This is a genomic window from Rhizobium sp. SG741, from assembly GCF_012275435.1.
Classification (GTDB): Bacteria; Pseudomonadota; Alphaproteobacteria; order Rhizobiales; family Rhizobiaceae; genus Rhizobium; species Rhizobium lusitanum.
This window is the reverse complement of the sequence record NZ_JAAZQP010000005.1, coordinates 114,890-172,428: the sequence shown is the minus strand read 5'-3', so window position 1 is coordinate 172,428 and position 57,539 is coordinate 114,890. Positions and strand designations below refer to the sequence as shown.

Annotated in this window: 50 protein-coding genes and 2 pseudogenes (2 of these 52 running past the window's edge); 29 read left to right on the top strand and 23 right to left on the bottom strand. The window is 62.1% G+C overall.

From position 1 onward, the window contains the following. Together FHT29_RS14960 and FHT29_RS14955 are read right to left on the bottom strand one after the other, a co-directional pair. Positions 1-1,454, bottom strand: the 5' portion of a protein-coding gene (locus FHT29_RS14960; RefSeq protein ID WP_047554393.1) for an efflux RND transporter periplasmic adaptor subunit. The gene continues 16 nt to the left of window position 1, outside the view; 1,454 of the gene's 1,470 nt are visible here — the first part of the coding sequence; it begins with the start codon at positions 1,452-1,454; its stop codon lies off the left edge, out of view. A gap of 216 nt (positions 1,455-1,670) precedes the next feature. Continuing rightward, a complete protein-coding gene (locus FHT29_RS14955; protein WP_037196033.1) occupies positions 1,671-2,771 on the bottom strand; it encodes an RHE_PE00001 family protein in 1,101 nt (366 codons plus the stop codon). 172 nt (positions 2,772-2,943) lie between these two features. Here FHT29_RS14955 and FHT29_RS14950 point away from each other — a divergent pair, with 172 nt between their 5' ends. Then, a complete protein-coding gene (locus FHT29_RS14950) occupies positions 2,944-5,448 on the top strand; it encodes a heavy metal translocating P-type ATPase (RefSeq protein ID WP_037196190.1) in 2,505 nt (834 codons plus the stop codon). Between the two features lie 11 nt (positions 5,449-5,459). Beyond that, positions 5,460-5,846 (top strand): Cu(I)-responsive transcriptional regulator, encoded by a 387-nt coding sequence (cueR, locus tag FHT29_RS14945; protein ID WP_037196031.1) that lies wholly within the window; start codon positions 5,460-5,462, stop codon positions 5,844-5,846. A gap of 247 nt (positions 5,847-6,093) precedes the next feature. On the opposite strand, the gene FHT29_RS14940 is transcribed toward cueR, so the two are convergent. After that, on the bottom strand, positions 6,094-7,284 hold the full coding sequence (locus FHT29_RS14940) for an acetyl-CoA C-acyltransferase (protein WP_037196029.1): 1,191 nt from the start codon (positions 7,282-7,284) through the stop codon (positions 6,094-6,096). Between the two features lie 188 nt (positions 7,285-7,472). Here FHT29_RS14940 and FHT29_RS14935 point away from each other — a divergent pair, with 188 nt between their 5' ends. Then, positions 7,473-7,700 (top strand): type II toxin-antitoxin system VapB family antitoxin, encoded by a 228-nt coding sequence (locus FHT29_RS14935; protein ID WP_037196027.1) that lies wholly within the window; start codon positions 7,473-7,475, stop codon positions 7,698-7,700. Beyond that, positions 7,700-8,095: a type II toxin-antitoxin system VapC family toxin gene (locus FHT29_RS14930; protein ID WP_037196025.1), complete on the top strand. Its 396-nt coding sequence runs from the start codon at positions 7,700-7,702 to the stop codon at positions 8,093-8,095. The genes FHT29_RS14935 and FHT29_RS14930 overlap by 1 nt, the downstream gene beginning before the upstream one ends. 22 nt (positions 8,096-8,117) lie before the next feature. Here the strand turns inward: FHT29_RS14930 and FHT29_RS14925 are convergent, their stop codons facing one another. The 7 genes from FHT29_RS14925 to hutI all read right to left on the bottom strand — a co-directional run bounded on the left by FHT29_RS14925 (position 8,118) and on the right by hutI (position 15,960). Beyond that, positions 8,118-8,423, bottom strand: a complete 306-nt coding sequence (locus FHT29_RS14925) for a hypothetical protein (protein ID WP_168599802.1) — start codon at positions 8,421-8,423, stop codon at positions 8,118-8,120. 85 nt (positions 8,424-8,508) lie between these two features. Further along, positions 8,509-9,969, bottom strand: a complete 1,461-nt coding sequence (locus tag FHT29_RS14920; RefSeq protein WP_047554396.1) for an MFS transporter — start codon at positions 9,967-9,969, stop codon at positions 8,509-8,511. 208 nt (positions 9,970-10,177) lie between these two features. Continuing rightward, positions 10,178-10,840 carry a sulfite oxidase-like oxidoreductase gene (locus FHT29_RS14915; protein ID WP_037196017.1) on the bottom strand — a complete coding sequence of 221 codons (663 nt, stop codon included), beginning with the start codon at positions 10,838-10,840 and terminating at the stop codon, positions 10,178-10,180. A gap of 78 nt (positions 10,841-10,918) precedes the next feature. Further along, a complete protein-coding gene (locus tag FHT29_RS14910; RefSeq protein ID WP_047553842.1) occupies positions 10,919-11,482 on the bottom strand; it encodes a HutD family protein in 564 nt (187 codons plus the stop codon). 2 nt (positions 11,483-11,484) lie between these two features. Further along, the gene (hutU, locus tag FHT29_RS14905) at positions 11,485-13,170 is read right to left on the bottom strand and encodes a urocanate hydratase (RefSeq protein WP_047637723.1); all 1,686 of its coding nucleotides are present in this window, start codon (positions 13,168-13,170) and stop codon (positions 11,485-11,487) included. Between the two features lies 1 nt (position 13,171). Next, positions 13,172-14,707: a histidine ammonia-lyase gene (gene hutH, locus FHT29_RS14900; RefSeq protein WP_037196011.1), complete on the bottom strand. Its 1,536-nt coding sequence runs from the start codon at positions 14,705-14,707 to the stop codon at positions 13,172-13,174. Next, entirely contained in the window at positions 14,704-15,960 is a 1,257-nt protein-coding gene (gene hutI / locus FHT29_RS14895) for an imidazolonepropionase (RefSeq protein ID WP_037196187.1), read from the bottom strand. Before hutI ends, hutH begins: the two co-directional genes overlap by 4 nt. Before the next feature lie 101 nt (positions 15,961-16,061). On the opposite strand from hutI, the gene FHT29_RS14890 reads away from it, so the two are divergent. Together FHT29_RS14890 and hutC are read left to right on the top strand one after the other, a co-directional pair. Next, the gene (locus FHT29_RS14890) at positions 16,062-17,405 is read left to right on the top strand and encodes a formimidoylglutamate deiminase (RefSeq protein WP_168599801.1); all 1,344 of its coding nucleotides are present in this window, start codon (positions 16,062-16,064) and stop codon (positions 17,403-17,405) included. 80 nt (positions 17,406-17,485) lie between these two features. Then, complete coding sequence (gene hutC, locus FHT29_RS14885) at positions 17,486-18,205, top strand: histidine utilization repressor (protein ID WP_168596525.1); 720 nt, start codon at positions 17,486-17,488, stop codon at positions 18,203-18,205. Between the two features lie 13 nt (positions 18,206-18,218). Here the strand turns inward: hutC and FHT29_RS14880 are convergent, their stop codons facing one another. After that, complete coding sequence (locus FHT29_RS14880) at positions 18,219-18,374, bottom strand: hypothetical protein (protein WP_167669529.1); 156 nt, start codon at positions 18,372-18,374, stop codon at positions 18,219-18,221. Positions 18,375-18,688: 314 nt separating this feature from the next. On the opposite strand from FHT29_RS14880, the gene FHT29_RS14875 reads away from it, so the two are divergent. The 3 genes and pseudogenes from FHT29_RS14875 to FHT29_RS14865 all read left to right on the top strand — a co-directional run bounded on the left by FHT29_RS14875 (position 18,689) and on the right by FHT29_RS14865 (position 19,996). Further along, a complete protein-coding gene (locus tag FHT29_RS14875) occupies positions 18,689-19,303 on the top strand; it encodes a hypothetical protein (RefSeq protein ID WP_047553853.1) in 615 nt (204 codons plus the stop codon). 90 nt (positions 19,304-19,393) lie between these two features. After that, a pseudogene (locus tag FHT29_RS14870) lies at positions 19,394-19,590 on the top strand (AbrB/MazE/SpoVT family DNA-binding domain-containing protein). Between the two features lies 1 nt (position 19,591). Next, a pseudogene (locus tag FHT29_RS14865) lies at positions 19,592-19,996 on the top strand (type II toxin-antitoxin system VapC family toxin). A gap of 17 nt (positions 19,997-20,013) precedes the next feature. On the opposite strand, the gene FHT29_RS14860 reads toward FHT29_RS14865, so the two are convergent. Both FHT29_RS14860 and FHT29_RS14855 read right to left on the bottom strand, forming a co-directional pair. After that, a complete protein-coding gene (locus FHT29_RS14860; RefSeq protein WP_168599800.1) occupies positions 20,014-23,169 on the bottom strand; it encodes an efflux RND transporter permease subunit in 3,156 nt (1,051 codons plus the stop codon). Next, positions 23,169-24,338 (bottom strand): efflux RND transporter periplasmic adaptor subunit, encoded by a 1,170-nt coding sequence (locus FHT29_RS14855; RefSeq protein WP_168599799.1) that lies wholly within the window; start codon positions 24,336-24,338, stop codon positions 23,169-23,171. The genes FHT29_RS14860 and FHT29_RS14855 overlap by 1 nt, the downstream gene beginning before the upstream one ends. 201 nt (positions 24,339-24,539) lie before the next feature. Here FHT29_RS14855 and FHT29_RS14850 point away from each other — a divergent pair, with 201 nt between their 5' ends. Continuing rightward, a complete protein-coding gene (locus FHT29_RS14850; RefSeq protein ID WP_047637713.1) occupies positions 24,540-25,163 on the top strand; it encodes a TetR family transcriptional regulator in 624 nt (207 codons plus the stop codon). On the opposite strand, the gene FHT29_RS14845 is transcribed toward FHT29_RS14850, so the two are convergent. Further along, the gene (locus FHT29_RS14845) at positions 25,164-25,634 is read right to left on the bottom strand and encodes an Lrp/AsnC family transcriptional regulator (RefSeq protein WP_037196181.1); all 471 of its coding nucleotides are present in this window, start codon (positions 25,632-25,634) and stop codon (positions 25,164-25,166) included. A gap of 151 nt (positions 25,635-25,785) precedes the next feature. Between FHT29_RS14845 and FHT29_RS14840 the strand changes: the two genes are divergently transcribed. The 4 genes from FHT29_RS14840 to FHT29_RS14825 all read left to right on the top strand — a co-directional run bounded on the left by FHT29_RS14840 (position 25,786) and on the right by FHT29_RS14825 (position 30,825). Then, on the top strand, positions 25,786-26,535 hold the full coding sequence (locus FHT29_RS14840; protein WP_037196178.1) for a tryptophan 2,3-dioxygenase family protein: 750 nt from the start codon (positions 25,786-25,788) through the stop codon (positions 26,533-26,535). A gap of 349 nt (positions 26,536-26,884) precedes the next feature. Further along, complete coding sequence (locus FHT29_RS14835) at positions 26,885-28,243, top strand: Nramp family divalent metal transporter (protein ID WP_168599798.1); 1,359 nt, start codon at positions 26,885-26,887, stop codon at positions 28,241-28,243. Between the two features lie 132 nt (positions 28,244-28,375). Continuing rightward, on the top strand, positions 28,376-30,205 hold the full coding sequence (locus FHT29_RS14830) for a M23 family metallopeptidase (protein ID WP_168599797.1): 1,830 nt from the start codon (positions 28,376-28,378) through the stop codon (positions 30,203-30,205). A gap of 242 nt (positions 30,206-30,447) precedes the next feature. Beyond that, entirely contained in the window at positions 30,448-30,825 is a 378-nt protein-coding gene (locus tag FHT29_RS14825; protein ID WP_168599796.1) for a DUF427 domain-containing protein, read from the top strand. On the opposite strand, the gene ugpC is transcribed toward FHT29_RS14825, so the two are convergent. The 4 genes from ugpC to FHT29_RS14805 all read right to left on the bottom strand — a co-directional run bounded on the left by ugpC (position 30,822) and on the right by FHT29_RS14805 (position 35,299). Further along, on the bottom strand, positions 30,822-31,892 hold the full coding sequence (gene ugpC, locus FHT29_RS14820) for a sn-glycerol-3-phosphate ABC transporter ATP-binding protein UgpC (RefSeq protein ID WP_168599795.1): 1,071 nt from the start codon (positions 31,890-31,892) through the stop codon (positions 30,822-30,824). The genes FHT29_RS14825 and ugpC overlap by 4 nt on opposite strands. A 20-nt stretch (positions 31,893-31,912) precedes the next feature. After that, positions 31,913-32,761: a carbohydrate ABC transporter permease gene (locus tag FHT29_RS14815; RefSeq protein WP_047637711.1), complete on the bottom strand. Its 849-nt coding sequence runs from the start codon at positions 32,759-32,761 to the stop codon at positions 31,913-31,915. Continuing rightward, positions 32,754-33,692, bottom strand: coding sequence for a sugar ABC transporter permease (locus FHT29_RS14810; protein WP_047553871.1), 939 nt, complete (start codon positions 33,690-33,692; stop codon positions 32,754-32,756). Before FHT29_RS14810 ends, FHT29_RS14815 begins: the two co-directional genes overlap by 8 nt. Positions 33,693-33,997: 305 nt before the next feature. Then, a complete protein-coding gene (locus FHT29_RS14805) occupies positions 33,998-35,299 on the bottom strand; it encodes an extracellular solute-binding protein (protein ID WP_037195980.1) in 1,302 nt (433 codons plus the stop codon). A gap of 220 nt (positions 35,300-35,519) precedes the next feature. On the opposite strand from FHT29_RS14805, the gene FHT29_RS14800 reads away from it, so the two are divergent. From FHT29_RS14800 to FHT29_RS14750, 11 genes are all read left to right on the top strand, one after another. Further along, positions 35,520-36,722 (top strand): ROK family transcriptional regulator, encoded by a 1,203-nt coding sequence (locus FHT29_RS14800; RefSeq protein WP_047553874.1) that lies wholly within the window; start codon positions 35,520-35,522, stop codon positions 36,720-36,722. 40 nt (positions 36,723-36,762) lie between these two features. After that, positions 36,763-37,863 (top strand): Gfo/Idh/MocA family oxidoreductase, encoded by a 1,101-nt coding sequence (locus tag FHT29_RS14795; protein WP_047553875.1) that lies wholly within the window; start codon positions 36,763-36,765, stop codon positions 37,861-37,863. A gap of 24 nt (positions 37,864-37,887) precedes the next feature. Continuing rightward, positions 37,888-38,529, top strand: coding sequence for a ThuA domain-containing protein (locus FHT29_RS14790; RefSeq protein ID WP_047553878.1), 642 nt, complete (start codon positions 37,888-37,890; stop codon positions 38,527-38,529). Positions 38,530-38,894: 365 nt separating this feature from the next. After that, positions 38,895-39,923: a zinc transporter ZntB gene (locus tag FHT29_RS14785; RefSeq protein WP_047553880.1), complete on the top strand. Its 1,029-nt coding sequence runs from the start codon at positions 38,895-38,897 to the stop codon at positions 39,921-39,923. 600 nt (positions 39,924-40,523) lie between these two features. Continuing rightward, positions 40,524-41,606 (top strand): ABC transporter ATP-binding protein, encoded by a 1,083-nt coding sequence (locus FHT29_RS14780; protein ID WP_047554401.1) that lies wholly within the window; start codon positions 40,524-40,526, stop codon positions 41,604-41,606. Between the two features lie 15 nt (positions 41,607-41,621). Continuing rightward, a complete protein-coding gene (locus tag FHT29_RS14775) occupies positions 41,622-42,692 on the top strand; it encodes an ABC transporter ATP-binding protein (protein WP_037195970.1) in 1,071 nt (356 codons plus the stop codon). A gap of 2 nt (positions 42,693-42,694) precedes the next feature. Beyond that, positions 42,695-43,567, top strand: coding sequence for a sugar ABC transporter permease (locus FHT29_RS14770; protein ID WP_047553883.1), 873 nt, complete (start codon positions 42,695-42,697; stop codon positions 43,565-43,567). 47 nt (positions 43,568-43,614) lie between these two features. After that, positions 43,615-44,487, top strand: coding sequence for a carbohydrate ABC transporter permease (locus tag FHT29_RS14765; RefSeq protein ID WP_234903919.1), 873 nt, complete (start codon positions 43,615-43,617; stop codon positions 44,485-44,487). Between the two features lie 12 nt (positions 44,488-44,499). Further along, positions 44,500-44,787 carry a DUF2160 domain-containing protein gene (locus FHT29_RS14760; protein WP_047553886.1) on the top strand — a complete coding sequence of 96 codons (288 nt, stop codon included), beginning with the start codon at positions 44,500-44,502 and terminating at the stop codon, positions 44,785-44,787. A gap of 69 nt (positions 44,788-44,856) precedes the next feature. Then, positions 44,857-46,587 carry an ABC transporter substrate-binding protein gene (locus tag FHT29_RS14755; RefSeq protein WP_047553889.1) on the top strand — a complete coding sequence of 577 codons (1,731 nt, stop codon included), beginning with the start codon at positions 44,857-44,859 and terminating at the stop codon, positions 46,585-46,587. Between the two features lie 303 nt (positions 46,588-46,890). Beyond that, positions 46,891-47,745 (top strand): 5'-nucleotidase, lipoprotein e(P4) family, encoded by an 855-nt coding sequence (locus tag FHT29_RS14750; protein ID WP_047553892.1) that lies wholly within the window; start codon positions 46,891-46,893, stop codon positions 47,743-47,745. A gap of 260 nt (positions 47,746-48,005) precedes the next feature. Here the strand turns inward: FHT29_RS14750 and FHT29_RS14745 are convergent, their stop codons facing one another. Beyond that, a complete protein-coding gene (locus tag FHT29_RS14745; RefSeq protein ID WP_168599794.1) occupies positions 48,006-49,301 on the bottom strand; it encodes an extracellular solute-binding protein in 1,296 nt (431 codons plus the stop codon). A 149-nt stretch (positions 49,302-49,450) separates the two neighbouring features. Here FHT29_RS14745 and FHT29_RS14740 point away from each other — a divergent pair, with 149 nt between their 5' ends. The 4 genes from FHT29_RS14740 (at position 49,451) to FHT29_RS14725 (ending at position 54,093) form a co-directional block, all read left to right on the top strand. After that, positions 49,451-50,473 carry a LacI family DNA-binding transcriptional regulator gene (locus FHT29_RS14740; RefSeq protein WP_047553898.1) on the top strand — a complete coding sequence of 341 codons (1,023 nt, stop codon included), beginning with the start codon at positions 49,451-49,453 and terminating at the stop codon, positions 50,471-50,473. Positions 50,474-50,512: 39 nt separating this feature from the next. Next, a complete protein-coding gene (locus FHT29_RS14735; RefSeq protein ID WP_047553901.1) occupies positions 50,513-52,369 on the top strand; it encodes a DUF2264 domain-containing protein in 1,857 nt (618 codons plus the stop codon). Beyond that, positions 52,366-53,391: a hydroxyacid dehydrogenase gene (locus FHT29_RS14730; RefSeq protein ID WP_047553904.1), complete on the top strand. Its 1,026-nt coding sequence runs from the start codon at positions 52,366-52,368 to the stop codon at positions 53,389-53,391. The genes FHT29_RS14735 and FHT29_RS14730 overlap by 4 nt, the downstream gene beginning before the upstream one ends. Before the next feature lie 114 nt (positions 53,392-53,505). Then, entirely contained in the window at positions 53,506-54,093 is a 588-nt protein-coding gene (locus FHT29_RS14725) for a transglycosylase SLT domain-containing protein (protein WP_037195951.1), read from the top strand. Positions 54,094-54,142: 49 nt separating this feature from the next. Here FHT29_RS14725 and FHT29_RS14720 read toward each other — a convergent pair whose 3' ends face one another. From FHT29_RS14720 to FHT29_RS14705, 4 genes are all read right to left on the bottom strand, one after another. After that, positions 54,143-55,405, bottom strand: coding sequence for a Gfo/Idh/MocA family oxidoreductase (locus FHT29_RS14720; RefSeq protein WP_047553907.1), 1,263 nt, complete (start codon positions 55,403-55,405; stop codon positions 54,143-54,145). A gap of 111 nt (positions 55,406-55,516) precedes the next feature. Then, entirely contained in the window at positions 55,517-56,938 is a 1,422-nt protein-coding gene (locus FHT29_RS14715; protein ID WP_047553910.1) for a mandelate racemase, read from the bottom strand. Continuing rightward, positions 56,935-57,132 carry a hypothetical protein gene (locus FHT29_RS14710; RefSeq protein ID WP_131511885.1) on the bottom strand — a complete coding sequence of 66 codons (198 nt, stop codon included), beginning with the start codon at positions 57,130-57,132 and terminating at the stop codon, positions 56,935-56,937. Before FHT29_RS14710 ends, FHT29_RS14715 begins: the two co-directional genes overlap by 4 nt. Before the next feature lie 166 nt (positions 57,133-57,298). Continuing rightward, positions 57,299-57,539, bottom strand: partial view of a TetR/AcrR family transcriptional regulator gene (locus FHT29_RS14705; RefSeq protein WP_047553917.1) — the 3' portion only. It continues 455 nt past the right edge of the window; the window shows 241 of its 696 coding nt (coding positions 456-696); its start codon lies beyond the right edge, outside the window; its stop codon occupies positions 57,299-57,301.

Here is a 57,539-nt window from a genome sequence, read left to right as displayed (position 1 = left end):
GGCGTTGTGGGCGACGTGGCGGGGGCAGCGCTGCCACTGGCATCCGCACCCTGGCCGGCGCCGGCGGCATGCTGGCCGCGATGGCTGCCATTGCCGCCCTCACCGTTGTGCCGACGATGCGGCCGCTCACCATCATTGGCATTGTTGGTTTGGCCGCTTTGCGGATCGTTCTCCGCGACCGGCTGCCCCTGATCATTCGCTGCCGGCGCATTCGGCGTTGCCTGAACCGGACTGGCTGAAATCTGGACTTTCGACTTATCCTGAAGCCGCGCGAAGCCGGTCGTCACCACCTTGTCGCCGGGCGACACACCGTCGGTGATGACCGCCAGCGTGTCATCCTGCTGGCGCACCTTCACCGCCTTCATGGCAACGGTCTCATCCTGGTTGACGATATAGACGAAGGTGCCGTTCGGCCCGCGCTGCACGGCGGCGCTCGGAATGGTCGTCACGCCCTTCAGCGTCTCGACCAGAAGACGCGCATTGACGAAAGCACCCGGCCAAAGCGCCAGCTTGTCGTTCGGGAAATTGGCCTTCAGCCTTATCGTGCCTGTCGTGGGGTCGACCTGGTTGTCGACCACCGCAAGCGAGCCATTGTCGACCACCGTCTGGCCGTCGTTCCCCAGCGCCTCGACGGCGAGCGTTCCGGCCAGGCTGGCCGCGTTGACGCGTGCAAGCTGCTGCTGCGGAATGGAAAAGAGGACGGAGATCGGCTGGATCTGCGACAGCGTCACGATGCCGGTCGTGTCGGACGAGCTGACCAGATTGCCGATATCGACGTTGCGGATGCCGGTGCGCCCGTCGATGGGCGCCTTGATCGTCGTATAGTCGAGCGTCGCCTGGGCGCTTTCTATGGCTGCCACATCGACCTGGATTTGCGCCGTATATTGCGCCACCAGCGACAGCTGGGTGTCGACCTGCTGCTGGGTGCCCGAGGCGCTCTTCACCATCAGCTGATAGCGCGCAAGGTCACGCTGGGCGCCGGCGAGCAGGGCTTCGTCCTGCGCCTTCTTGGCGACCGCCTGGTCGCGCTGCGCCTTGTAGACGCCGTCATCGATACGGGCGATTACGTCGCCCTTCTTGATGTCCTGGCCTTCGTCGAAATCGATTTCCACGATCTTTCCGTTGACCTGGGCGCGCACCGTCACGGTGTTCAGGGCCTTCACCGAACCCACGCCATCGATATAGACAGGCACATCGGCCGCCTTCGCGTCGGCCACAAGCACCGGAACAGGACCGCTGAATTGCGAGAGGCCGCGCCGTCTTCCGCTGCCGCCACTCCCCTGGCCCTGGCCGTTGCGACGCTCACCTTGAGCTTGCTGGGCAGGTGCTGACGCATTCTGATAGCCGAGCAGCCGCTCGGCGCTGCCAAGCCAGAGATCGCGAGTGGCATAGGCGCCATAGGCCACTGCACCGATTACCGCCAGCGACATTACGACCCGAAAGGTCCGAGCCATCAACATACCTTCCTTCAAAGCCTTCGACGGTTCACGACCCGCCAGCATCACAGGGCGCGACTCTAGCTTGCATCGCGCCACTTAGGAATTTGGTATGGCCATTAAATTTTGTCCATTTTAGCGCGACTTAGCGTAACAAACTGTAACATTGGACAAAAACTAGGGTTGTAGTTGCAAAAGATCAGCGGCTGCGCAAGCGCACGCTGTCCCCTGTGATCACAGCACCCCCCAGCCGCGATAGCGCCCGCGACCGGTCATCTCGCGCAGGCCGAGATCAGCCACCAGATTGAGCGCGCCTCTTGGGGTAACACCGACATGGCGGGCGATCATCTTCGCCGAAACGATCGGTCGCGACAGCACGATATCGATAACCTCCGGCAGGCTGCTGTTCGATCGCCGGTCCTTCAGCCGCAATTCCATCTGCAGCTTGGCGAGCGAAAGCCGATCGAGTTCCTTGAGACCCGAATCGGCCGAAAGCGCCATGGCGTCCAGGAAGGCCAACAGCCGTGTGGTGCGATCCGACGCACGCCGCCGCTCGTGCCGCACGGATTTCAGGCCGACATTCAGGCAGAAGAGATGCGAGGTGACCTTGCCGCGGCTGCGCAGATAGGCGCTGACCAGCAGGCCGCCGAGCCAATGCTGCCGCCGCAGCGGCTCGATCCGCTCCCAGGCGTCGAAAAGCACGGCGGCGCCAAGAACCGGCGGCAACAGATCGGCCTCGCGGATCAGGGCGCGCCAGCTCTCCAGCCGCTCGCCTTCATCCCAATCCTCGTCGCGAACCAGGGCAAACGGATCGTCGATCGTCTCCGGCCTGGCATCTGGGACGCCGCCGTTCAGGATCTTGTCGGATCGGGCAAGAATGGCGTCGATCTCGGCGAAATCGACGCCGAAATCATCCCCCCCATCCTCTTGTCCGTCATTAGGCTCACCGAGCGGCGGCGGACGCAGCTGGATGACGTCCTTGGCCTCGCCGATATCGCCCCGCAATGCGGCAAGTCCGGCCGCCTCCAACCCCCAGGAGGGCTCCGCGCTCCACAGACGACGCCTGACCCGCAGCACGGCGTGGGCGATGGTCAGCTCATGTGTCGGCGTGCGCGCATCCATGCGCGCATCGTGCAAGACCAGATCCTCCACATGCACCAGCTCGCCACCGACCCAGAGCGCGCCCGCTGCGTCGAAAAAATGCCCGCGCTCGCGAAAACCGTCCGCCACCGCATGCCTGAGGACACGCTCGTCCAGCCGCGCCAGCATGTCTTCCGCCTTGATGATGGCAGCCAGGAGCGTCGTCAGCGGGAGGGTGGTCAGATCATATCGCATTGGAATCACATCATTGAATCATTCTTACGGAACTTATCATCGCCGCATCCGGCGGGATAGGAAGAGACCCCTGTGAACTGTGGATGACAATCCCCATTTTATGCCTTGACCTTCCAGTGACAGGAAGGTTCATAAGCTATCCGACGCTCCCATCGGAGCAATGGAGTTTGATATGGCATTGCACGACGAACACGATCACAGCCATCACGGCCACGGTCATCATCACCACCACGACGGACAGCCGCAGGAGACGATCACCCGCGATCCCGTTTGCGGCATGACTGTGGATCCCGCCGGCAAGCCGTCGCTCGATTATCAGGGCCGCACCTTCCATTTCTGCTGCGACGGCTGCCGCAAGAAGTTCGAAGCCGCACCGGAAAGCTATATCTCCGCCAAGGACCCGGTCTGCGGCATGACCGTCGACCGCGCCACCGCGCGTCATTTCCTGAAGCACGAAGGCGAGAAATTCTATTTCTGCTCCGCCGGCTGCAAGGGCAAATTCGAAGCCGATCCATCAGCCTATCTCGACGGCAACAAGCCCTCGCCGAAACCGGTACCGAGGGGCACGCTCTATACCTGCCCGATGCACCCCGAGGTCGTCAGCGACCATGCCGGCGATTGCCCGAAATGCGGCATGGCGCTGGAGCCCATGGGCGTCCCCTCCGCCGATGAAGGACCTAACCCGGAACTCGTCGATTTCACGCGCCGGCTCTGGATCAGCGCAGCCTTGTCGCTGCCGCTGCTGGTGATCAGCATGGGTCCGATGTTCGGCCTGCCCGTACGCGGCTGGATCGGCGAACCCACCGCCACATGGATCGAACTCGTGCTGGCAACGCCGGTCGTGCTCTGGGCAGCATTGCCCTTCTTCCGTCGCGCCTGGAATTCGCTCGTCAACCGCAGCCCGAATATGTGGACGCTGATCGGCCTCGGCGTCGGCACCGCCTATCTCTACAGCCTCGTCGCCACGCTCGCGCCCGGCCTGTTTCCCATGAGCTTTCATGGTCATGGCGAGGCCATACCCGTCTATTTCGAGGCCGCCTCGGTCATCATCGCGCTGGTCTTCGTCGGCCAGGTGCTGGAGCTGAAGGCGCGCGAACGCACGGGATCCGCCATCCGCGCCCTGCTCGATCTCGCGCCCAAGACGGCGCGACGCATCGGCACCGACGGCAGCGAAGTGGATGTGCCTGTCGACCAGATTGAGGCCGGCGACCGGCTGCGTGTTCGCCCCGGCGAGCGCGTGCCCGTGGACGGCTCGGTCGTCGAAGGACAATCCACCATCGATGAATCGATGATCACGGGCGAACCGCTGCCGGTCGAAAAGGCCAAGGGTGATGCATTGACCGGCGGCACGATCAACAGGAACGGTTCGCTGATCATGCTGGCCGAAAAGGTCGGTGCCGACACGACGCTGTCGCGCATCGTCGAGCTTGTCGCCAAGGCGCAGCGCTCGCGCGCCCCGATCCAGACGATGGTCGACCGTGTATCCGCGGTCTTCGTGCCCGCCGTGGTCGCGGCCGCCATCATCGCGTTTTCCGTCTGGGCCTTCGTCGGACCGGAGCCACGACTGGCGCATGCGCTGCTCGCCGCCGTCGCGGTGCTGATCATAGCCTGCCCCTGTGCGCTTGGACTGGCGACGCCGATGTCCATCATGATCGCCACCGGCCGCGGCGCACAGGAAGGCGTGCTGGTGCGCGACGCCGAGGCGCTGGAACGCTTTGCCAAGGTTGATACGCTGATCGTCGACAAGACCGGCACGCTGACGGAAGGCAAACCGAACCTCACCGACATCGTCACAGCTGACGGCATCGAGCAAGCTCATCTGTTGTCGCTCGCCGCCAGCCTCGAGCGCGGCTCCGAGCATCCGCTCGCCGAAGCGATCGTTGCGGGCGCCGAAGAGCGCGGAGCCAGCTTTGTCGAGGTCTCCGGCTTTTCGGCAACATCGGGCAAGGGCGTCGAAGGCCGTGCAGGCCATACCGCGATTGCGCTTGGCAACGCTGCCATGATGGCGGATCTCGCCATCTCGATCGACGAATTGAAAGCCGAGACCGAGCGCCTGCGCGGCGAGGGCAAGACTGTCATGTTCGTCGCCATCGACAACAGGCTGGCGGGCCTCGTCGCCGTTGCCGACCGCATCAAGCCGACGACCGCGGCCGCGATCAAGGCACTGCATGAAAGCGGCTTGAAGATCGTCATGGCAACCGGCGACAACGGCCGCACGGCAGACGCTGTCGCCAAGCAGCTCGGCATCGACGAGGTCCGCGCCGACATGCTGCCGGAAGGCAAGAAGGCGCTGATCGATGAGCTGCGAGCGAAGGGCCACATCGTCGCCATGGCCGGCGACGGCGTCAATGACGCGCCGGCGCTCGCCGCCGCCGATGTCGGTATCGCCATGGGCACAGGTGCGGATGTCGCCATGGAAAGCGCCGGCATCACGCTGGTGAAGGGCGATCTCAACGGCATCGTCCGGGCCCGGCGCTTGTCGGAAGCGACGATCCGCAACATCAGGCAAAACCTTGCCTTTGCCTTCGGCTATAATGCGCTCGGCGTGCCGCTGGCAGCCGGCGCGCTCTATCCGATCTTCGGTCTGCTTCTGTCCCCGATGATCGCCGCGGCCGCCATGAGCCTGTCGTCGGTCTCGGTCATCGCCAACGCGCTCAGGCTGCGGCTGGCAAGATAGGGAGAACTTATATGAACATCGGCGAAGCATCCGACCGCTCCGGCCTGCCGGCGAAGACGATCCGCTATTATGAGGATATCGGCCTCATCCGTCCCGACCGCAGCGACAACGGCTATCGCGACTATCGCGCCGGCGACGTGCATAAGCTCCGCTTCCTGCATCGCTCGCGCAGCCTCGGTTTCTCGGTCGAGGAATGCCGGCAGTTGCTGGCGCTCTACGAGGACAAGAGCCGCGCCAGCGCCGACGTCAAGGACATCGCCACCGCGAAACTCACAGAGATCGACCGCAAGATCCGCGAACTGACGGAACTGCGCCGCACGCTGGAACATCTGGTCCATGCCTGTCACGGCAACGAACGGCCGGATTGCCCGATTTTGGAGGAGCTGTCGGAGGGGTGAGATTATTGTGGCGGCAGGTCAGGCGAATGCGTCGATGCCGGAACGATGTGCCTGGCCCCTCACCCCAACCCTCTCCCTGCTTGCGGGGCGAGGGAGCTACTCGCGCCTCTCACGGCGTTCTCCTCAAACCCGCTGTTTTGCTCGATCGTCCCTTCTCCCCGCTAGCGGGGAGAAGGCTAGGATGAGGGCCATGCCGGCAAGCGCGGCGTTGGCAAGCGCGCCTGACCTGCCTCCCACATCATTCCACTCACCCAACCCGCTCAACCGCAATTGCCGTCGCCTCGCCGCCGCCGATGCAGAGTGCGGCGATGCCGCGCGTCGCGCCCCGGCGTTCGAGGGCGTGCAGCAGGGTCACGATCAGCCGCGCGCCGGTGGCGCCGATGGGGTGGCCGAGGGCGCAGGCGCCGCCGTTGACGTTGAGGCGGTCTCGCGCAATGCCGAGATCCTTAGCGGCAGCCATGGCGACCACGGCGAAGGCCTCGTTGATCTCGAAGAGATCGACATCGCCGACCTTCCAGCCGGTCTTATCGAGCACCTTGCGGATGGCGGGGATCGGCGCGGTAGTGTACCAGGCCGGCTCCTGGCTATGGGTGGCATGCGCCTTGATTTCCGCGAGGATCGGCAGCCCCTCGCGCTCGGCAACCGAGCTACGCGTCAGGATCAGCGCAGCCGCGCCATCGGCGTTGGCCGAGGCGCTGGCCGCCGTGATGGTCCCGTCCTTGCGGAAAGCGGGCTTCAGTGTCGGGATCTTTTCCGGCGAGACCTTCTGCGGATGTTCGTCCTTGGCGATCGTCACCGGCCCGCCCTTGGCCGCGACCGAAACCGGGGTGATCTCGGCCGTGAAGGCGCCGTTCTCGCTCGCGGCGCGGGCGCGCGACAGCGTTTCGACTGCATAAGCATCCTGATCGTCGCGGCTGAACTGATAGGCCTCCACCGCCATCTCGCCGAAGTCGCCCATGGAGCGGCCCTTCTCATAGGCATCCTCCAGCCCGTCGAGCATCATATGATCGAAGATGCGGTCATGACCCATGCGGTAACCGCCACGTGCTTTCGCCAGCAGATAGGGCGCATTCGACATCGATTCCATGCCGCCGGCGACCGCGATCGAGGCCGAACCGGCGAGGATCAGATCATGTGCCAGCATGGTCGCCTTCATGCCGGAGCCGCAGACCTTGTTGATCGTCGTGGCGCCTACCGCATCCGGCAAACCGGCGCCGCGTGCCGCCTGTCGGGCCGGAGCCTGCCCCTGCCCTGCCGGCAGCACGCAGCCGAACAGAACTTCATCCACCCTGTCAGCCGACAATCCAGCACGCTCCAGTGCCGCGCGGATGACGTGCGCACCGAGCTCGGTCGCCTGCAAGGACGACAACTCTCCCTGAAAACGACCAAGCGGCGTGCGCGTGGCCGAAACGATGACAACGGGATCAATAGCGGGCATGACATCTCCTCACGGTCAGCAAACGATATGCTTTAACCCATTGCTAGCACGTTAGATGATGTTCGTCATCTAAAAATCGCGAAAATATCACCCGCCAAAATCGCCTCGACGCTGATGGCATAAAGGCGCGATTGCCCTCGTTGGAGACATATCCTATGGATATCCCAGCATAGCGAAATGGATATCTCATGCCACTTTACATCAAGGACGACACAATCGACCGGCTGGCTCGGCGCTACCAAGCGCTGACGAAAGCGTCGACCAAGACCGAAGCCGTGAGGCTCGCACTGCAGAAGGCGCTGGATGAGGAGTTGACCAAACCCGTCCTTGCCGATGTCGCCGTCGCCTTCTGCCGCAACCTCAAGCGAAAGGCGACAGCCAAAGCCGAGGGCGATCATACGACGGGAGAAGCCTGATGTTTATCGACGCTTCGGTATTGTCGGCAATGATGACTGACGAGGAAGAGGCGCGGGCGCTTGCCATCCGCATGCAGCCGGCAACAGCGCGGATGACCTCACCGCTTGCGGCAGCGCGGGCGGCAATCGAGATCTCCACCATCCTGGGGCTCTCGCCAACCGAGTCTGCGGAAGCGGTGCGCGCGTTCCTGCAGCTCATGAACATCCAGATTCTCGCCGTTCCGCCCCGTGTCGCCTTTCTGGCGGCAGAGGCATATGAGCGCTACGGCGAGGGCGGCCGCGCGGGGCGCCTTAGCCTCGACGATTGCATGACCTATGCCTGCGCCCACTATTATCGCCAGCCGCTATTGTCGAAAAGCGGCCGGTTCAATCAAACCGATATCGAAATGGCCTGAGCCACCCGATGCGATGCTGCCGTCAAGGGCAAAGCGAGGCCGAGCCTGAGGAATAGGTGTTCGAGCGCGCGCCGACCGAGTTCGGTGCGACAGCGCATTGCAGTCGGGAAATCGAATCGCCGGCGCGGATCGGGCCGGTCACCGACGGGTCGGTGTTGATCGTGCCGTCTGGAAGGATAGCGTCCTTCGAGTGGTCGACATTGCCGACGTCGGTCTGAAGCGCCTCGACCTTGAGGTTCTTGGGGTGATGCTTATGCACCTGTTCCGCCATCGCGCCGCTGGACATGCCAATGACGAGGGCCGAGATAGCGAGAGTTTTGAGCAGCATGAGACTGCCTCCTGTGGGGGGGGTTAAAGCTCCATTTATATGGGAACTCGTTAACCGATTTACAGCGGCTTGTATCTCAATATCGTTAAGAGTTTGAAGGTTTTGACGACGTGTTGATTTTGTGCCGCGACACCTCCGCGCCGGCATCGTGCGGCAGGCTGATGAAACGCAGCGAAGAGACGGCGCCGATCAAGGCGACGACGAGGAAAGCCCAGCGAAAATCGACAGGAGAGAGCGTGGCGCCACCATGAATGGTGCGCGAGAGATTGAGAACAGCCGCGGCAACGGCAACGCCGAGCAGCAGCGAAACCTGCTGCAGCATGCTTGACAGGGTCGAGGCGGAACTGCGCTGGGAAGCATGGATATCGGCAAAGCCGAGCGTATTCAGCGCGGTGAAATTCATCGATCGTGACAGGCCGGCCGCCAGCAGCAGACAATAGATCAGCCAGTTCGACGTCGATGGCGACAGAAATGCGAAACCGCCGATGCATAGGGACGAGATCAGACCGTTGACCACGAGCACATTGCGGAAGCCGAAGGCTCGCAGCATCTGTGTCGTGATCGCCTTCATGCCGAGGTTGCCGGCAAAGTAGAACAGGAGATAAGTGCCGGCGTTGATCGCGGTCTGGCCGAAGCCCACCTGGAAGAGCAGGGGCAGCAGGAAGGGCGTGGCGTTGATCGCCACCCGGCTCGCCGTACCGGCCGACAGCGTTGACATGGCGAAAGTCTGGACCTTGAAGGCGGAGAGATCGAGCAGGGGTGCATCGACCCGCATGAAATGCCGGGTAGCGATGACGGAAAACACCACGCCGGCGGCGATCAGCCCGACGCTGGCCACGAGAGCGGTCGTGCCCTGGACGACGAATTCGAGACCGGCGAGCAGGAAGGTCAATCCCGCTGCCGACTGCAGGAAGCCGATGAAATCGAGCGGCGCAACCCTCTCCTCGCGCTGATCCGGCACGAAGCGCAGCACGAGGCCGAAGCCGATGATGCCGATCGGAATATTGATCAGAAAGTTCCAGTGCCAGCTCAGATAGGTAGTGATGAAGCTGCCGAGCACCGGACCGATGACGGGCGCCGTCAGCGCCGGCCAGGTGATCATCGACATCGCATGCACCAGATCGGATTTGCGCGCATTTTTGAGCACGATGATGCGTCCCACAGGCGTCATCAGCGCGCTGCCGATACCTTGAACGGCGCGGGCAATGACGAACTCGGCGAGGTTGCCGGAAAGGGCGCAAAACAGCGATGCCACGGTGAAGATGGTGATCGATGCCAGAAACACCCGCCGCGCGCCGTAGCGGTCGCCCGCCCAGCCGGCCAGCGGCACGAAGGCCGCCATGGTGAGGAGATAGACCGTGATGCCGATGCTCATCGACACCGGCTCGACGCCGAATGTGCTCGCCATCTGCGGCAGCGACGTCGTGACGATGGTGCCGTCGAGGATCTGCATGAAGAAGGCGACGGCGACGACGAAGGCGATAATGCGGGATTGCCGGCCGAAACTGGTCTCGGAAGGATGCTCTGTGGTCCGGACAACGGTCATGGCATGGAATTTCAAAGAATGGGGTTCAGGGCGTGGTCGGACTCCGCCGACGGCAATCATACGATCATTGAATACGCCCATCATTGCGGCTTGCAAAGCCGCAAACCCATGCGGGAGCCATCAAAAATTGACACGGTGACATAAGAAACCGCGATCTCTGCCGGATTTGCTTCGGCGGCACCCTCTGCCCTCCAACATCGAGCAGGCTTCAATCGTTGGAATAACGCTGCTCACGCCAGGGATCGCCATACATGTGATAACCATTCTTCTCCCAGAAGCCGGCCCTGTCGGCGCCGATGAACTCGATGCGGCTCAGCCACTTGGCGCTTTTCCAGAAATAGAGATGCGGCACCACGAGACGCATCGGCCCGCCGTGCTCGCGCGTCAGCGGCTGGCCTTCCCAGGTTGTTGCGAGGATCGCATCCTCCGCGGCAAAATCCGACAGCGGCAGGTTCGTGGTATAGCCGTCATAGCTGGTCAGCAGCACATGATGGGCCTCGGCCGTCGGCATGGCGAGATCGAGCAGATCGCGAGTCGCCACTCCCTCCCAGCGATTGTCGTAGCGCGACCAGGTCGTCACGCAATGAATGTCGCTGATGCGGGTGCTCTGTTCGATCGCCTGGAAGGCGGTCCAATCAAGGCTGAGCCGCTTTTCCACGAAACCGAACACATCGAGCCGCCAGCTCGACAGCGAAACCTGCGGCTGCTGCCCGAGATCGAGCACCGGCCAGTTCTTGACGAGATGCTGACCCGGCGGCAACCGCTCGGTCTCAGGCCGGCTGATGCGCCCGGTCAGAAACTTGCCCTCCGCCGCCCAGCGGCGCTTGGAGGTTGTGAGCTTGCTATCGGCGGGGATCTGATCGTCGCTCATCGGGGTACCCTCTCTGGTGCACGGAAATAGGATAACCGGGCCATGTCCGTGTCAAGTCAAAGAGCGGCCGATAGCCGACTATATTGCCTCGATTTCGATGAGGAACAATTGCGCCGAACCCGAAATCGGATGTCGCGTGGAAGCCTCGTTCGAGAGGGCTAGGCAATCGCCTGCAACCAGGACCGCGCCATTGATTTCGGCAGTTCCCCGATGGCAAAGAATCAATGCGGTCTTGCTCTTAAGCTCAACCTTGCCATTTCCATCAACCGAAATGCGCCGCACCGAATGCGTGAAGCGTCCCCGCCGCGTCATCACGTTGAGATCGGTGATCGTCCCGTCGATCAAAGTCGCGGAAGTCGGCGCATCCGCCGCGAAGGATAGCGGATCGCTTGCCTGCGTCAGACGCTCCGGTTCGCGGCCCTCGATGAAGAGGGTCATTCCCTCTCCCTCGAGAATGGATAGCGTGCGATCGATACCGGGAAAGACCGAAAACGGCCCATCCGTGGCAACCGTCGCCATGCTGACGCGCCAGTCGAAGTCGGCAAGCCCGACGCCGTCGGGCGAAACGGCGATTTCCACCGTTTCTCCGCCGCCGTTCTTCCAGGGCATGCGCTTGTGGTCACTGGCGCGCAGCAGCTTCATCTTCAGTTCCCCAGGATGGCCGGCAGGCGCAGGCCCTGCTCCTTGGCGCAATCGATGGCGATGTCGTAGCCGGCATCGGCATGACGCATGACGCCGGTCGCCGGGTCGTTCCAGAGGACGCGCTCCAGACGGCGGGCGGCATCATCCGTGCCGTCGGCGCAGATGACCATGCCGGAGTGCTGGGAAAAGCCCATGCCGACGCCGCCGCCATGGTGCAGCGACACCCAGGTGGCGCCGGAAGCAGTGTTGAGCAGCGCGTTCAAGAGCGGCCAGTCGGAAACGGCATCCGAGCCGTCCTTCATCGCTTCCGTCTCGCGGTTCGGCGAGGCGACGGAGCCGGAATCCAGATGGTCGCGGCCGATGACGACGGGCGCCTTCAGCTCGCCGTTCCTGACCATTTCGTTGAAGGCAAGGCCGAGGCGGTGACGATCGCCGAGGCCGACCCAGCAGATGCGCGCCGGCAGGCCTTGGAAGGCGATGCGCTCGCGCGCCATGTCCAGCCAGTTATGCAGGTGGGTGTTGCCGGGAGTGAGTTCCTTCACCTTGGCATCGGTCTTGTAGATATCTTCCGGATCGCCGGACAGGGCAGCCCAGCGGAACGGACCGATGCCGCGGCAAAAGAGCGGGCGGATATAGGCGGGCACGAAGCCGGGGAAGGCAAAGGCGTTTTCGAGGCCCTCATCCTGCGCGACCTGGCGGATATTGTTGCCGTAATCGAGCGTCGGCACGCCGGCATCCCAGAAGGCGACCATGGCCTCGACATGAACCTTCATTGAGGCGCGGGCGGCAGCTTCAACGGCCTTCGGGTCGCTCTCGCGCTTCGCCTTGGCTTCGGCCACGGTCCAGCCGAGCGGCAGATAGCCGTTCAACGGGTCGTGGGCCGAGGTCTGGTCGGTGACGATGTCGGGACGCGGACCGCCGGCCTTCATGCGCTTCACCAACTCGGGGAAGATTTCGGCGGCGTTGCCGAGCAGGCCGACGGACTTGGCTTCGCCGGCCTTCGTCCACTTGTCGATCATGGCAAGCGCTTCATCGAGCGTCTTTGCCTTTTCATCGACATAGCGGGTGCGCAGGCGGAAATCGATGCGGGTTTCGTCGCTCTCGACGGCGATGCAGCAGGCACCGGCCATGACGGCCGCCAGCGGCTGCGCGCCGCCCATGCCGCCGAGACCGCCGGTCAGGATCCACTTGCCCTTGAGGTTGCCGTTATAATGCTGGCGGCCTGCCTCGACGAAGGTCTCGTAGGTGCCCTGCACGATGCCCTGCGTGCCGATATAGATCCACGAGCCGGCCGTCATCTGGCCGTACATGGCAAGGCCCTTCTTATCCAGCTCGTTGAAGTGATCCCAGGTCGCCCAGTGCGGCACGAGATTGGAATTGGCGATCAGCACGCGCGGCGCATCCTTGTGGGTACGAAACACGCCGACCGGCTTGCCGGATTGCACCAGCAGCGTCTCTTCCTCGGTCAGCGTCTTCAGCGTCGCGGCGATGCGGTCGAAATCGTCCCAGGTGCGGGCGGCGCGGCCGATGCCGCCATAAACGACCAGCTCGTTCGGATTTTCGGCCACATCCGGATCGAGGTTGTTCATCAGCATGCGCAGCGGCGCTTCGGTCATCCAGCTCTTGGCGTTGAGCTCCGGGCCGCGAGGGGAGCGGATTTCGCGGATATTATGGCGTGGGTTTGTCATGTCACATCTCCAAGGAGGGCAGGATGTCGGTTGAAATCGAGGCATTGAGCGCGCCTGATGCGATGAGGTCGCTGGCGGCCTTGAGGTCGTTTGCCATGTAGCGGTCTTCTTCGAGCGATGGCACGACAGTGCGGATCGCTGAGATGGCAAGGGTCAATTCCGGGCTGGTCGCCAGCGGCGCGCGCAGCTCGACGCCCTGGGCGGCGGTCAGCGCTTCGATGCCGATGATGCCGAAGAGATTGTCAGTCATGCCAAGCAGGCGGCGCGCACCGTGACAGGCCATGGACACATGGTCTTCCTGATTGGCGGAGGTCGGCGTCGAATCGACCGAAGCCGGATGCGACATCTGCTTGTTTTCCGACATCAGCGCCGCCGAGGTCACCTCGGCGATCATCAGGCCGGAATTCAGGCCCGGCTTCTTGGCGAGAAACGCCGGCAGGCCGTAGCTGAGCGCGGGGTCGACGAGCAGCGCGATACGGCGCTGCGCGATCGCGCCGATTTCGCAGACGGCAAGAGCGATCTGGTCGGCGGCGAAGGCGACCGGCTCGGCATGGAAATTACCGCCGGAGACGACGGAATTATCAGACAGCACAAGCGGATTGTCGGTGACTGCATTGGCTTCGATTTCGAGCGTGCGTCCCACAGAGCGCAGGAGATCGAGGCAGGCGCCGTCGACCTGCGGCTGGCAGCGGATGCAATAGGGATCCTGCACGCGCTCGTCGCCCTCGATATGGCTCTCGCGGATCACCGAGCCGGCCAGCAACCCGCGAAGGGCGGCGGCGGTATCGATCTGGCCCTTGTGGCCACGCAGCGTATGGATATCCGGATGGAACGGTGCGGAGGAGCCCATGGCCGCATCCGTCGACATGGCGCCGGTGATGAGGGCCGCCTGGGCGGCGCGATGGGCACGGAAGAGACCGGCGAGCGCCAACGCGGTCGAAACCTGCGTGCCGTTGATCAGCGCCAGCCCTTCCTTGGCGGCGAGCACGACCGGCTTCAAGCCTGCCTTTTCGAGTGCCGCAGCACCGGAAAGGCGCTCTCCGGCATAAAAGGCTTCGCCATGGCCCATCATCACGGCGGTCATATGCGCGAGCGGAGCAAGATCGCCCGATGCACCGACCGAACCCTTTTCCGGAATGACGGGCACGACACCCTTGTCGAGCATGGCCTCGATCAGCCGTACCAGCTCCAGCCGCACGCCCGAGGCGCCGCGCCCGAGCGAAACCAGCTTCAGCGACATGATGAGACGGACGACATTGTCAGGCAGCGGCTGACCGACGCCGCAGCAATGGGAGAGGATGAGATTGCGCTGAAGCGTGGCGACATCGGCGCTGTCGATCTTGATCGATGCCAGTTTGCCGAAGCCGGTGTTGATGCCATAGACAGGCGCATTGCCGGCGGCAATCTCGGCGATCCGGGCGGCGGCCTTGGCGATGCCCGCATCGAAGGAGGCATCGAGCTTAGCCGGCTCACCGGTCCAATAGATCGTCGCCAGTTGCTGCAGCGAAACGGAGCCGGGATGGAGAACGACAGTCATCGGTTGAACCTTTTTCCCTTGAAGACATGAGCATGGAGCGGATTGAAGCCGATGCGATAGACCAGCTCCGCAAGGCTTTCGACGTCCCAGATAGCAAAATCGGCCGACTTGCCGGCTTCGAGCGTCCCCGTCTCGGACAGCAGGCCAAGGGCACGCGCGCCTTCGCGGGTGGCGCCAGCGATGCATTCCTCGACCGTCAGGCGGAAAAGTGTGGCAGCCATGTTCATGGTCAGAAGTAACGACGTCAGGGGCGACGTACCTGGATTGGAGTCCGTGGCGATAGCGATCGAAACGCCCGCCTCGCGCAGAGCCTTGACCGGCGGCTTCTGCTTCTCGTTGATGGCATAGAAGGCGCCCGGCAGGAGCACGGCAACCGTTCCCGCCGCCGCCATGGCCTTGACGCCGTCCTCGTCGAGATATTCGACATGATCAGCGGAAAGTGCGCCATAGGAGGCCGCAAGCTTGGCGCCGCCGAGATTGGAAAGCTGTTCCGCATGCAGCTTCACCGGAATGCCGAGCGACCGGGCAAGATCGAAAACGCGAGCAATTTCCGCCGTCGAGAAGGCAATCCCTTCGCAGAAGCCGTCGACGGCATCGACGAGACCCTCTGCATGCGCCTGCCTCAATCCGGGCAGCACGACATCGTCGATATAGTCGCCGTTACGGCCTTTGTACTCCGCCGGCGTCGCATGCGCGCCGAGATAGGAAGTGACGACCCGGACCGGGCGAACTTCTTCGAGCCGGCGAGCGGCCCGCAGCATCTTCAATTCGGATGGGATATTGAGACCGTAGCCGGACTTCACCTCGATCGTGGTGACGCCTTCGGCCAGCAGCGTATCGAGCCGCGGCAGCGCGACGGCAACAAGCTCATCCACCGACAGCGCGCGCGTAGCGTTGACGGAGGAGACGATGCCACCGCCGGCGCGGGCGATCTCCTCGTAGCTAGCACCCTCCAGCCGCATCTCGAATTCGCGGGCGCGATTGCCGCCATAGACGATATGCGTGTGGCAATCTACCAGACCGGGCGTGACCCAGCGCCCCTCGAGATCGATAGCATCAGCGTTGGAGACATCGGGCAGATCGGCTTCGCTGCCGGCAAAAACGATGCGGCCATCCTTCGTCAGGATCGCACCCTTCTCGACCGTACCAAGCCGAGCCGAGCCCTCTTTCAAGGTCGCCAAACGGGCATTGCGCCAGACGCGGATTGCGCCGTCGCTTGCCGTGCTATCTTCGGAAAAATTGTTCCCACGCATCAGCTTTACGCCTTTCATCGTTGGCTCATAATGTATATACATATTAAAAAGGCTGACAAGAGGGATTTTGGACTCCAAGTCCGAAAGGAAAGGGTGAGACCATGACGACACTTCACGCACGCTCGGCATTGCTTGGCGACGGATGGCACGAAAATGTGCGGCTGACCCTCGAAGGCGGCCGCATTGCCGATATCGCCGTTGATGTCGCGCCCGAAGGCGGCGACAACAGGCAGGATATTCTCGTGCCGGCGGTGCCGAATCTGCACAGCCACGCCTTCCAGCGCGCCATGGCCGGCCTTGCCGAAGTCCGCGGCCCGGCAAATGACAGCTTCTGGAGCTGGCGCACCGTCATGTATAAATTCGCGCTGTCGATGACCCCCGATCATGTCGAGGCCGTTGCCGCGCAGCTCTATATGGAGATGCTCGAAGCGGGCTTCTCCCGCGTCGGCGAATTCCATTACCTGCACCATGACAAGGACGGCAGCCCCTATGCCAATATCGCCGAACTGGCGGAGCGCATCGGCGCGGCCAGCGCCGAAACCGGCATCGCGCTGACGCTGCTCCCCGTCTTTTATGCCCATTCCGGCTTCGGCGGCGCGGCCCCCATCGACGGCCAGCGCCGCTTCATCAATTCGCTCGAAAGCTTCGAGGCGCTGATGGCCGGCTGCCGCTCGGTAACAAGCCGCCTGCCCGGCGCCGAACTTGGGATCGCACCGCACAGCCTGAGGGCCGTGACGCCGGAAGAACTTGTAAAGCTCGTGCCGATGGCCGGTGACGGGCCAATCCATATCCACGTCGCCGAACAAGTGAAGGAAGTCGAGGATTGCGTTGCCTGGTCCGGCGCGCGGCCGGTGGAATGGCTGCTCGACAATGCTCCGGTCAATGACCGTTGGTGCCTGATCCACGCCACCCATATGACCGAGAATGAAACCCGGCGGATGGCGAAGAGCGGCGCGATCGCCGGCCTCTGCCCCATCACCGAGGCCAATCTCGGCGATGGCGCATTCGCCGCCCCTCTCTTCCTGGGGGAAGGCGGCCGTTATGGCATCGGCTCGGATTCCAACATCCTGATCTCCGTTCCGGAAGAACTGCGGCAACTGGAATATTCGCAGCGACTGGCACTGCGCGCCCGCAACGTCATCGCCTCAACAGGCGGCTCGACGGCGCGGATGTTGTTCGATGGCGCGCTGGCAGGCGGCGGCGCAGCCCTGAAAGCGCCGGCTGGGCTTGCCGTCGGCAACTACGCCGACATGGTTTCCCTCGATGCCAGCGCCGTGCCGTATCTGTCCGGCGACCGCGTTCTCGATCACTGGACATTTGCCGGTGGTGTCACGGTCGACTGCGTCTGGGTTTTGGGCCGCAAGCAGGTCGAAGGCGGTCGCCACATCAAGAGAGAGACGATCTCTGCACGGTTCCGGCAGGCAATGGCCGAGCTGATCGGTTGAGAAACCACTTTTCCTCCCGCCGATTGGCCCTTAAATAATTCACGGGAATTCCCATGTCTTACACGGAGATGGCAGGCGGCATGACCACGGGTAAAGAGGCGACCCTGCATCAGCGTATCCTGAACGATATCGAGGGCCAGATCGTCTCGGGCGCCTGGCCGCCGGGTCATCGCATCCCATTCGAGCTGGCCTTGGCGGAGCAATATGATTGCTCGCGCATGACCGTGAACAAGGCGCTGACCCAGCTTGCCCGTGCCGGCCTGATCGAGCGGAGAAAGCGCTCGGGCAGTTTCGTCACCCATCCGCTGGCGCAATCGGCCGTGCTGGAAATCCACGACATCAAATCGGAAGTCCAATCGCTCAACCTGCCCTATTCGCACAAACTCGTGAAACGCACCGAGCGGCGCGACCGGTCGGAGGACGCGCGGCGGCTGCAGTTTGCAGGCTCCGTCCCGGTGCTCGAAATCAGCTGCATTCACTATGCCGGCCCGCGACCCTTCTGCCTGGAAGATCGTGTCATCAACCTGGATGCCGTGCCGGAGGCGGCCAAAGCCGACTTCGCGACCTTGCCACCGGGCCCCTGGTTGCTGAACCAAGTGCCATGGAGCACCGCCGAACACCAAATCCGTGCCATATCCGCCGAGGGCGAGGCCGCCGCGAGCCTTGACGTTCCCAAGGGGACCGCCTGTCTTGTCGTCGAACGGCGCACATGGAGTTCCACCGGCCCGATAACCCATGTCCGCCTTACCTATCCCGGCGATCGTCACAGCCTGGTAGCGCGCTTTACCCCGTCGAGCTGACCGACACCGCCCGCTATGGCCGCTGCTGCGTAGGCTCGGTCTGCATGGGTATGAGGCTGTCGGATTGGCGCAGCGGCTGAGCGGGATCGACCAGCAGGATGCTGAGCGCAATCAACACCAGCGCCAGAATCAGAATGATACCGATCAGAAGTGGACGAATCGCGGTCATATCGGTTCTCCAACCTCCCCAGCCCAGCGCAACGGCGCGACAGGGATTTCGAGACAACCACCCCAGTCTAACGTCAAACGTTAAGCAAAGTTTGATGTTTCCGCACTTATTCCGGTTTTTCCAATCAATTCTCGGGCGGAACATAGCCCTCATCTCACGCTTGTTTGAATGGCGAACGGCAGAGCCGGCGCATAGGATCGTTGTGTCGATGGCCCCGCCCGCCAATCCCCGCAAGGATATCCCACTGGCCGGCTTAGCATCGCATCAAACACGACCGGCTCACCGCTCGGCCGATATCTCAAGGAGACACTGCCATGCATCGCAAACGCCTGATCACGGGTGCGCTGACGCTCACCGTCGCAATGTTCGCCGCGCTGCAAAGCGTTGATGCCGCCGAACGCGTCAGGGTACGCGGCACCGTCGAAAGCCTCGATGGCGACACGCTCAAGGTCAAATCCCGTGACGGCAATGACGTGACGGTTGCGCTGAAATCCGGCTGGAACGTCAGCGGCGTCGTCCAGGCAGCCGTCGATGACATCAAGCCGGGCGATTTCGTCGGCATCGCTTCGCAGCCGACTGACAGCGGCATCAACGGCGCCATAGAAGTCGTCATCTTCCCGGCAGCATTGAAGGGAACGGGAGAGGGCGATCGCCCCTGGGATTCAAAGCCGAACAGCTCCATGACCAATGCGACGGTCGCCAATGCCGTGACCTCGGTGAATGGCCCGACATTGACGCTCACCTACAAGGGCGGACAGCGCAAGATCAACATTCCCAAGGGCACGCCCGTCGTGACGCTGGCAACCGCCACGAAAGCGGATCTGAAGCCCGGTGCCGGTGTTTTCATCACCGGAGAGCAAACTGACGCTACGACCGTATCAGCCGACCGCGTCGCCGTCGGCCTCAACGGCACCGTGCCGCCGATGTGATCGCCAGGCGAACCGGCACACTGAGCGATTGCCTTGAACTCGGCCTCCAAAAGTAAGACCTCTGCTTCAGAGATCATTACCGAGGCGCGCATGAGCACGACCGTAACAGCAAAGGGACAGGTCACGATTCCCAAGGCCGTTCGCGACATGCTGGGAATCGGACCTGGCAGCCAGGTCGATTTTCGCCGGCCGGCAAGCAAGTCAGCCGGTTTGCCAAGTTTCGCGGGCATTCCGGAAAGGGCATGAGCACCGACGAGATCATGGCATTGACGCGCGGCGATGGCTGACGTGATCCTTGTCGATTCCAACGTCCTCCTGGATATCATCACGAATGATCCGGTGTGGTTTGATTGGTCGTTGGCGCAGCTTGATGGCGCAAGCCTTCTCGGCCCTCTTTGCATCAACGATGTCGTCTATGCCGAGATCTCGGTTCGCTAGGATAGAATAGAAGATCTCGACGCCATGCTCGCGGAAACCGGCATCGAGATCATGCCCATCCCGCGGGCAGCGCTCTTCCTCGCAGCCAAGGTTTTCACCCAATATCGCAAACCGGGCGGGACACGCGGCGGTGTCCCGCCCGATTTTTTCATTGGTGCTCATGCGGCCGTTAGCGGCCTGTCCCTGCTGACCCGCGACACGAAGCGCTTCCAGACTTATTTCAAGTCACTCACGCTCATCAGTCCAACGACCTAAGCGCGGAGCAGGAAACCCTACTCCGCCGCCTGCGCATGCGGACGATGATCGATCGCCTCGTCCTCGTCGTCTTCCGGTTTCGGCTGCTTCCAGGCGATCAGGCGGTAGAACATCGGGATGAAGAAAGTGGCGATGAAGGTTGCCGCCAGCATGCCGCCGATGACGCCGGTGCCGATTGCATGACGGCTGGCCGAACCGGCGCCGGTGCTGATGGCGAGCGGGACGACGCCGAGGATGAAGGCAAGCGATGTCATCACGATCGGGCGGAAGCGCAGCCGCGCCGCCTCGAGTGCCGCGTCAGCCGCACTCATCCCTTCCTTGCGTTTCAGCACGGCGAACTCGACGATCAGGATGGCGTTCTTTGCCGCGAGGCCGATCAGCGTCACCATGCCGATCTGGAAGTAGACGTCGTTGGTGAGCCCCCGCAGATAGGTGGCGAGCAGCGCACCGAACAGCGCGAAGGGGATCGCGGTGATGACGGCGAGCGGCAGGCTCCATTTTTCATACTGCGCGGCAAGAATGAGGAACACCATGATGACGCCGAAGATCATCGCCTGCGTGCCCGCGCCACTGGTCTCCAGCTCCTGATAGGCAGAGCCCGTCCAGGCGATCTGGAAGCCCTCAGGCAAGGTCTCGGCCGCCACCTGCTGCATGGCCTTGATCGCATCGCCTGATGTATAGCCCGGCGCCGGATTGCCGGTGATCTTGGCGGCGTTGAAGGCATTGTAGCGTTCGAGTTGGTCCGGCCCGATGACGCGCGACACCTTGATGAGCGCATCGAGCGGGATCATCTTGCCGCTGTCGGAGCGCACGAAGACCTGGCGCAGATCGTCAGGCGATTCGCGGAAGGGCGCCTCCGACTGCAGATTGACCTGATAGTTGCGGCCGTAGAGCGTGAAATCGTTCACGTAGAGGCTGCCGAAGGTCGCCTGCATGGCATCGAAGACCGAGTTGATCGGCACGCCGAGCGCCTTGGCCTTCTCACGGTCGAGATCGGCGCGGAACTGCGGGACGTTGGTGTCGAGTGTGGTGCGCACCGCCGCAAGCTCCGGCCGCTTGGAGGCGACCGCGACAAGCTTCTGCGCTTGCTCCGAAAGCCCCGCGACGCCCTTGCCGCTGCGGTCCTGCACATAGACCTCGAAGCCGCCTGTCGTCGACAGGCCCTGGATCGGCGGCGGGTTGAAGGCAAGCACCATGGCGTCCTTGATGCCCATGTTGGCGCCGATCATCGGGCCTGCGAGATTGCGGGCGTCGAGTTCGGGCGTCTTGCGCTCGCTCCAGTCCTTCAGCGTCACGAAGGCAACGCCGGCGCTGCTCTTCAGGCCGCCCGACAGCAGGTCGAAGCCGGAGACCGCAAAGACGTTCTCGACGCCGGGAAGCTTCTCGGTGTTGGCAAGCGCCTCATCCATGACGGCCTGGGTGCGCGTCAGCGAAGCCGCCGGTGGCAGGATGGCGATCTGGAACAGCGAGCCCTGGTCCTCGTCCGGCACCAGCGATCCCGGCAGCGTATAGAAGAGATAGCCGGTCACGCCGAGCAGGCCGGCAACCAGCACGCAGCCGACGATGACGCGCTTCAGGAAGAAGGCGACGCCGGCCGCATAGCCCAGCGTCAGCCGCTCGAAAGCACGGTTGAAGATACGGAAGGGCAGTACCGGCTCGTGATGGCCGGGCTTCAGGATCAGCGCGCAGAGTGCCGGCGTCAGCGTCAACGCCACGATACCGGACAGGGTGACCGAGATCGCGATAGTGACCGCGAACTGCTTGTACATCTGGCCCGCCAGCCCGCCCATGAAGGAGACCGGGATGAACACGGCGCAGAGCACCAGCACGATGGCGATGACCGGGCCCGTGACTTCGCCCATCGCCTTGATGGCCGCCTTCTTCGGCGACAGCTTCTCCGTCGACATCAGGCGCTCGACATTTTCGAGCACGACGATGGCGTCGTCGACCACGATGCCGATCGCCAGCACCAATCCGAACAAGGTCAGAAGGTTGATCGAGAAGCCGAGCAAATACATGCCGGCAAAGGTGCCGATGATCGAGATCGGCACGGCGATGACAGGGATCAGCGTTGCGCGCCAGTTCTGCAGGAAGACGAAGACGACGACAATGACGAGAAGGATCGCCTCGATGAAGGTGTGCACCACCTCCTCGATCGATACTTGGATGAACTTCGTCGTGTCGTAGGGAATCTGATAGGCGACCCCATGCGGGAACGATTTTTGCAACTCGTCGAGACGGCCCTTGAGTGCCGCCATCGTATTCAAAGCATTGGCGCCCGGCTGCAGATAAACGGCGATCGGAACTGCCGGCGTGCCGTTGAGGCTGCTTTGGATGGAATAGCTCTTGGTGCCGAGTTCGATGCGCGCCACGTCCTTCAGCCTCAGCGTCGCGGCATTGGCCGTCGAACGCAGGATGATTTCGCCGAAGCCGTCGACATCGGGCAAGCGCCCCTGTGTCGTCACGGTATAGGTGAAAGCCTGCGGATTGTTGCTGGGCTGGTCGCCGAAGCGACCGGCGGCAAATTGCGAATTCTGCTCCTGGATGGCGGTCGCGACATCGCTCGGCGTCAGATTATATTGCGCCAGCTTGTCCGGCCGCAGCCAGATGCGCATCGAATAATCGACATCGCCGAGCAGGTTGACGTCGCCGACGCCGGGAATGCGTTTGAGATCGTCGATGACGTTCAGAAGCGCGTAGTTGCCGACATAGGTGCGGTCGTAGCGGCTGTCGGTGGAATACATCGCCACGAAGCCGAGGATGGAGGTCGAACGCTTGGTGACGACGACGCCGAGACGTGTGACGTCCTGTGGCAGGGTCGAGACCGCACGCTGCACGCGGTTGTTGACGTTGATCGCAGCCTGGTCCGGATCGGTGCCGAGCGCGAAGGTCACTGTGATCTGCATCGCGCCGCTGTTGGAGTTCGTCGACTGCATGTAGAGCATGTTTTCGACGCCGTTGATCTGCTGCTCCAGTGGAGCTGCAACGGTCTGGGCCACCGTCTCGGCGCTGGCGCCGGGATAGGTCGCGGTGACCACCACCTGCGGCGGCGTCAGCTCGGGATATTGCGCGATCGGCAGAATGCGTATGCAGACGGCGCCCGCAAGCAGAATGACGATCGAGATCACCGCCGCGAAAACGGGGCGATCGATGAAGAATCTGTTGCCCAACATCAGTTCTGCGCCACCTTTTTCGCGTCCTTGGGCGTTGCATCCGCCGTCGCCTGCACAGCTGCGCCCGGGCGCACCTTGATGATGCCTTCGGTAATCAGCTTGTCGCCGGCCTTGAGGCCCGAAAGCACCAGCCAGCTGCTGCCGACCTTCTGGCCGAGCGTTACCGGATTGACGTGCGCCTTGCCGTCCTGGTCGATCGTGTAGACGAATTGCCCCTGGGGGCTCTGCATCAATGCCACTTCCGGGATCGTGATGGCATTGTCGAGCGACACGCCCGTTACCCGCGCGCGCACGAACTGGCCCGGCAGCAGCCGGCGATCGGGATTGTCGACCACGGCGCGGGCCTGCAGCGTGCCGGTCGACACGTCGATCGTGGAGGAGGTGAAGTCGACGACGCCGTCATGATCGTAGCTCGTACCGTCGCCGAAGGAGATTTTGACGCCGAGATTGGGCGCCTCGCCCTTGGCCTTTTTCATGTCGACGAGCCGGCGCACTTCGGCAGCCTCGGAATCCGAGAAGGAGAAATTGACATACACCGGATCGAGCTGGGTGATGTTGGTGAGCAGGCCGGTATCGCCCGTGGTGCCGATCAGGCTTCCTTCGGAGACCTGCTCCAGGCTGGTGATGCCGCCGATCGGTGCGGTCACCTTGGTATAATCGAGATTGAGCTGCGCCGTCTGAACCTGTGCCCGCGCGGCCGCGACCGCCGCTTCCGCCAGCTCCCGCGCCGAAATGGCGTCGTCACGAGCCTTTTGTGTGGCTGCATTCTGGTCGAACAGGTTGATGTTGCGCTTTTCCTCGCGCTGAGCCTGAGTGAGCTGCGCCTGCGCCTGCTGAAGCTGCGCCTGCGACTGGGCGAGCGCTGCCTGGTAGGTCGCCGGATCGATCAGGAACAGCACATCGCCAGCCTTGACCTCGGCACCTTCGACAAAGTTTCTTTTCAACAGGATACCGCCCACGCGCGCCCGCACATCGACTTGCCTAAAGGCGGAGATGCGCGCAGCATATTCGTAGGAGAGCGATACGGTCTGGGGCTTGACCTCGATTGCCGTCACCTGCGGCGGCGGCATCTGTCCGGCCTGCTGCGCGAGGGAGGGAAATGCGCCGAAAATGAACAGTCCGGCTGCGGCGAGACTACTGCGCAGGAGGAGGGAAATATGCATCGTCATGGAAAATCACCGCGATCTCAGACATTTTTGTTGCACCGCAATATACAAACATCCATGAATGATTGTAAACATCAAATCGACGTGACTTTTTGCTCGATATCGTGTGCCGCGCATTGGCGCTTAGATATTAGCGTATGAAATCAAATACATAGAATGAGGCGGATGACCCCCTTTCGCCTCAAGGAGGCTTCGAGGAGGAGCATGCGCAGAACCAAGGAAGATGCCGCCAAGACCAGAGAGGAAGTCCTGACCGCTGCCGCCGCGGTTTTCTATGAAAACGGCGTAAGCGGCTCCAGCCTCGAGAAGATCGCCCAGCGTGCCGGCGTAACACGCGGCGCGATCTACTGGCATTTCAAGGACAAGGCCGAGGTTTTGACGGCGCTGCATAGCGAAATCCGCCTGCCGCAGGAGGCGATCGTCGATCATGCGCTGGAACATGGCCACGACGATCCTCTGGGCCTGATCGAGCAGGCATCGATCGAGGTCGTGCATATCCTGGCGAATGACGAGCATCAGCAGCGCGTCTTTGCCATTATGATCCTCGGCTGCGAATTCACCGAGGATCCCTCCGAGACTGCCCAGCGCATCATCACGGCCAACGCCGAAATGTACGAAAAGCTGCAGAAGCTGATCGATATGGCAGACCAGCAAGGCAAGCTCGCGAGCGGCTGGACCGTCGACACCGCCGCCCGCGCCTTCCAATGCTCGATGAACGGTCTTTTTGCCGAATGGCTGCGATCGGGCAAGTCGTTTCCGGTGGTCGATGTCGGCGAGAAGCTGGTGCGCAGCCTGATCGGCTCGATGCGGCGCAGCCAAGACCGGTAACTATTCGCGGGCGTGCCGCATGGCTTCGGCAAGAGAGATGTCCGACTTGATCTCCCGGGTCGACATCGATGTCACGGTGTGCCGCACGCCGGGCAGCCTGTTGAGCTCCTGCCGCAGCAGCCAGTCGAGCGCCGCCATGTCGGTGGCCAGAATATGCAGGAGATAATCGGCCTCGCCGGTGGTTGCATGACAGCGCCAGATCAGCGGATGGCGTCGCACGGCGGCTTCGAAGACATCGAAACGCTCGACATCGATCGAGACCTGCACGAAAGCCTCCAGGCCGAAACCCAGCCGGGCCGGATCGAGCGCCGTCCTGTACCCCCTGATCACGCCCGCCTCCTCCAGCGCCTTCACCCGCTTCCAGCACGGCGTCTTGCTGAGGCCGACCAGCTCGGCGAGAGCGGCAAACGAGATCCGGGCATCCGCCTCCAGCGCGGCAATGATCTTGTGATCCAGTGCGTCTAATTTCATCGTTCTTTCCATATCGCTGAAAATGATCGATCGTACTCCTGTTTTCCAATTTTGGGTGACAAATTGGAACAATGTTCAAGCTGAAATTTCGTATCCTTCGATAGGAGCAAACATGCTTGGCGGCCGCGGGCCGGATGAAAAGGGAACGAAGATGCAAAAGGAAGAATACTACGCCCGTATCGAAGCGCCCGACATGCGCGACTACGGCGTCTACCTGCAATGCGACAAGCTGCTTGCCTGTCAAAAGCCGTTGAGCGGCATGGTCAACGGCGATGAATTGCAGTTTCAGATCGTTCACCAGGTGGAAGAGCTCTGGATGAAGCTCATCGCCTACACGCTGGTCGACGTCATCGGCTTCATGGAGGAGCGCAACACGCACCGCGTCGTAACCCTCATGGGCCGCGTGCATCGGCTCATGCGCATGATGACGACCCAGCTCGACCTCCTGGAAACCATGTCGCCAAAGGAATACCAGGAAATCCGCCTGCAGCTCGGCAATGGCAGCGGCCAGGAATCGCCCGGCTTCAAGTTCCTGCTGCGCATGCCGCCAGATCTCTGGCACGCCTTCAAGGCGCACTATCTCGATGCCGCCGGACTGACGATCGAGGATATCTACGACGGCAAATACGATCACGGCGACAGCTACGTGGTCGCGGAAGCCCTGGTGGAATTCGACGAACTGTTCCAGAAATTTCGCGCCAACCACATCTATCTCATCCAGCGCTCCATCGGGCTCGGCTCCAAATCCCTGAAAGGCCGGCCGGTTGACTTGTTGCAGGCCGGCGCCCGTCACCGCTTCTTTCCCGATCTCTGGGATATCCGCGCTGAGATGACAGATCGCTGGGGCAGCCAATATGGTGTGGTCCGGGATTCCATTTCCAAGCACGACGCCGCCGAATAGGCGACGGCTGAAAGCAACCTTCCGCCGCGCGGCATCACGCGACGGAAGGTTTTCACTGCCCGCGCACAAGCGCGACAGTGGGGTTGGCGCGATATATGTCCCCCTCACAAGGCGCGTCGTTATCGCCTATAGTCGACGACCATCTTTCCGACGGCGGACCCTCCTTCCACGAGCGTGGAACCCTCTCCTCCCCACAATAACAGCGACGTCAACTCCGGCGGCAACGGCATAGGCAAGGTGCTTTGCTGCCCGATAAAATGCCAAAACCATGAAATATAGCCTATTGCATAATGTTGATATCCAGCATATTTGTTTAGTCACTTCAAAATTCGATCCTCCCGGAGTCCGCATGACGCAAATTCAGGAAGCCGCCGCGCAAGACCGCGCATGGAAATTCGCGAGCGTCGACGAGGACGACCGCCCAAGCCTTCCCGAAGTCAATTCCACCATCAAGGTTCCCCATACCGGCACCTGGGTTCGGCGCCTGATCGCCTTCCTCGGACCGGGCTATATGATCTCCGTCGGTTACATGGACCCCGGCAACTGGGCGACGGATATCGCGGGCGGCTCGCAATTCGGCTACACGCTGCTTGCCGTCATCATGCTGTCCAACCTGATGGCGATCCTGCTGCAGGCACTGTCGGCCCGGCTCGGCATCGTTACCGGCCGCGATCTTGCCCAGGCCTGTCGCGATCACTATCCGCGGCCCGTCAACCTGGCTCTATGGTTTGCCTGCGAACTGGCCATCATCGCCTGCGACCTCGCCGAAGTCATCGGCACGGCGATCGCTCTGCAGCTGCTCTTCGGAATTCCGCTGATCGGCGGCGCATTGATCACCGCGCTCGACGCCTTCCTGCTGCTGCTTCTTATGAACAAGGGCTTCCGATATCTCGAAGCCTTCGTCATCGCGCTGCTGGTCGTCATCGCCACCTGTTTTGCCGTGCAGATCGTCGCTGCCGCGCCTCCGGTCGCAGGCATCCTCCACGGCTTCATCCCCTCGCCCGAGATCGTCACCAATCCCGCGATGCTCTACATCGCCATGGGCATCATCGGCGCGACCGTCATGCCGCATAATCTCTACCTGCATTCCTCGATCGTGCAGACCCGCGCCTATAAGCGCAATGACGAAGGCCGCCGCGACGCCATCAAATGGGCAACCCTCGACAGCACCATCGCCCTGATGCTGGCGCTCTTCGTCAACGCCGCGATCCTGATCGTCGCTGCCGCCGCTTTCCACACCAGCGGCCATGCCGACGTTGCCGAGATCGGTCAGGCATACGAACTGCTGTCGCCGCTGCTCGGCCTCGGCATCGCCTCCACGTTGTTTGCCGTCGCGCTGCTCGCCTCCGGGCTCAATTCGACCGTTACGGCGACGCTCGCGGGCCAGATCGTGATGGAAGGCTTCCTCCGCCTGCGGATTCCGCATTGGGCAAGGCGACTTTTGACCCGCGGCCTCGCAATTATTCCGGTTGTGTTCGTGACCGCTATTTATGGTGAAAAAGGTACTGCCAATCTGCTCGTGCTGAGCCAGGTCGTCCTGTCCATGCAACTGCCCTTTGCTGTCATTCCGCTGGTCCAATTCGTCACGAATCGCGAGAAAATGGGCAAATTCGTCGTCTCGAGAAGTATTGCCATTCTCTCCTGGCTGGTCGCGGCAATCATTCTGGTGCTGAACTTCAAGCTTCTCTACGACACCATCTTCGGTTGACGAATCATCCGGAACGCGCGAATCTGGACCTGTGGACGATCACGGCAATTAACAGACTCGTAATATTTGCCTAGATTTCGCCATGATTTGCCCTAGTTTGGGCCCACCGCAGTCTGCAGGGTTCCTCACTTCATGGTCGAAAGTCCATTGCGCGTCCAATTTCCTGCAGAAGCTGCGATGCAGGCGCGGCCGCATCATGAATTTCACATTCCGTTTCTGCCTCGCTCCCCACATCTTCGCCATCTGATCGCGATCAGCCTGGCCGGCACCGCTTCCTTCGGCCTTCTCGCAAGCGTGCTCTATCCATTACTGGCGCATCATACCATCGAGCAGGCCGTGCCGATGCGCACCGCCCAGCTTGCGCGCCCGCAGCCGGCGCTGCGCAAGAGCACGCGCATCGCCGCTGCAAAACAGCGTTTCGATGGTGCCCGTTTCGCGCAGGTGGCAGAGAAGACCTCGAGCGGCGAAACCCGCATTTTCACCTATCACCGCACGACGCTGGTTTTCAAATCGGCGGAATCCGCAAACTCAGACGGCAATCTCGGTGCCATCAACGCCTCTTATGGCGGCGAACGTGCCGAGGAGGTGGTGTTCTCGCCGCCGTCGCTGTCGGATATCCGCCATGGTATCTATCCGCAGACGACGCATTATGATGCTGTTCGGCGCTCGCGCTTCCCCGTTCGCGGCGTTCCGCTGAATGTCAGCGTTTCGAGGGCAACCACGGGCGAGTCTGGCCGCGAGTTCCACAAGCTCGTCTCCATGCCGAAGGACAAGCAGGATCTGCAGGACATCCTGGCATCCGCGGGCCTCAGCAGCGACGCCGGCGATGAGCTGCAACGTGCGCTTGAGACCGACACGGTTTCCCCCGGCGACAGCCTGGAACTGCTGCTGGAGAAGAAGGGACCGAACGCACGCCCGAAGCTGATCATGGCCCGCCTCAGCGGCGACAAGACGCCCGAGCGCGTCGTCGCGCGCGACGATGCGGACAGCTTTGTGCCGATGGCCAATGACCAGCTGTTTTCCACGCTCTATAGCGAAAGCCAGGCCGAATTGCCTGCCTCGACGGAGGTAGCTGCCGTCGACCTCAAGGACGTTGACGGGAACGACGAGACGACAATCAGCGCCAAGCTCGAGAAGGCAGGCCTGACCAGAGAATGCGCCTCGCAGCTCGTCAAGCTTGCCAAGGCCAAGGGCATTTCGCTGACGAGCGTCGAAGATGCGCCCGACAGCGTCGATCTGCTCTTCCGCAAGGCGGAGGAAGGCAAGAACGAGTTGATGTTCATCGAGTTCCATGCCGACGGCGACACGCACCGCTTCTATCTGCACAAGAATAGCGGCGAAGAGCCCTCGGAATTCTACGATGAAGGCGGCCATTCGATCGCCAAGTCGCTTGTGCACCGTCCCGTGCCGAATGGCACGCTTGGCGACGGTTTCGCCTGGCGCATACATCCCATTCTCGGCGTGAAGAAATTCCATAACGGCGTCGATTTCCGCGCACCGATGGGCAGCCCGATCCAGGCCGCCGGCGATGGTGTCGTCGAAAAGATCTCCTGGGAAACAGGCTACGGCAAATATGTGCGCATCCGCCACGACGGCGGCTATGAGACCACCTATGCCCATATTTCCGCAACACCGTCGGACTTGCGCGTCGGCCAGCGCGTCACCCAGGGCCAGACCATCGCCTATGTCGGCTCGACCGGCTACTCCACCGGCCCGCATCTCTACTATGAACTGCGCGTCAACGGCCGCTATGAGAATCCGCTGACGGCACAATTGCCCGCCGGCACCAATCTCACGGGCAAATCGCTCGACAGCCTGCGCTCGCAGGTCAACCACGTCGAAAACATCATGAGCTATCTCGACGTGCCGCCGGCGCGCGACGATCCGCCACCGCCCTTCCCGGGCTTTGAGCCGGGACCTGGGCCTGGCGGCCCGGGACCGAAGCACTTCGGCGCACGTTAAGCCTCCGTCGCGCGCTCGGCTGATTGCGGACGCAGTTGCGCAGATTTACGACCGAGCACTGACAATCGGCGGTGCGCTTCCTATATCCCTTTCCGAACGCAAATCGTCAGGCCCTCCGCCGTTGCCGCGGCTTTGTACCTGGCCCTCACCCTAGCCCTCTCCCCGCAAGCGGGGAGAGGGCCAAGCACAAAGCGCCACATCGGCGGACACACCCGACCATCGCTCAACCCAGGAGCCCCGTGATGTCGCAAAAGCCAGTCAAAACACCCGGTCCCGATCATCCCATCACGATCGAAGAGAAGCATGCTCATGTCACCGTTTCCGTCGCCGGCAAGATGATCGCCGACACCCACGAAGCGCTGTCCCTCAAGGAGGCATCCTATCCGGCTGTGCTCTATATCCCGCGCAAGGATGTCGATCTGTCGTTGCTGGAAAGAACAAGCCACGAAACCTACTGCCCCTATAAGGGCGACTGCTCCTATTACAGCATCCCCGCCGGCGGCGAGCGTTCTGTGAACGCGATCTGGACCTACGAGAACCCTTATCCCTCGGTAAGCCAGATCAAGGACTACATGGCCTTCTACCCTGATCGGGTCGACGTGATCGACATCATCACCTAAAGCGCCAGACCGCTCGACGCATCGAAGACGTAGACCAGGTCCGGGCTGACGGTAACATTCAGCGGCTGACCATAGCGCACCGGCGCCTCGCCATCGACGACGGCCGTCACCTGCTCGCCGGCGAGGTCGAACAGCACATGCGTCTGGGCGCCGGTCGGCTCGACCAGCAGCGTCTGGCCGCTGAGCGGCGAACCGCCGCTCGCAAGGCTCAGATGCTCGGGCCGCAGGCCGATCTTCACGCTCTGGCCCGGCTTCACCTTGCGCTCGCCGGCGATGCGCACCGACGTGCTATCCTTCAGCCGCACGGCCGGGGCGCCATCCACACCATCGACCACACCGTCGAGGAAATTCATCGCCGGCGAGCCGATGAAGCCGGCGACAAAGAGATTGGCCGGCTTGCGGTAAAGCTCGATCGGCGTGCCCTGCTGCTCGATCTTGCCCTGGTTCAGGACGACGATGCGGTCGGCAAGCGTCATCGCCTCGATCTGGTCGTGGGTCACGTAGATCGACGTCGTCTGCACCTTCTGATGCAGCGCCTTGATTTCCGAGCGCATCTGCACCCGCAATTTGGCATCGAGGTTGGACAGCGGCTCGTCGAACAGGAAGACGGCCGGATTGCGCACGATGGCGCGGCCCATGGCGACACGCTGGCGTTGGCCGCCGGACAGCTGCGCCGGCTTGCGGTCGAGCAGCTTGGTGAGATCGAGCATGCGCGCCGCTTCGTTGACGCGCTGCTCGATCACCGGCTTCGGCTCACCCGAGAGCTTCAGGTTGAAGCCCATGTTCTCGGCGACGGTCATGTGCGGATAGAGCGCATAGGACTGGAAGACCATGGCGATGTTGCGCTCGCGCGGCGTCATGCCATTGACCACCTGCCCGCCGATCGACACATCGCCGTCGGTGATTTCCTCAAGCCCGGCGATCATGCGCAAAAGGGTCGATTTCCCGCAGCCTGAGGGGCCGACGAGGGCGATGAACTCGCCGTCATCGATTGCCAGCGAGATATCGTGGATGACCGTGAGCGCCCCATAGGCCTTGTGGATATTGTGCAGTTCGACGGATGCCATGCTTTTTGCTCCGATAGGGCTCAGGATTTCACCGCGCCGGCGGTAAGACCGGCGATGATATGCTTCTGCGCCAGGAAGAAGACGATGATGGTGGGCAGGATGGTCAGCGTGATGAAGGCGAGCACCAGCTCCCACTCCGTGCCGAATTCGCCGCTATAGACCATCATGCCGAGCGGCCAGGGATAGATCGAATCCGAGTTCAGCATGATCAGCGGCAGGATGTAGCTGTTCCAGCTGCCGACGAAGGAAATGATGCTGACCGTGGCGATGATCGGCCGCGATAGCGGCAGCGAGATATGCCAGAAGAAGCGGATATAGCCGCAGCCATCGACGAAGGCCGCCTGGAACAATTCTTCCGGAAGGTTGCGAAAGTAATTGCGAAAAAGCAGAATGCTCATGCCGAGGCCGAAGGCGACCTGCGGCAGCACCACGCCCCAATAGGTGTTGAGCAGGCCGAGATCCCGGATGCGGATGAACAGCGGCAGGATGGCGGTCGCGGCCGGAAACATCAGGCCGATCAGGAAATAGTTCAGCAGGAAGTTCGAGCCGAAGAATTTTACGTGCGCGAAGGCGAAGGCTGCCATCGCCGAGACCGATACCGTCAGGAACACGGTCAACACGGCGATGATCAAAGAGTTCATCATTTGCCGCCAGTAGCGGTCGCCGAACAGGATGCCGGCATAATTCTCGAAATGCCACTCGGCGGGCAGGCCGAAGGGATTGGTGCGAAGATCGCCGAGCGACTTGAAGCCGCCGAGCGCGGTCGTCAGCAGCGGGATCAGCACGATGGCGGCGATGATGGTGAGCGACACATAGAGATAGATCTTCGTGCCGGTGCTCAGTCGAACGGATGTGGCCATATCAGTCATTGCGCATAAATATCCGTTTGTAGCCGAAGGCGAGGGTGACGCAGATCACGAACAGCACGACGCCGACGGCGCTGCCGAGCCCGACCTGCATGCGGGTGACGCCGAAATTGTAGAGGAAGGTCACCATCGTCTGCGTCGAGTTGAACGGTCCGCCGCCGGTGAGCGGCATGATCATGTCGAAGAGCTGCAGCGATCCCACCACGGCGAAGAACACGGAGAGACGCAGCGTCGAGCCGAGCAGTGGCAGGGTGACGTAACGGAACTTCTGCCAGCCGGTGGCGCCATCGATCTCGGCGGCTTCCAGCACGCTCTTGTCGAGGGATTGCAGGCCGGCGATGAACAGCATCATGTGGAAGCCGAAATATTTCCACACGATCACGCCGAGCACCGCGTACATCGCCAAATCCTTGTCGGCGAGCACGTAAGGCGTGGGCGTGCCGAGGAAATGGGCGATCGCGGCGAAGAGGCCGTAGTCACCGTCATAGACGAAGCGCCAGATCAGGCCGGCAGCGACTTCGGCCAGCACATAGGGCAGGAAGAAGATCAGCCGGAAGAGCACGACGCCGCGGATGCGGTTGGCGAGCATCGTTGCCAGCCAGATCGCGAGCGGCACCTGAATGGCGATCGACACCACGATGATCAGCGCATTGTTCTTGAGCGATGTCAGGAACGCGCCGTTCTTGAACAGCACCTGGAAATTGCGCAGGCCGACGAATTCAGTGGGCGGACCGTAGCCGTCCCAGCGATAGAGGCTATACCAGGCCGCTTCCCCCATCGGCAGGATGACGAAGATGGTGAAAAGCAGAAGCGCTGGCGGCAGGAACAGTAGGATGACCGGCATGCGGCCGCGTGCGGCGGGCGACTTTCGCTTCGCTGCGGGCTTCGCCCGTGCGACGGAGGGCATGGCGGTCGTGGCGCTGACATCGGTCATAGATAATCCTGACCCCTGAAGTTCCAGGGAAGCCTACGTCGTCTTGGAATGGCGAGCCGGTATTAGGAGCCGGCTCACCCGATCAATTGTCACGCCAAAATTCAGATGAATTCCACAAATTGGCGCTAGGGCACATTTCACCTTCTCCCCGCCGGGGAGAAGGACGCCCGAAGGGCAGGTTGAGGGGGCGTTGCACCGCAAGGGCCGCAAAGAATATGCCGCACCCCCCTCATCGGTCTCTCACCGCTTCACTTCGCTCAGCGTCTCGATCCACCTTCTCCCCGTTGGGGCGAAGATCTAAGATATCAAAGCTGATCCTGCTCGAAGGCTTCCTGAACCTGCTGCGCGCCATCCTTCGGGGTGACCTGGCCCGAGACGATACCGACAGCCACGTCGTTGACCACGCGACCGACGGACGGGCCGAGATCCTGGTCGAAGAAGTTCTGGTGCCAGGTCGAATGCGCCAGCTGGTCGGCAGCCTCATGCATCAGCGGACCCTTGACGCCGTCTTCAGCGCCGACAGCTACCGGGATGATCATGCCGGCCTGCGCCATGGTGCGCTCATTTTCCGCATTGGTCAGATAAGCGAGGAAATCGAGCGCTTCGGGCGGAGCTTTCTTGGTGACGGCCCAACCGTTCAGGCCACCGAGCGTATCGGTCCCAAGGCCAGCGCCACCGGTGACGGCCGGAAAGGCGAAGCGGCCGACATTGTCGTTCGCCAGGCCCTTGCCATCGCCGGCATTGGTGCGCTGGTTGGCGACGGTATTCTCGAACCCGAGGATCATGGCAGCCTTGCCGTCGCCGAAGACGCCGAGCGCCTGCGGCCAGGTGGTGCCGAGATAGCCAGGCTGGAAGGGCTCGAGCTTGCCGAGTTCGGCGAGCTGCTCGCCGGCCTTGATGATTGCCGGATCGTTGAAGCCGTTGCCCTTGCCATTCTTGGCATCGCTGAAGACCTGCTGGCCGCCGTCGCGCATCACCAGATAGCTCCAGTAGAAATGGATCGGCCACTTCTCGCCGCCGCCGCCGGCGATCGGCGCGATGCCGGCCGCCTTGATCTTCTTGACCGCGGCCAGATAGTCATCCCAGGTCTTGATAGCGCTCGCGTCGACGCCAGCCTTGGCGAAGAGCGCCTTGTTGTAGAAGAAGGAAACGGTGCCCATTTTGTACGGCACGGCGCTGATCTTGCTGTCGAAGGTCAGGCCTTTGACGGCGGCCTGATTATAGCTCTTCGACCACGCACCGTCCTTGGCGTTCATGGCCGCAGTGAGGTCCTGCAATGTTCCGGTCTGCTGTTGCTGCTTCAGCACGCCGCCGCCCCAGCTGAAGAAGAAATCGGGAGCGTCCTTCGATTGCAATAGTGTCGGCAGTTTCGCCTTGAAGGCCTCGTTGGCCAGGAACTGCATCTCGATCTTCGTACCGGGATGCTTGGCCTCATACTGATCGGCGATCTTGCGCCAGACGGCAACATAAGTCGGATCGGTTTCCAGATGAAGCCATTTGACGACGGTGTCGGCGGCAGCGCTCGACACGCCGGCCAGAATCGCCAATCCGGTCGTTGCGGCAATAGCGGCGATGCGAAGGGCCTTGGCCCCACGTAGATGGATCATGATTTTCTCCTCCCAAGGGAACCAAGAGCCTCAATATTTTTTCCCTTATGCGGATTAATTCAACGGAGCTTTGCTGAAATGTCAACCACCATCGCTAAATTTTCGGCAGATCGTCGGTAAAACGGCTTGACATTGGGCAATGGGCATAGGTTATTTAATACGCATTCCGTTAAAAATACCAGGCCGCCGCCGAGCGGGTCCGACATCCGGCACCATTCTCATGAAAACAGCAGATCCCGAACTCATGCGGGCGATAAACCGCTTCAACGTGCTGGATACGATCCGGCGGGCGGGCTCCATCGCACGCATCGAAATCAGCGAGCGCACCCAGCTTTCGACCACCACGGTCTCGGCGATAACAGCGTCCTTGCTGGATGACGGCCTGATCCTGGCGCGCACGGAGGGCGACCTGCGCGAGGCCGCCGCCCGAGGCCGGCCCCGCGTCATGCTGGAACTCAATCCGGATGCCGCCCGCGTCGTCGGCGCGAAGATCGCCGCCAACCGCATGGTCTTCGTCGTCACCGATTTTCGCGGCGAAGTGCTTTCGACGCTGACGCTGGCGCTCCGCGTCGACCGGCAGCCGATCGGCGTCATCGCCGATCTGATCGAGGACGGCGTGCGCCGCTGTGTCGTCGACGCCAACCTGGCGCTTGATGAAATCGATTCGGTCTGTCTCGGCCTGCCCGGCGTCGTCGAACACCGCACCGGCCATGTGCGCACCAGCCCGATCTTCCGCGAAACCGGCGTCGATTTCGCCAGGGAAATGTCCGAACGGCTGGGCGTCACCACCATCGTCGAAAGCGACGCGCACGCCATCACGCTCGCCCATCACTGGTTCGGCAAGGCACGAGACCTTGACGACATGGTGCTGGTGTCGCTGGAACAGACACTGGGGCTGGGCGTACTTCACGGCGGCCAGCTCTTTCGCGGGGCCGGCGGCCTCAGCCACAATCTCGGTGACCTCGTTCTCGGCATCGGGCCGCAGGGCACGGTCAGACTGGCGAGCCTTGCCGGCGAGAGCGCCATTCTCGGCGATCAGCCGAGCGGCCGCTTCGCCGAGGCGATCCGCCTCGGGCAGGGCATGGCGCATGCCAAGACGCTGATTGCGGCGGAAGACAATACGCTGATCGGCGCGGCGGTCCGCGCCGGCGAAGCCTGCGGCACGGCGCTCGCCAATATCGTCACGCTGTTTGCCCCGCCGCGCGTCATTCTTGTGGGATCGAGCCTGGCGCTCGGCCAGCCCTTCCTCGACAGCCTGCGGGAGGCCTATTCACTGGCAATCCCGCCGTCGATCAAGGGGGTGACCGAACTGGTATTCGACCAATCGACCGACGAGACCTGGGCGCAGGGCGCAGCCGTCGTCGCACTGCGCGAACTCTACGAATCGCCCTGGGGCACGACAGGGCCGGCACCGGCCCTCTGATCCTCGGGGACAGGCAAAGACAATTATCTGGAGGAAGTCTATGAACAAGGTCGGCATCGGCATTATCGGCTGCGGAAACATTTCCGGCGCCTATCTCACCGCCATGAAATCCTTTCCCATTCTCGACATCAAAGGCGTCGCCGACCTCAATCGCGAGCTTGCCGAGGCAAAGGCCGCCGAATTCGGCCTGAAGGCGGTTGAGATCGCAGCCCTGCTCGCTGATCCCACGGTCGAGATCATCGTCAACCTGACCATCCCGAAGGCGCATGTCGCGGTCGGCCTGCAGGCGCTGGATGCCGGCAAGCACACCTATTCGGAAAAGCCGCTCGGCATCAATTTCGCCGAAGGCAAGAAGCTTGCGGACGCGGCTGCCGCCAAGGGTCTGCGCATCGGCGCGGCGCCCGATACCTTTCTCGGCGGCGGCCATCAGACGGCCCGCGCCATCATCGACGAAGGCGCAATCGGCATCCCGGTCGGCGGCACCGCCACCTTCATGTGTCCCGGCCACGAGCGCTGGCATCCGAATCCGGCTTTCTATTACGAAATCGGCGGCGGCCCGATGCTCGACATGGGGCCCTACTACATCACCGACCTCGTCAATCTGCTCGGCCCCGTCTCACAGGTCGCAGGTTTTGCCGTGACGCCGCGCAAGGAGCGCATCATCACCAGCGAGCCGCGCAATGGCGAGCACATCCCCGTGCATGTCGCGACCCACGTCGCCGGCGTCATGGCCTTTGCCAATGGCGCGGTCGTGCAGATCGGCATGAGCTTCGACGTCGCCGGCCACAAGCATGTGCCGCTCGAAGTCTACGGCACCGAGGGCACGCTGATCGTGCCCGACCCCAATCGCTTCGGCGGCCCCGTCGAGTTCCTGAAGAAAGGCGGCGAGTTCGCGGAGCGCGAAATCACGGCTCCCTATGCCGACGGCAATTACCGCTCTCTCGGCGTCGCCGATATGGCGCATGCCATCCGCTCGAACCGTCCGCACCGGGCCAATGGCAGCCTGGCGCTGCACGTGCTCGAGGTCATGGAAGCCTTCCAGACCGCGTCCGATAGCGGGCGCACGGTTACCATAACGACGCAAACGGAACGTCCGGCCCCGCTGTCCGAATCCCTCGTGGACGGAAAAATCGGCCGCTAACCGCGCAATTTCAGGAGGAATATCATGCGTGAAGCACTTATCGTCTGGGGCGGCTGGAGCGGCCACGAGCCGCAGGAATGCGCCCATATCATCCGCGACATGCTGGAGGAGGACGGCTTCAAGGTCTATCTCGAAAACAGCACCGAAGCCTTTGCCGATCCCTCGATCCACGATCTCAGCCTGATCGTGCCGATCGTCACCATGTCGAAGATCGAGAAGGAAGAGGTGAAAAACCTTGCCGCCGCGATCGAGAGCGGCGTCGGCATCGCCGGCTATCACGGCGGCGCCGGCGACTCATTCCGAGAGAGCGTCGAGTACCAGTTTATCATCGGTGGCCAATGGGTCGCCCATCCCGGCAACATCATCGACTATACCGTCAACGTCACCCGCCCGGACGATCCGATCATGGAAGGGATCACCGATTTCCCCTACACGTCCGAGCAATATTACATGCATGTCGACCCGTCGAACGAGGTGCTGGCGACCACGACCTTCACCGGCGAGCACGCCTACTGGATCGACGGCGTCGTCATGCCGGTGGCCTGGAAGCGCAAATACGGCAAGGGCCGCGTCTTCTATTCCTCGCTCGGCCACCAGGCCAAGGAATTCGACGTGCCTCAGATGAAAACGATCTTCCGCCGCGGCGCCAACTGGGCGGCGCGCTGAGGGCGCCTGCCTCTTTCTGGCAAGGATTGCCCCTCATTTAATGCGAGCAAGAGTTGCCCCTCTCCCCGCGCGCGGGGAGAGGGGACGATCCCGGTCCCTCGCCTCTCGATAGGCTGGAAGGAAGGCTGCGGGTGCCCCATCCCCTTCTCCCCGTGCCGACCGGGAGAAGGTGGCCGATAGGCTGGATGAGGGGCCTAGGAGGCTTCAGGAACTTTAGTGGCCCCATACCTCATACCGGCATGAGAAGCCGGTCACCCTTCACCTTGCTACCTTGACCCGAACTGATAAAATACCGCCAGCAAGCCACAAACTCTTGTGCTGCTTGCGCTTTTCGTTGCCATGGGGGTGGGATGGATTAAGGCGCCATGGAAGCACCCAACAGCTCGTCGGTCAGCTACGGCACCGAACCGGGATTGCGTTTCGCCTCCCTGCTCGACGGGCATGGTGGCTGCAGGCAGCTCAGCATGGATCAGGTCGGTTCCTACAAGCCCGGAGAGGGCGTCACCTGGCTGCATTTTGAGCGCGACCATCCGGCGACCGCCGATTGGATCACCCACAGGAGCAATCTTGATCCTTTCGTGGTCGAGGCGCTGCTGGAAGAAGAATCGCGTCCGCGTGTCGAACCGGTAGGCGACGGACTGTTGATCATCCTGCGCGGCGTCTGCGCGACATCGCCCGATGGCACGACGCAGAAGCCCGCCGATATCGATCTGGTGCCTCTGCATCTCTGGGTCGATGGCAATCGCATCGTCTCCCTGCGCGATAGCGGCCACTACATCACGGCGCTGCGCGATATCCGCCTGTCGCTGGAGAAGAAAAAGGGGCCGCAGCGTTCCGGTGAACTGCTCGCCCTGATCGCCGACAAGCTGGTACGCGATCTCGAACCCGTGCTCGACGCCATGGACGAAGAGGTGGATGAGCTCGATGAGCTGATCTTTCACGGCGAGGCCGGCCAGGTGCGCGAACGCCTGAAGCTGCTGCGCCGCCGCGCCGTGCAGCTTCGCCGTTACCTGGCGCCGCAACGCGATGCGCTGAACCGCATCGAACATGACGACGCGCCCTGGCTTGCCGAACGCGATAAGCTGCGCCTGCGCGAGGTCATCGACAAGCTGATGCGCTATATCGAGTATCTCGACGCCATCCGCGATCGCACCAGCATCCTGCATGACGACCTGTCGACCGTCATCAGCGAGCGCATCGCCCGCAATTCCAACCGCCTCGCCGCCCTAGCTGCCCTGCTCCTGCCGCCGAGCGTGGTGGCCGGCCTGTTCGGCATGAATGTCGGCGGCATTCCCGGCGTCAACGACACCTGGGCCTTCGTCGTCATCGTCCTCTTCGTGACGATCACATCGATCGCCACCCTCTGGGTGCTGAAGCGCATCAACTGGCTTTAACGCCCGGCTCTCGGTTCGGCCAAGCCCATGGCGCAGGCAATCCTTTCGAATAGGCAGCAGGCAATCCCGGCCGACGAGCCGAGCATTGGCCAGGCGATCAAAGGTGCCTGAGCAGCCTGAAACCATCCACCCGCCTTTCGGGTCTGAAATATGGTTTCCTTATATTTCCAATCCCGATCAATCGGTTATCCGTTTTGTTATTTTTTGCTAAGATAAGACCTGGGCGAGATTTATGAAGCGAAACTGAAACGCGACCAGTTTTCGTTTGACATTCCTTTATCTTCATTTATCGTCATTCTTGTTTCGGTTTTCGCGTGAGGGGTGCAAATCGAAACGGGGGAGGTATCATTGTCCAGACATCAGATCCGCATCGGAAATGGCACGAAGTACGGCACAGCAAGCCGCACCGCCGCCATCAACCTCGCGCACCTTGGTTTTCGCTGCCACGACGTTTGCGCAGGCGGATCGATGCAATTCTTTCTACGACCATAGCCTCGGCAATAGACGGCACCCGGTGAAGGCATAGCCCGATCCGGACGGATCAGTCTTCTTGAAATCCTCGTGGCGGCATCGGCCTGCGACGCATGGAGGGAATCTATCGTGCTTGAACTCAAAGGCGTCTCGAAGTCGGTCACCGGCGAGACGCATATCGCGGAAACGAACCTGACGCTGCAGCGCGGCACGCTGAACGTGCTTCTTGGGCCGACGCTTTCGGGAAAGACATCGCTGATGCGGCTGATGGCCGGCCTCGACAAGCCGACCACGGGCACGATCCATGTCGACGGTGCCGACGTCACCGGCCTGCCGGTACAGCGCCGCAACGTCGCCATGGTCTACCAGCAGTTCATCAACTACCCCGCCATGACGGTCTACGACAATATCGCCTCGCCCATGCGCCTCAGCGGCGCGAATGCGGCAACCATCGACCGGGAAGTGAAGAAGGCCGCCGACATCCTGCGGCTCGGCCCCTTCCTCGATCGCCTGCCGCTCAGCCTCTCCGGCGGCCAGCAGCAGCGCACGGCGCTTGCCCGCGCCATCGTCAAGAAGGCAGGGCTGGTGCTGCTCGACGAACCGCTCGCCAATCTCGATTACAAGCTGCGCGAGGAATTGCGCGCCGAGCTGCCGAAGATTTTCGCCGAATCCGGCGCCATCTTCGTCTACGCCACCACCGAGCCCTCCGAGGCGCTGCTCCTTGGCGGCAATACCGCGACCCTGTCGGAGGGACGCATCACACAGTTCGGATCGACGATCGAAGTCTTCCGCAATCCGAAGGACCTGATCACCGCGACCACCTTCGCCGATCCGCCGCTGAACACCATAATTCTGAACAAGCGCGGCAGGGAATTCGTGCTGGACGAGAATATCCACCTGCCCGTGCCGCAAGGCCTCGAAAGCCAGCCGGACGGCCGCTACACGATCGCCTTCCAGCCGCATCACCTGGCCCTTGCGCCGCAGACGCCGGAAGCCGTTGCCGCGCCGGCGAAAGTGATGGTAACCGAGATCACCGGCTCGGAAAGCTTCATCCATCTCGATTTTTTCGGTCGGCGCTGGGTGATGCTGACCCAGGGCGTCCAGGATATCGACGTCGATGATGCGATCGATGTCTATATCGACCCCCGCCACATCATGGTCTTCGACACCGATGGCGCCGCCGTCGCTCCCGACCTGCAACAAGCCGCCTGAGGAGAGACATCGCCAATGGCACGTATCGATCTTGACCACATCAGGCACGCCTACAACGACCATCCCAAATCCGATGCGGACTACGCGCTGAAGGAAGTGAACCATAGCTGGGAAGACGGCAGCGCCTATGCGCTGCTCGGACCGTCCGGCTGCGGCAAGACCACTTTGCTCAATATCGTCTCGGGCCTGGTGCAAGCCTCCGAGGGCCGCATCCTGTTCGACGGCAAGGACGTGACCCGGCTATCGACCCAGGAGCGCAACATCGCCCAGGTCTTCCAGTTCCCGGTCGTCTACGACACGATGACCGTCTACGACAACCTCGCCTTCCCGCTGCGCAACCGGCATGTTCCGGAAGCCGACGTAAAGCGCAAGGTCGATGAGATCATCGAAATGATCGGCCTTTCCGACAGCGCCCACCGCAAGGCGCGCGGGCTGACGGCTGACGCCAAGCAGAAGATCTCGCTCGGCCGCGGTCTCGTGCGCTCCGATGTCAACGCCATCCTCTTCGACGAACCGCTGACGGTCATCGACCCGCATATGAAGTGGGTGCTGCGTTCGCAGCTGAAACAGCTCCATCGTCGCTTCGGCTTTACCATGGTCTACGTCACCCACGACCAGACGGAAGCGCTGACTTTCGCCGACAAGGTGGTTGTCATGTACAATGGCGAGGTGGTGCAGATCGGCACGCCGAACGACCTGTTCGAACGCCCGCGCCATACCTTCGTCGGCTATTTCATCGGCTCGCCGGGCATGAATGTCATGCCGGTCGAAATCGAAGGCCGCAACGCGCGCCTCGGCAACCGTACGATCATGTTGCCCGGCGCGCTGCTGGAAAAACGCGCCGGCCGCTCCGAACTCGGCATCCGTCCGGAATTCGTCCGCATCGGCCGTGAGGGCATTCCCGCCACCGTCACCAAGGTCGAGGATCTCGGCCGCCGCAAGGTGGTCCGCGCCAAGCTGGATGGTCAGGATATCGTCGCTGTCATCGGCGAGGACCAGGCGGTGCCGGCCGAGCCGCATATCGCCTTCGATCCCGCCGGCATCAATATCTACGCCGACTCCTGGCGCATCGAGATGGGAGCCTGACGATGGACAAGACCTGGAACAACAAAGCCTGGTTCATGCTCATTCCCGTTCTGCTGCTGGTGGGCTTTTCCGCCGTCATTCCCTTGATGACGGTGGTGAACTATTCGGTGCAGGATACCTTTGGCAACAACGTCTTCTTCTGGGCGGGCACCAGCTGGTTCGAGCAGATCCTGCATTCGGGCCGTTTCTGGGATGCGATGTTCCGCAACCTGATCTTCTCCTTCGTCATCCTGGCGATCGAAGTGCCGCTCGGCATCTTCATCGCCCTTAATATGCCGAAGAAGGGTGTCGGCGTGCCGGTCTGCCTCGTATTGATGGCCCTGCCGCTGCTGATCCCCTGGAACGTCGTCGGCACGATCTGGCAGGTCTTCGGCCGCAGCGACATTGGCCTGATGGGCTATGTCCTCGTCGGCCTCGGCATCGACTACAACTACGTCTCCGATCCGGTCGACGCCTGGGCGACGATCATCCTCATGGACGTCTGGCACTGGACGAGCCTCGTCGTGCTGCTCTGCTATGCCGGCCTCGCCTCCATTCCCGACGCCTTTTACCAGGCGGCCAAGATCGACGGCGCCTCGCGCTGGTCCGTCTTCCGCTACATCCAGCTGCCGAAGATGAACCGGGTGCTGCTGATCGCCGTGCTGCTGCGTTTCATGGATAGTTTCATGATCTATACCGAACCCTTCGTCGTCACGGGCGGCGGCCCCGGCAACTCGACGACCTTCCTGTCGATCGATCTCGTGAAGATGGCGCTCGGCCAGTTCGACCTCGGTCCGGCGGCGGCCATGTCGCTCGTCTACTTCCTTATCGTGCTGCTTCTGTCCTGGGTCTTCTACACCGTCATGACCAATTACGATGCGGGAGCAAGCCAATGAGCGGCAAACCCCTGTCCACCACGGCCGACGACGCCGCGCTGCACAAGATGGCAGTCTCCGGTGCGACCACAGGCAATGCCGCCGCTGCCGGCGCGCAGGTTGCGCGTAGGCAGAGCGAGAAGGGCCGATGGTCCTGGCTGGTGCCGGCGATCTACATCGTCTTCCTGCTCCTGCCGATCTACTGGCTCGTCAACATGAGCTTCAAGACCAACGAGGAGATCGTCAACGGGTTGACGCTCTATCCGCACGCGCCGACACTGCGCAATTACACGATCATCTTCACCGATCCGTCCTGGTACAAGGGCTATATCAACTCGATCACCTATGTCGTCATGAACATGGTGATCTCGGTTGCCTGCGCCCTTCCCGCGGCCTATGCCTTCTCGCGCTACCGCTTCCTCGGCGACAAGCACGTGTTCTTCTGGCTGCTGACGAACCGCATGGCGCCACCGGCGGTGTTCGCGCTGCCCTTTTTCCAGCTCTATTCCGCCTTCGGCCTGATCGACACCCATATCGCAGTGGCATTGGCGCATTGCCTGTTCAACGTGCCGCTCGCGGTCTGGATCCTCGAAGGCTTCATGTCCGGCGTGCCGAAGGAGATCGACGAGACAGCCTATATCGACGGCTATTCGTTCCCGCGCTTCTTCATCAAGATCTTCATTCCGCTGATCGCCAGCGGCATCGGCGTCGCCGCCTTCTTCTGCTTCATGTTCTCCTGGGTCGAGCTTTTGATTGCCCGCACGCTGACGGTGACCGACGCCAAGCCGATCGCCGCCATCATGACGCGAACGGTCTCGGCCTCGGGCATGGACTGGGGCCTGCTTGCCGCCGCCGGCGTGCTGACCTTGGTCCCCGGCGCGCTCGTCATCTATTTCGTCCGCAACTACATCGCCAAGGGCTTCGCGCTCGGCCGCGTCTGAAGGGAAACCGCCATGAACACAGATTTTTCCTGGATGGCCTGGACGCTGCCGACAGCGCTGTTTTTCTCGACGATCCTGGTGCTGCTGATCGGCATGGCGGTCTGGGAATATGTTTCGCCCGGCGGCAATCCGCGCGTCGGCATCCTGCATTTCGAAACGACACGCGGCGACCGGCTGTTCATCTCGCTGCTTGGCGCCGCCTTCATCCACATCGCCTGGCTGGGCCTGGGAGGCCCCAGCCTGTGGTGGGCTCTTGCTCTTTCCGTGGTCTACGCCATCGGCGTCTTCCGTCTGGTCTGAAGCAAACTGGTACGGAGGCCGGGGGTCTGGCCGCCTGGGAATATACTCGCAACCTGTAGGGAGGAATTTATGCGAAGACATCTCTTAACGACGACGGCAGTCGCCCTGCTGGCCTTGGCCGGCACGGCTCATGCCGGCATGAACGAAGCCAAGGCATTCCTGGACAAGGAGATCGGCGACCTCTCGACGCTCTCGCGCGCCGACCAGGAAAAGGAAATGCAGTGGTTCGTCGACGCGGCCAAGCCCTTCCAGGGCATGGAGATCAAGGTCGTCTCGGAAACGCTGACGACCCACCAGTACGAATCGCAGGTTCTGGCACCGGCCTTCACCGCCATCACCGGCATCAAGGTCACGCATGACGTCATCCAGGAAGGCGACGTCGTCGAAAAGATCCAGACGCAGATGCAGACCGGCCAGAACCTCTATGACGGCTGGGTCAACGATTCCGACCTGATCGGCACCCATTGGCGCTACAAGCAGGTGCGCAACCTGACCGACTGGATGGCGGGCGAAGGCAAGGACGTCACCAATCCCGGCATCGATATCCCCGATTTCATCGGTACCAGCTTCACCACCGCTCCGGACAAGAAGCTCTACCAGCTTCCCGACCAGCAGTTCGCCAACCTCTATTGGTTCCGCTACGACTGGTTCAACGACGAGAAGAACAAGGCCGATTTCAAGGCCAAGTACGGCTACGATCTCGGCGTGCCGGTCAACTGGTCGGCCTACGAGGATATCGCCCAGTTCTTCACCGGCCGCGACGTCAACGGCAAGAAGGTCTTCGGCCATATGGACTATGGCAAGAAGGACCCATCGCTCGGCTGGCGCTTCACCGATGCCTGGCTTTCCATGGCCGGCAACGGCGACAAGGGCCTGCCGAACGGCCTGCCCGTCGACGAATGGGGCATCAAGGTCGATGCCAATTCCCGCCCTGTCGGCTCCTGCGTCGCCCGCGGCGGCGACACCAACGGCCCCGCTGCCGTCTACTCCATCCAGAAATATCTCGATTGGCTGAAGGCCTATGCACCGCCGGAAGCCCAGGGCATGACGTTCTCGGAATCCGGTCCGGTTCCGGCGCAGGGCAACGTCGCCCAGCAGATCTTCTGGTACACGGCCTTCACCGCCGACATGGTCAAGCCCGGCCTGCCGGTCATGAACGCCGACGGCAAGCCGAAGTGGCGCATGGCACCGTCTCCGCATGGCGTCTACTGGAAGGACGGCATGAAGCTCGGCTATCAGGACGTCGGTTCCTGGACGCTGATGAAATCGACGCCGGTCGATCGCGCCAAGGCCGCATGGCTCTACGCGCAATTCGTGACTTCGAAAACGGTGGACGTGAAGAAGAGCCATGTCGGCCTCACCTTCATCCGCGAATCCACCATCCGCGACAAAAGCTTCACCAAGCGTGCGCCGGAACTCGGCGGTCTGATCGAGTTCTACCGCTCGCCGGCACGCGTGCAATGGTCGCCGACCGGCACGAACGTTCCTGATTATCCGAAGCTGGCACAGCTCTGGTGGCAGGCGATCGGCGATGCCGCATCGGGTGCCAAGGACGCACAAGGCGCCATGGACGCCCTTTGCGCCGACCAGGAAAAGGTGATGCAGCGCATCGAACGCGCCGGCGTTCAGGGCGATATCGGCCCGAAGCTCGCCGAGGAACACGATCTCGCCTACTGGAACGCCGATGCCGTCAAGAACGGCCATCTCGCTCCGCAGCTGAAGATCGCGACCGAGAAGGAAAAGCCGGTCACCGTCAACTACGACGAACTGGTGAAGAGCTGGGCCGACTCGGCCAAATAAACCCGATCGATCGATTGAGGAGATGCGGCTGTGCCGGGGTCTGAAAAGGCCCCGGCATTTTGCTGTTCCCAGCCCAAACACTTCTCAGGCGCGCGTCAACGGGACCTTGGTACGGCACCCCGGCGATGGGCTCGGGCGGAGTCATCAACCAAAATCAGCCGAATCGGGGTGCAACCAGTTGTCATATGCTTGACACATTCCATCCGCGCGCAAACTATCCTTACCCGGATCAAGACTTTCACGCCTGTTTGAAATCGTTGATGCGGCCCGTTGATTTTACAGAATTTCATAAAGGAGAACGGAGTGAGAAATAGATACTTTGGACGCCTGGCATTCGTGTTCGGCCTCGCTGCAGCCGTGCCGGCTTTTGCCGCCGATGTGCCGGCCGCCATGCCGGACGATAATCTCAACGCCGTTCTCTGGGACCAAACCTCGGTCGAAGCCCAGGCCAATGCGCTTGGCGCCTATGCGCTCGCCCGCCTCCGGCTTGACGAAGCGCTTGCCGACAAGAACTGGACGGCAGCACCGGTCGAGCAAACGGGCAGTTTCCAGGATTTCCCGCCGGCCATCATCCTCGATGTCGATGACACCGTGCTCAATACCTCGCCCTATCAGGCGCACAACATCACGGCGGGCACCAGCTTCACGCCGGATAGCTGGACGAAATATGTGAATGCCCAGCAGGACAAGCCGATCCCGGGCGCGGTCGACTTCACGCAATATGCAGCCTCGAAGGGCGTCAAGGTCTTCTACGTCACCAACCGCACTGCCGATGAAGAAAAGCCGACCGTCGAGGAAATGAAGCGCTTCGGCTTTCCGATGGGCGACAATGTCGACACTTTCCTCAGCGCCAAGGAACAGCCCGATTGGGGCTCCGCCAAGGGCACGCGCCGCGCCTTCATCGCCAAGAACTACCGCATCCTCTTGATGTTCGGCGACAATTTCGGCGACTTCACCGACGACTACAAGGGCACGGTCGAGGAGCGCCAGAAGGTCTTCGAAGCCAACGCCGCCCACTTCGGCCACGACTGGATCGCCATCGCCAACCCGACCTACGGCTCGTTCGAGAGCGCCCCCTACAAGGGGGATTACAAGTTGCCGCCCGAGAAGCAACGCCAGCTGAAGCAGGATGCGCTGAAGCCCTGGGATGGGAAGTAGCCATCGTTCGAGGGTGATTGTCAGGCACGTTCAAGTCTGTGGAACCTTAGTGCCTGGCCCCTCATCCTAGCCTTTTCCCCGCAAGCGGGGAGAAGGGACGATCGAGAAACCGCCGATCTTCAGGGAGACTGAAGCTAAGTCAGGCATGATAACCCCCTCGCCCCGCTTGCGGGGAGAGGGTTGGGGTGAGAGGCCAGGCACAGAATCAAGGCAAAGCCGAACCAGCCTGACCGTCATCCACTCACATAGCCGGCCTTCAATCAGCTCTTCCGCTTCAGCTTCGTCGCACCTTCCTCCACCAGTCTCTTGGCCGCCTCGGCGACCGTGATCTTGCCAAAGGCGAGCTGGTCGGCGACGGGACGCGCGACGTTCTGGTCGAATTCTCCGGAGCCGAGCGGCGCCGGCACGGGATAGGTGCCGACCTGATCCTTGAGCAGCTCGATATATTGCACCGTCTGCTGCTCTACCGGATTAAGCGTCGGCAGGATGGCGGCGCGCACGGCTGGCGACATCGGCACACCGCGCTCGACGCCGAGGATCTTGCCTGCTTCGACATCGTTGACGAAGAAATTGATGAATTTCGCCGCCGCTTCGCCGTTCTTGCTGGTGGCGCCCACGCTCCAGATCAGCGCCGGGCGATAGTAATGGCCGGAGGGGCCGTCTTTCTTTTCGCGCGGCAGCATCGTGACGGCGAGCCTGCTCTTGACCACGAGCTGATAGCCGACGAGCTGGTTGGAATAGGCCATGCCGATGGCCGATTTGCCGAGAGCCAGGCAATTGCTTTCGATGACGTTCTGGTCGAGCGTCTGGACATCGGCGGAGACTGTGCCGCCGCGCTTGCGCAGCTCTTCCCAGTAGCTGTACCATTCCTTGGCATCGTCGACGCCGAAGCCGAGCCCGCCCTCCTCGGTAAAAAGGCTCTTGCCGCGCTGGCGCAGCCAGACATCGAGAACATAATTGTAGCGCGCGCCGTAAGGCCCGCCCCAATAGCCGCGTTTGCCGGCCGCCTTGGTCATCTCAACGGCAAGATCCGCATAGTCTGCCCATGTCGTGGTGGGGCCCGGCGGCGTCAGGCCGGTCTTCTTGAACATGTCCTCGTCATAGAACATCGCGAAGGAATTGAGCCCAAGGCCGACGCCGTAAAGCTTGCTGTCGACGGTCGTGAGCTTCAGCACATCCTTGCCGAAACTGTCGACATTCAGCGTCGAGGGCACGAACTGATCGAGCGGCATGCAGGCGCCGCGCTTGGAATAATCGGAAATCGTGCTCGGCTCGAGCTGGAAGACATCGGCGATGTTCTGGCTGGCCATGCCAGTCGCAAGCTTGGCCCAGTAGCCGTCACCGCTGATGCTCTCGCCGATGACGGACAGATCGCGATTCTTGCTGTGAAACAGTTCGGCGACGGCGACCGTGCGCTTGCCGCGATCGGGCGAGCCCCACCACATCGCCCGCAGTTGCGTGGCGTCGGCGAAGGCCGGCATCGCCCATCCCCCGAACGCGAGACCCGCAGCAGCTCCGGCAGTTCCGATCATGAATGAGCGGCGCTTCATGCGCATGAGATTCCTCCTTCTCTTGCGTTGTCATCCGCGACGGTCTCCCGACGTCTTCAGCGGACAATTCCGGGCGAAGATATGCAACTTCATTGCGCTGTGCAATAAAAAACTCTTTATTGCAAATTTGCACAATTTTGCATAACAATTGCGATATGAGCAATGTTCGATCCAAACGTATCAGGCAAGCCGATATTGCTGCCGCAGCCGGCGTCTCCGTTTCGACGGTGTCGCGCGTGCTGACCAATGAACCCGGAATCAGCGACATGATCCGCCAGCATATCTTCAAGGTGGCTGGTGATCTCGGCTACCCGCTGAAGACGGCTGTAGAGGCGGAGGCTGGCGGCCTGGCGCTGATCGCCAGCGATAGTGTCACAGGCGGCTTGAGCGTTTTCTACGAGGGCATTCTGGAAGGCCTGCGCGCCGGCGCCGCCGAACGCGGCATGCGCTTCGACATTCGCCTCATCCGCGAGGCCCGCACCGAACCGGATCTGGTGAAGGAATATCTGCAGGCTGCCGGCGCCGAGGGCCTCTTCCTTGTCGGCATAGATCCCTCCGAGGAGCTGTGCCGATGGCTCGAGGCAAGCGGCACGCCCACCGTTCTCGTCAACGGCACGGACCCGAAACTGCGCTTCGACGGGGTTTCACCCTCGAATTTCTTCGGCGCCTACAACGCGACGCGGCGGCTGCTCGATGCCGGCCACCGCCACATCCTGCACCTGACCGGTTCTCATCGCCAGACCATCCGCGAGCGCATCCGTGGCTTCGAGGCCGCAATCGCATCCATCGAGGGAGCGCATGGCCGTATCGTGCCGATGAACTTCCGGGGCAGTTCCAGCCAGGAGGCCCATGATACAACGGCCGCGATCCTCGCTGCGGATGAGGGCTTTACAGCCGCCTTCTGCATGAATGATTTCATTGCCGTCGGTGTGCTCGACGCCGTGACCGAAGCCGGCCTGCGCGTGCCGAAGGACTTCGCCATCGTCGGCTTCGACGACCTGCCCTGCGCGCTGATGACCAATCCCAGGCTGGCGACCATGCGTGTCGACCGCGCAGCGCTGGGGCGGGAAGCCATAAGCCTGATGATTGCCCGCTTCCGCGACCGCGATGCGCCGGCACGCCACGTTTGCCACGGCGTTCAACCGATCGCCGGCGGTACGCTTCCACCCGAAACCTGAGCCTTCCCCGCAGCGGAACCAATCGAGAGAGCCACACCGATGATCTACGACCCCGCCAGCACCAATCCGCTTGCCGGCAACCCGTTGAAGAACCTCACCGACATGCGGCGGGCGCTGACCGACCTGTTCGATCCGCTCCTGCCCTATTTCTCCGAGGGCAATGCCCGTGTCCGCATCGACGCGGCAGGCGCCCATTTCGACCGGGCGGCCGCCGATCTCGAAGGCTTCGCCCGCCCGCTTTGGGGCCTTGCGCCATTCGGCGCCGGCGGCGGCGATTTCGGTCATTGGGACCGTTATGCCGAGGGGCTCGCCAATGGCGTCGATCCCGACCATCCGGAATATTGGGGCACTGTCAACGGCCGCGATCAACGCATGGTCGAGCTTGCAGCGCTCGGCTTTGCGCTCGCGCTGGTGCCCGAAAAGATCTGGGAACCGCTCGATGCGCGAGCCCGCAACAATCTCATCGCCTATCTCAAGCATGCTCGCACCTTCGACTATGCCGACAACAATTGGAAATTCTTCCGCATCTTCGTGGATATCGCGCTCGACCGGCTCGGGGCCTCCTTCGACCGCAGCCTGACGGAGAATTATCTGACGGAGCTGGATGGCTTCTATATCGCCGACGGCTGGTATCGCGACGGCGATATCAGGCGCATCGACCATTACGTTCCCTTCGCGATGCACTTCTACGGGCTGATTTATTCCAAGCTCGTCAATGACGACCGCGCCGAGCGCTACCGCGAACGCGCCATGCTCTTCGCCAAAGATTTCCGCCATTGGTTTGCACCAGATGGCGCCACCGTCCCCTTCGGCCGCAGCCTGACCTATCGCTTCGCCTGCGCCGGCTTCTGGTCGGCGCTCGCCTTTGCCGATGTCGAGGCGCTGCCCTGGGGCGAGATCAAGGGGCTTTGCCTACGGCACCTGCGCTGGTGGGCCGACAAGCCGATCGCCAATCGCGACGGCACCCTGCCGATCGGCTATGCCTATCCCAACCTGCTGATGTCGGAAAACTACAATTCCGCCGGCTCGCCCTATTGGGCCCTCAAGGCCTTCCTGCCTTTGGCGCTTCCCGAAACACATCCCTTCTGGGCAGCAGAAGAAAAGCCGCTGGAAAATGAGCCGGCTATCGTCCCGCAGAAGCACCCAGGCATGGTGATGATGCGCAGCAAGGCCGATGTCGTGGCGCTCTCCAGCGGCCAGGAAAACCAGCAGATGCGCTTCGGCGCCGAAAAATACGCGAAGTTTGCCTATTCGGCCCGCTACGGCTTCAGCGTCGAGAGCGACGAGCGCATCTTTGCCGGCGGCGCGTTCGACAGCATGCTCGCCTTCAGCGACAACGGTCTGCATTATCGCGTCCGCGAGACCAACGAGGAGGCGAAGCTTGCCGGCGATACGCTTTACGCAAAATGGTCGCCTTATGCTGATGTGACCGTGGAGACCTGGCTCATCCCCGCCTCGCCCTGGCACATCCGCCTTCACAGGATCACTACGCCTCGGCCGCTTCAGACGGCGGAAGGCGGCTTTGCCATCGCGCGGCGCGATTTCGAGGTCGATACGCTCTCCTCCGAGACGGGTGCGGCCTATGTCATCGGCGAGGAGGATTTCAGCGGCATCCTCGATCTCGGCTCGACGACCGAGCGCAAGGGGCTGGCGCAGAAGGCGCCGCCGAACACCAACCTGATCGCTTCCAAGACGCTGGTGCCGCAGCTGCGCGCCACGATCCCATCAGGGCAAACCATTCTCGTTTCCGCAGTTCTGGCTGAAAAGGATCCCTCCTCCGTCGGCGGCATCTGGACGAAGCCGCCCGCCAGGCCCGATATCGATGCCCTGCGCGCGCTCGTGGCCGACAAGGGCATCACGGTCAGCGCCATCGAGGCGCCCGGTCGCCTGCCATGACGCAATTCGTCTCCACACGTCCCGCCATTGCCTTTGCGATGCAACCCACCCGCACGCAACACGTCCTGCCGGAGGTGCTGATCCAGCGCCTCGATACGGTCGGCCGCGTGCTGGATGCAACGCCGATGCAGCGCTTCGATGATGACCGAGCATGCAAACTGCTCGCCGAAACCGAAATCCTGATCACCGGCTGGGGCTCGCCGGCGATCGATGCCGCGGCGCTGGCGCTGGCCCCGCATCTGAAGCTGGTGGCTCATTCCGCCGGTACCGTGAAGGGCCTCCTCGGAGACAGCCTGTTCGATCGCGGCATATCGGTCAGCCATGCGGCGCAGGCCAATGCCCTGCCGGTCGCCGAATTCACGCTTGCCGCCATCATCTTTGCCGGCAAGAAGATCTTTCGCTTCCGCGATCTCTATGTCGCCGACCGCAACCGCAAACGAACGCAGCCGATCCAGGCGGAAGCCATCGGCAATTACGGCCGCACGGTCGGCATCATCGGCGCCTCGCGCATCGGTCGGCGGGTGATCGAACTGCTCGCGCCCTTCGACTACCGGGTCCTGCTCTACGATCCCATGGTCGATGAGGCAGAAGCCACGCGCCTCGGCGCCGAGAAGACCGAGCTGGACGCCTTGATGGCATCAGCCGACATCATCTCGCTGCACGCGCCGTCCCTGCCGGCGACGCGGCACATGATCGACGCCCGGCGCCTCTCGCTGATGAAAGAGGGGGCGACCTTTATTAACACCGCGCGCGGTGCTTTGGTCGACGAGGCGGCGTTGATCGCCACGCTGAAGACCGGCCGCATCGATGCGATCATCGATGTCACCGATCCGGAAATCCCGGAGGCGGATTCCGCCTTCTACGACCTGCCGAATATCTTCCTGACGCCGCATATCGCCGGCGCCGTCGGCCTCGAGCGGACCCGCCTCGGCGAGATGGCGGTCGAAGAAGCCATTCGTTTCATCGAGGGTAGGCCGCTGCTCCACGCGATCCGCCGCGAGGACATGGCGCGCATGGCATGATGCGACGCAGCAAATCCATGAAAACTCCCTGAAATCGCCCCATTTCGGCACAGGCGAACAACCCGTTTTTAATTATTCCGCGCTAGCAATCTTCTTATCGAAGAGGTTCTAGTTATGCGTACCCGCGTGCTTTCCATTCTGGCTGTGTTGCTGCTCGGCGTGCTGGCCGGTTGCGCAACCGCACCCTCGCGCACCCGCAACATCTGCGCGATCTTCGACCAGCGGGACGGCTGGTTCAACAATTGGCAGCGGGCAGCCGAACGCACGGAGCGCAAATACGGCGTGCCGGTGCCGATCCTGATGGCGACGATTTACACCGAATCCGGCTTTCGGCCACGCGCCCGTCCGCCAAGGCGATACCTGCTCGGCTTCATTCCCTGGAAGCGTCCAACGACCGCCTACGGCTATTCGCAGGCCCTCGATGGCACCTGGGACAAATACAAGCGCGAGACGGGCAACTGGACCGCGAGCCGCACCAACTTCGCCGACGCCATCGATTTCGTCGGCTGGTATCACTACCAGACGCATCTGCAGACCGGCATTCCCCTGAACGATTCCTACGATCTCTATCTCGCCTACTACTCCGGCCCGAAGGGCTATCTGCAGGGGGCATGGCGCGGCAATTCCGCCGCACTGTCCGGCGCCAAGCGCTTCAACGGCATGACCAGGATCTACGCGCAGCAGCTGCCGAGCTGCAGCTGATCGCGCGGTCGACTTCGGAGCAATTTCCGCAATACACGTAGCTGCGGGCCTAAGGCCGCGGCTCCAAGAGGTTCAAGCCGCCATCCTCGCCCCAGATGTCGGCGATCGATACCTGCTGGCCGGTGCGGCTGCTCTCCAGCGCCGCGATGCCGCAGAGAACCGACATCGCACCCGCGCGCGAACCGGCGCGTTGCTTGAGCTCGTCGTTCGGGCCGGAGCGCAGCAGCATGTTGCGCAGCCGGTCGTCGCCGCCATAGTGGCCGCCGGATGAATGCGGCACCCATATCCGCTCGACATCGCCGAAATTCTTCATGACGACGATCTCGTCCGCCGGTGGCGTCGTCCAGTGTTGCTTCTCGTATTGCCGCAGCTCGATCCGGCCCTTGTGGCCGTTGAAGGCGATGTGATGCCCTTCGATCGGCATGTAGGTATTCAAGGAATAGGAAACGTTGACGCCGTTACGATAGCGGATCGAGGCGACCATCGTGTCCGGAATGTCGATATCCTCGCGGAAGACGCAGGCATCGCGCACGTAGCCGTCGACAGTGGACGGATCCTCATAGAGGCTTTCGAGCAGCGGTGTCGCGCCGATATCGAGATAATAGTCGCACTCCTCCTTGTAGCGACAGTTACGACAGCGCTCGCCGCGGAACGGACCCTTGCGGCCGTAGTGCTTGAGATCGGCAAAGGCTGCGACCGTTTCCGGATCGGAATCCAGATACCAGTTCAGCAGATCGAAATGGTGCGTCGCCTTGTGGACGAAGAGACTGCCGGAATTTTCGACGAATGCATGCCAGCGGCGAAAATAGTCGGCGCCGTGGCTGGTGTCGAGATACCAATGGAAATCGACTGACGTGACATCGCCGATAACGCCGGAATTGATCAGCTCCTTGATCTTTGCCGCCGTCGGCGCGAAGCGATAGTTGAAGGAGACATCCAGCCGCTTGCCGGTGCGCGCCTCGGCATTGAGAATGCGCTTGATCTTGTCGACCGTCGTCGTCATCGGCTTTTCGCTGATGACGTTGGCGCCGGATTCCATCGCCTTGACGATCAGATCGTCATGGCTGGAATCGCGGGTGCAGACGATGACGAGATCCGGTTTCTCGACCCGCAGCAGCTCATCGAAATCGGTATAAACAGGCACCGACGCGCCGATATAGTCGAGCGCCCGCTTGGCCCGCATGGCGTTGAGGTCGCAGACTGCAACGAGTTCGACCTCGTTGCTCCAGCGCTCGACCAGATCCTTGCCCCACATGGTCGCGCCGCGATTGCCGGTACCGACCAGAACGTAGCGTTTCTTCGATGACTGCATCTGCTCCTCCAGAATCTGTGATGGCGATGGTCAGGCTAGTCCGGGTTTGGCCGCACCTTGCTGCCTGGGCGCTGCATCAAAGACAAAACGAGCCTGACCTTAACCAGAGTCCTATTTCAGCGATGCCTCCATCGCCGTCCAGTCCGGCTCCACGGACGAACCAAGCCCGACGGCACTGATAACGGAACCGATCGCAAGCTGCCCGCCCTCGATCCGCAGCCGCGTCCGGCCGTTGCTCACGCGATAGAGATCGGAATGGGCCCGGGCGAAAGCCGCCTGCTCGGCGTCCGGCGCGCCGGCCATGCCATCGACATAGTGATGGCCGTTGCGCTCGATATGCGTCATGCCGATCAGCGAAGCGAGCGCCAGGTCCTGCTGCACGGCAAGGCCGCCCTGCGTCGTCAGATCCTCCGCCGACATGAAATAGGGTATGCCGTCCTCGGTGCTCCATTTGGCGACGCGTGCCCGGTTCAATAGCGAGCGATAGAAACCCTTGCAGGACTTCGAGGAAATGCCGGTATAACCGAGCCCTCTGGCGGTAACGAAGGCATCGATATCGGCATCGGATTCATCGATCTCCACCGGCTTGAAGGCGGCAAGCGCCTTTACCGGCTTCTCAAAAGCGTGGGCGCGCGCGATCGGCTGCTCGACGAACAGGATCGAAGCGGCGAAACGCGCCAGCCTCGGCTCCTCCTTTATGCGGGCGAGCAGATCCGCGACCGCCTCGGCGGATGAAAACTGCTCATTGCCGTCGAGCGTCACCGAGTATGCAGGCACCTTGGCGTCGATGACAGCAGCAACACGGCAGAGACGGTCGATATCGGCATCGGGAGCGCCCGAGACCTTGACCTTGAAGAAGGTCAGGCCATAGGCGTCGATCGCCTCCTCGAAGCTCTCCGGCAGGCCGTCGTTCAGACGGTCATCTACCGGAATATCGCCCGGCACGATCGCATCGACCAGACCGACGGTGTGGCGGGCAGCGAGGCTTCCGGCGGGTTCCAATGTCGACAGGAAGCCGGAAAGATCGAAACCGGAAAGATCGTGCGCTGTCGCAGAGTCGATACCGGGCCGGTTCGCCCTGATCGCCTGCGCAACCGTCAGCCCTTCCAGCCGGCAGAGCGCATCGAGGATCGCCCTGTTGGCGAGCGCAAGACCGAAAGAGGCGACGAGGCCGTTCAGCTTTTCAGCCGCAGCCCGCGCATGATGGGTTGCCTCGACGGCGGCATGCAGCCCAAACGCCGTTCCAAGGCCCGCGCCTCGCAGGGCATCGAGTGCCAGCGCCAGCGAGCGGCGCAGCTGATTTTCATTGTCGGCATTGGAAAGCTCGGGCGATTTGTCGAACCATTTCGGCACCATCAACTCGGCGGCCATCCCCCCAGCCGAACGGCCGCTCGCATCCTCGATGCGCACTCGCAGGAAAATCTGCCGCGCCTCCCGCAAGGTCGCAGCCCCGAAACGGAAGGGAAGCCGCAATTTGACCGGGCGCTCGAATGCCTCGGCCTCGACAAGCCTGATCTTCAATGACTCTGTCATGATGGTTGGGTGCTTTCTTCGAAGAAATCGATCGTCTGCGCCTGACCGGCACTCCAGACAGGCTTCGACGTGTTGGTCCGATGCTGTATCCAACAATGCATCAGGCTACCGAGCGCCTGAGCCGGCCCGAAGAGACTATCGAGCAGGTAGCGCCGGTGGCAAATCGTATCGGGAATGATGCCAACGCCCTTCATGATGTCTCCTCCCTGCCCGATTCCCTCCAGAATCAGGAAAAGCAAATGCTTGGTCGCCCAAGCAATGTAACCATATGGTTACAAGATCGCGCGATCACTCCGGCCTTGTCAACCGCCTTTTGAAAATTTCTCTGAAGGCTGGAGAGCCATGGGCTCTCGGGACACGCTATGCCCGGATGGAGGCAAGGGTCACCTCTACGATATGTTCGCCCCAGGCATTGAGCGCGTCCGGGCTGGTCAACTTGCGCGCAAAAATCGTCGACAAGGTGTGACGGTTGGACAGGTAGAAGAAACCGAGTGCCGCGATCGTCAGATAGACGGATACGGGATCGACGGCGGACCGGAACACGCCGGCCGCCTCGCCGCGGCGCAACACATCTGAAAGCTCATCGATGAAATGCGAATGC

Bases quoted from the DNA above. Each gene is read 5' to 3' on its own strand.
- FHT29_RS14720 (WP_047553907.1), bottom strand. From the start codon at position 55,405: ATGCAGTCATCGAAGAAACGCTACGTTCTGGTCGGTACCGGCAATCGC.
- FHT29_RS14785 (WP_047553880.1), top strand. From the start codon at position 38,895: ATGGAAGCACCCAACAGCTCGTCGGTCAGCTACGGCACCGAACCGGGA.
- FHT29_RS14860 (WP_168599800.1), bottom strand. From the start codon at position 23,169: ATGTTGGGCAACAGATTCTTCATCGATCGCCCCGTTTTCGCGGCGGTG.
- FHT29_RS14740 (WP_047553898.1), top strand. From the start codon at position 49,451: ATGAGCAATGTTCGATCCAAACGTATCAGGCAAGCCGATATTGCTGCC.
- FHT29_RS14950 (WP_037196190.1), top strand. From the start codon at position 2,944: ATGGCATTGCACGACGAACACGATCACAGCCATCACGGCCACGGTCAT.
- FHT29_RS14935 (WP_037196027.1), top strand. From the start codon at position 7,473: ATGCCACTTTACATCAAGGACGACACAATCGACCGGCTGGCTCGGCGC.
- FHT29_RS14770 (WP_047553883.1), top strand. From the start codon at position 42,695: ATGGACAAGACCTGGAACAACAAAGCCTGGTTCATGCTCATTCCCGTT.
- FHT29_RS14940 (WP_037196029.1), bottom strand. From the start codon at position 7,284: ATGCCCGCTATTGATCCCGTTGTCATCGTTTCGGCCACGCGCACGCCG.
- FHT29_RS14745 (WP_168599794.1), bottom strand. From the start codon at position 49,301: ATGCGCATGAAGCGCCGCTCATTCATGATCGGAACTGCCGGAGCTGCT.
- FHT29_RS14855 (WP_168599799.1), bottom strand. From the start codon at position 24,338: ATGACGATGCATATTTCCCTCCTCCTGCGCAGTAGTCTCGCCGCAGCC.
- hutI (WP_037196187.1), bottom strand. From the start codon at position 15,960: ATGCGTGGGAACAATTTTTCCGAAGATAGCACGGCAAGCGACGGCGCA.
- FHT29_RS14920 (WP_047554396.1), bottom strand. From the start codon at position 9,969: ATGACCGTTGTCCGGACCACAGAGCATCCTTCCGAGACCAGTTTCGGC.
- FHT29_RS14725 (WP_037195951.1), top strand. From the start codon at position 53,506: ATGCGTACCCGCGTGCTTTCCATTCTGGCTGTGTTGCTGCTCGGCGTG.
- FHT29_RS14710 (WP_131511885.1), bottom strand. From the start codon at position 57,132: ATGAAGGGCGTTGGCATCATTCCCGATACGATTTGCCACCGGCGCTAC.
- ugpC (WP_168599795.1), bottom strand. From the start codon at position 31,892: ATGGCATCCGTCGAACTGCACAATATCCACAAGGCCTATGGGGCGCTC.
- FHT29_RS14730 (WP_047553904.1), top strand. From the start codon at position 52,366: ATGACGCAATTCGTCTCCACACGTCCCGCCATTGCCTTTGCGATGCAA.
- FHT29_RS14925 (WP_168599802.1), bottom strand. From the start codon at position 8,423: ATGCTGCTCAAAACTCTCGCTATCTCGGCCCTCGTCATTGGCATGTCC.
- FHT29_RS14790 (WP_047553878.1), top strand. From the start codon at position 37,888: ATGCGTGAAGCACTTATCGTCTGGGGCGGCTGGAGCGGCCACGAGCCG.
- FHT29_RS14815 (WP_047637711.1), bottom strand. From the start codon at position 32,761: ATGACTGATATGGCCACATCCGTTCGACTGAGCACCGGCACGAAGATC.
- FHT29_RS14840 (WP_037196178.1), top strand. From the start codon at position 25,786: ATGCAAAAGGAAGAATACTACGCCCGTATCGAAGCGCCCGACATGCGC.
- FHT29_RS14875 (WP_047553853.1), top strand. From the start codon at position 18,689: ATGCATCGCAAACGCCTGATCACGGGTGCGCTGACGCTCACCGTCGCA.
- FHT29_RS14910 (WP_047553842.1), bottom strand. From the start codon at position 11,482: ATGAAGCTGCTGCGCGCCAGTGACCACAAGCGCATGCCCTGGAAGAAC.
- hutC (WP_168596525.1), top strand. From the start codon at position 17,486: ATGACCACGGGTAAAGAGGCGACCCTGCATCAGCGTATCCTGAACGAT.
- FHT29_RS14890 (WP_168599801.1), top strand. From the start codon at position 16,062: ATGACGACACTTCACGCACGCTCGGCATTGCTTGGCGACGGATGGCAC.
- FHT29_RS14915 (WP_037196017.1), bottom strand. From the start codon at position 10,840: ATGAGCGACGATCAGATCCCCGCCGATAGCAAGCTCACAACCTCCAAG.
- FHT29_RS14765 (WP_234903919.1), top strand. From the start codon at position 43,615: ATGGCAGTCTCCGGTGCGACCACAGGCAATGCCGCCGCTGCCGGCGCG.
- hutH (WP_037196011.1), bottom strand. From the start codon at position 14,707: ATGACTGTCGTTCTCCATCCCGGCTCCGTTTCGCTGCAGCAACTGGCG.
- FHT29_RS14835 (WP_168599798.1), top strand. From the start codon at position 26,885: ATGACGCAAATTCAGGAAGCCGCCGCGCAAGACCGCGCATGGAAATTC.
- FHT29_RS14800 (WP_047553874.1), top strand. From the start codon at position 35,520: ATGAAAACAGCAGATCCCGAACTCATGCGGGCGATAAACCGCTTCAAC.
- FHT29_RS14845 (WP_037196181.1), bottom strand. From the start codon at position 25,634: ATGAAATTAGACGCACTGGATCACAAGATCATTGCCGCGCTGGAGGCG.
- FHT29_RS14830 (WP_168599797.1), top strand. From the start codon at position 28,376: ATGGTCGAAAGTCCATTGCGCGTCCAATTTCCTGCAGAAGCTGCGATG.
- FHT29_RS14850 (WP_047637713.1), top strand. From the start codon at position 24,540: ATGCGCAGAACCAAGGAAGATGCCGCCAAGACCAGAGAGGAAGTCCTG.
- FHT29_RS14825 (WP_168599796.1), top strand. From the start codon at position 30,448: ATGTCGCAAAAGCCAGTCAAAACACCCGGTCCCGATCATCCCATCACG.
- FHT29_RS14795 (WP_047553875.1), top strand. From the start codon at position 36,763: ATGAACAAGGTCGGCATCGGCATTATCGGCTGCGGAAACATTTCCGGC.
- FHT29_RS14955 (WP_037196033.1), bottom strand. From the start codon at position 2,771: ATGCGATATGATCTGACCACCCTCCCGCTGACGACGCTCCTGGCTGCC.
- FHT29_RS14810 (WP_047553871.1), bottom strand. From the start codon at position 33,692: ATGACCGATGTCAGCGCCACGACCGCCATGCCCTCCGTCGCACGGGCG.
- FHT29_RS14715 (WP_047553910.1), bottom strand. From the start codon at position 56,938: ATGACAGAGTCATTGAAGATCAGGCTTGTCGAGGCCGAGGCATTCGAG.
- hutU (WP_047637723.1), bottom strand. From the start codon at position 13,170: ATGACAAACCCACGCCATAATATCCGCGAAATCCGCTCCCCTCGCGGC.
- cueR (WP_037196031.1), top strand. From the start codon at position 5,460: ATGAACATCGGCGAAGCATCCGACCGCTCCGGCCTGCCGGCGAAGACG.
- FHT29_RS14805 (WP_037195980.1), bottom strand. From the start codon at position 35,299: ATGATCCATCTACGTGGGGCCAAGGCCCTTCGCATCGCCGCTATTGCC.
- FHT29_RS14775 (WP_037195970.1), top strand. From the start codon at position 41,622: ATGGCACGTATCGATCTTGACCACATCAGGCACGCCTACAACGACCAT.
- FHT29_RS14735 (WP_047553901.1), top strand. From the start codon at position 50,513: ATGATCTACGACCCCGCCAGCACCAATCCGCTTGCCGGCAACCCGTTG.
- FHT29_RS14930 (WP_037196025.1), top strand. From the start codon at position 7,700: ATGTTTATCGACGCTTCGGTATTGTCGGCAATGATGACTGACGAGGAA.
- FHT29_RS14755 (WP_047553889.1), top strand. From the start codon at position 44,857: ATGCGAAGACATCTCTTAACGACGACGGCAGTCGCCCTGCTGGCCTTG.
- FHT29_RS14880 (WP_167669529.1), bottom strand. From the start codon at position 18,374: ATGACCGCGATTCGTCCACTTCTGATCGGTATCATTCTGATTCTGGCG.
- FHT29_RS14760 (WP_047553886.1), top strand. From the start codon at position 44,500: ATGAACACAGATTTTTCCTGGATGGCCTGGACGCTGCCGACAGCGCTG.